Annotated in this window: 47 protein-coding genes and 1 pseudogene; 39 read left to right on the top strand and 9 right to left on the bottom strand. The window is 60.5% G+C overall.

What is annotated here, in order from left to right; translation table 11 throughout:
- From fliM to flhB, 7 genes are all read left to right on the top strand, one after another.
- On the top strand, positions 1-783 hold a 783-nt coding region (gene fliM / locus NA637_RS12390; RefSeq protein ID WP_256072544.1), incomplete at its 5' end, for a flagellar motor switch protein FliM.
- Between the two features lie 209 nt (positions 784-992).
- Positions 993-1466 carry a flagellar motor switch protein FliN gene (gene fliN / locus NA637_RS12385; protein WP_256072543.1) on the top strand — a complete coding sequence of 158 codons (474 nt, stop codon included), beginning with the start codon at positions 993-995 and terminating at the stop codon, positions 1464-1466.
- 1 nt (position 1467) lies between these two features.
- Entirely contained in the window at positions 1468-1887 is a 420-nt protein-coding gene (gene fliO / locus NA637_RS12380) for a flagellar biosynthetic protein FliO (RefSeq protein WP_256072542.1), read from the top strand.
- A complete protein-coding gene (fliP, locus tag NA637_RS12375; protein ID WP_256072541.1) occupies positions 1887-2663 on the top strand; it encodes a flagellar type III secretion system pore protein FliP in 777 nt (258 codons plus the stop codon). The genes fliO and fliP overlap by 1 nt, the downstream gene beginning before the upstream one ends.
- A 19-nt stretch (positions 2664-2682) precedes the next feature.
- Positions 2683-2952: a flagellar biosynthesis protein FliQ gene (fliQ, locus tag NA637_RS12370; RefSeq protein WP_045425749.1), complete on the top strand. Its 270-nt coding sequence runs from the start codon at positions 2683-2685 to the stop codon at positions 2950-2952.
- A 33-nt stretch (positions 2953-2985) separates the two neighbouring features.
- Positions 2986-3765, top strand: a complete 780-nt coding sequence (gene fliR / locus NA637_RS12365) for a flagellar biosynthetic protein FliR (protein ID WP_256072540.1) — start codon at positions 2986-2988, stop codon at positions 3763-3765.
- A gap of 36 nt (positions 3766-3801) precedes the next feature.
- Positions 3802-4938 (top strand): flagellar biosynthesis protein FlhB, encoded by a 1137-nt coding sequence (gene flhB, locus NA637_RS12360; protein ID WP_256072539.1) that lies wholly within the window; start codon positions 3802-3804, stop codon positions 4936-4938.
- 134 nt (positions 4939-5072) lie between these two features.
- Here the strand turns inward: flhB and sodC are convergent, their stop codons facing one another.
- Complete coding sequence (gene sodC / locus NA637_RS12355; protein WP_256072538.1) at positions 5073-5594, bottom strand: superoxide dismutase [Cu-Zn] SodC; 522 nt, start codon at positions 5592-5594, stop codon at positions 5073-5075.
- A gap of 204 nt (positions 5595-5798) precedes the next feature.
- Here sodC and flhA point away from each other — a divergent pair, with 204 nt between their 5' ends.
- The 14 genes from flhA (at position 5799) to NA637_RS12285 (ending at position 19990) form a co-directional block, all read left to right on the top strand.
- Positions 5799-7919 carry a flagellar biosynthesis protein FlhA gene (gene flhA, locus NA637_RS12350; RefSeq protein WP_256072536.1) on the top strand — a complete coding sequence of 707 codons (2121 nt, stop codon included), beginning with the start codon at positions 5799-5801 and terminating at the stop codon, positions 7917-7919.
- A 16-nt stretch (positions 7920-7935) separates the two neighbouring features.
- Positions 7936-9210: a flagellar biosynthesis protein FlhF gene (gene flhF, locus NA637_RS12345; protein ID WP_256072535.1), complete on the top strand. Its 1275-nt coding sequence runs from the start codon at positions 7936-7938 to the stop codon at positions 9208-9210.
- 91 nt (positions 9211-9301) lie between these two features.
- Positions 9302-10132 (top strand): flagellar synthesis regulator FleN, encoded by an 831-nt coding sequence (fleN, locus tag NA637_RS12340; RefSeq protein ID WP_256072534.1) that lies wholly within the window; start codon positions 9302-9304, stop codon positions 10130-10132.
- A 14-nt stretch (positions 10133-10146) separates the two neighbouring features.
- Positions 10147-10872, top strand: coding sequence for an RNA polymerase sigma factor FliA (gene fliA / locus NA637_RS12335; RefSeq protein WP_045425763.1), 726 nt, complete (start codon positions 10147-10149; stop codon positions 10870-10872).
- A gap of 118 nt (positions 10873-10990) precedes the next feature.
- A complete protein-coding gene (locus tag NA637_RS12330; protein ID WP_256072533.1) occupies positions 10991-11365 on the top strand; it encodes a chemotaxis response regulator CheY in 375 nt (124 codons plus the stop codon).
- Positions 11366-11388: 23 nt separating this feature from the next.
- Positions 11389-12183, top strand: a complete 795-nt coding sequence (locus NA637_RS12325; RefSeq protein ID WP_256072532.1) for a protein phosphatase CheZ — start codon at positions 11389-11391, stop codon at positions 12181-12183.
- A gap of 12 nt (positions 12184-12195) precedes the next feature.
- Positions 12196-14364, top strand: a complete 2169-nt coding sequence (locus tag NA637_RS12320; protein ID WP_256072530.1) for a chemotaxis protein CheA — start codon at positions 12196-12198, stop codon at positions 14362-14364.
- A 48-nt stretch (positions 14365-14412) separates the two neighbouring features.
- Positions 14413-15513 (top strand): protein-glutamate methylesterase/protein-glutamine glutaminase, encoded by a 1101-nt coding sequence (locus NA637_RS12315; RefSeq protein ID WP_256072529.1) that lies wholly within the window; start codon positions 14413-14415, stop codon positions 15511-15513.
- On the top strand, positions 15513-16253 hold the full coding sequence (locus tag NA637_RS12310) for a flagellar motor protein (protein WP_256072528.1): 741 nt from the start codon (positions 15513-15515) through the stop codon (positions 16251-16253). The genes NA637_RS12315 and NA637_RS12310 overlap by 1 nt, the downstream gene beginning before the upstream one ends.
- 139 nt (positions 16254-16392) lie before the next feature.
- Positions 16393-17220: a flagellar motor protein MotD gene (gene motD, locus NA637_RS12305; protein WP_256072527.1), complete on the top strand. Its 828-nt coding sequence runs from the start codon at positions 16393-16395 to the stop codon at positions 17218-17220.
- 89 nt (positions 17221-17309) lie between these two features.
- Positions 17310-18098, top strand: a complete 789-nt coding sequence (locus tag NA637_RS12300; protein WP_256072526.1) for a ParA family protein — start codon at positions 17310-17312, stop codon at positions 18096-18098.
- 86 nt (positions 18099-18184) lie between these two features.
- Positions 18185-19009, top strand: coding sequence for a CheW domain-containing protein (locus NA637_RS12295; protein WP_256072525.1), 825 nt, complete (start codon positions 18185-18187; stop codon positions 19007-19009).
- Between the two features lie 84 nt (positions 19010-19093).
- Entirely contained in the window at positions 19094-19573 is a 480-nt protein-coding gene (locus NA637_RS12290) for a chemotaxis protein CheW (RefSeq protein WP_256072524.1), read from the top strand.
- A gap of 3 nt (positions 19574-19576) precedes the next feature.
- Positions 19577-19990, top strand: a complete 414-nt coding sequence (locus tag NA637_RS12285; RefSeq protein WP_256072523.1) for a DUF2802 domain-containing protein — start codon at positions 19577-19579, stop codon at positions 19988-19990.
- Between the two features lie 47 nt (positions 19991-20037).
- Here NA637_RS12285 and NA637_RS12280 read toward each other — a convergent pair whose 3' ends face one another.
- Both NA637_RS12280 and NA637_RS12275 read right to left on the bottom strand, forming a co-directional pair.
- Complete coding sequence (locus NA637_RS12280; protein WP_256072522.1) at positions 20038-20361, bottom strand: EscU/YscU/HrcU family type III secretion system export apparatus switch protein; 324 nt, start codon at positions 20359-20361, stop codon at positions 20038-20040.
- Positions 20358-21881, bottom strand: coding sequence for a flagellar hook-length control protein FliK (locus tag NA637_RS12275; protein ID WP_256072521.1), 1524 nt, complete (start codon positions 21879-21881; stop codon positions 20358-20360). The genes NA637_RS12280 and NA637_RS12275 overlap by 4 nt, the downstream gene beginning before the upstream one ends.
- Before the next feature lie 149 nt (positions 21882-22030).
- On the opposite strand from NA637_RS12275, the gene ccmA reads away from it, so the two are divergent.
- The 15 genes from ccmA (at position 22031) to NA637_RS12200 (ending at position 35265) form a co-directional block, all read left to right on the top strand.
- Entirely contained in the window at positions 22031-22666 is a 636-nt protein-coding gene (ccmA, locus tag NA637_RS12270; protein WP_256072520.1) for a cytochrome c biogenesis heme-transporting ATPase CcmA, read from the top strand.
- Positions 22663-23334, top strand: a complete 672-nt coding sequence (gene ccmB, locus NA637_RS12265) for a heme exporter protein CcmB (protein ID WP_256072519.1) — start codon at positions 22663-22665, stop codon at positions 23332-23334. The genes ccmA and ccmB overlap by 4 nt, the downstream gene beginning before the upstream one ends.
- Positions 23335-23489: 155 nt before the next feature.
- Positions 23490-24242: a heme ABC transporter permease gene (locus tag NA637_RS12260; protein WP_256072517.1), complete on the top strand. Its 753-nt coding sequence runs from the start codon at positions 23490-23492 to the stop codon at positions 24240-24242.
- The gene (gene ccmD, locus NA637_RS12255; RefSeq protein WP_256072516.1) at positions 24239-24415 is read left to right on the top strand and encodes a heme exporter protein CcmD; all 177 of its coding nucleotides are present in this window, start codon (positions 24239-24241) and stop codon (positions 24413-24415) included. The genes NA637_RS12260 and ccmD overlap by 4 nt, the downstream gene beginning before the upstream one ends.
- On the top strand, positions 24412-24879 hold the full coding sequence (ccmE, locus tag NA637_RS12250; protein ID WP_256072515.1) for a cytochrome c maturation protein CcmE: 468 nt from the start codon (positions 24412-24414) through the stop codon (positions 24877-24879). Before ccmD ends, ccmE begins: the two co-directional genes overlap by 4 nt.
- Positions 24876-26849, top strand: coding sequence for a heme lyase CcmF/NrfE family subunit (locus tag NA637_RS12245; protein WP_256072513.1), 1974 nt, complete (start codon positions 24876-24878; stop codon positions 26847-26849). Before ccmE ends, NA637_RS12245 begins: the two co-directional genes overlap by 4 nt.
- 2 nt (positions 26850-26851) lie before the next feature.
- The gene (locus NA637_RS12240; protein WP_256072512.1) at positions 26852-27382 is read left to right on the top strand and encodes a DsbE family thiol:disulfide interchange protein; all 531 of its coding nucleotides are present in this window, start codon (positions 26852-26854) and stop codon (positions 27380-27382) included.
- On the top strand, positions 27379-27852 hold the full coding sequence (locus tag NA637_RS12235) for a cytochrome c-type biogenesis protein (RefSeq protein ID WP_256072511.1): 474 nt from the start codon (positions 27379-27381) through the stop codon (positions 27850-27852). The genes NA637_RS12240 and NA637_RS12235 overlap by 4 nt, the downstream gene beginning before the upstream one ends.
- Positions 27849-29075, top strand: coding sequence for a c-type cytochrome biogenesis protein CcmI (gene ccmI / locus NA637_RS12230; protein ID WP_256072510.1), 1227 nt, complete (start codon positions 27849-27851; stop codon positions 29073-29075). The genes NA637_RS12235 and ccmI overlap by 4 nt, the downstream gene beginning before the upstream one ends.
- Positions 29076-29102: 27 nt before the next feature.
- Positions 29103-29534 (top strand): hypothetical protein, encoded by a 432-nt coding sequence (locus tag NA637_RS12225; RefSeq protein WP_256072509.1) that lies wholly within the window; start codon positions 29103-29105, stop codon positions 29532-29534.
- A 126-nt stretch (positions 29535-29660) separates the two neighbouring features.
- Complete coding sequence (locus NA637_RS12220; protein WP_256072508.1) at positions 29661-29957, top strand: flagellar protein FliT; 297 nt, start codon at positions 29661-29663, stop codon at positions 29955-29957.
- Between the two features lie 379 nt (positions 29958-30336).
- Positions 30337-31806 (top strand): sigma-54 dependent transcriptional regulator, encoded by a 1470-nt coding sequence (locus NA637_RS12215; protein WP_256072507.1) that lies wholly within the window; start codon positions 30337-30339, stop codon positions 31804-31806.
- 116 nt (positions 31807-31922) lie between these two features.
- On the top strand, positions 31923-33125 hold the full coding sequence (locus NA637_RS12210) for a sensor histidine kinase (protein ID WP_423836725.1): 1203 nt from the start codon (positions 31923-31925) through the stop codon (positions 33123-33125).
- Positions 33126-33129: 4 nt separating this feature from the next.
- Positions 33130-34536 (top strand): sigma-54-dependent transcriptional regulator, encoded by a 1407-nt coding sequence (locus NA637_RS12205; protein WP_256072506.1) that lies wholly within the window; start codon positions 33130-33132, stop codon positions 34534-34536.
- Positions 34537-34602: 66 nt separating this feature from the next.
- A complete protein-coding gene (locus NA637_RS12200) occupies positions 34603-35265 on the top strand; it encodes a thiopurine S-methyltransferase (protein WP_256072505.1) in 663 nt (220 codons plus the stop codon).
- A gap of 77 nt (positions 35266-35342) precedes the next feature.
- On the opposite strand, the pseudogene NA637_RS12195 reads toward NA637_RS12200, so the two are convergent.
- The 4 genes and pseudogenes from NA637_RS12195 to NA637_RS12180 form a co-directional block, all read right to left on the bottom strand.
- A pseudogene (locus NA637_RS12195) lies at positions 35343-35485 on the bottom strand (DUF2959 family protein); the annotation flags it as partial.
- Positions 35486-35610: 125 nt separating this feature from the next.
- The gene (gene htpX, locus NA637_RS12190; RefSeq protein ID WP_256072504.1) at positions 35611-36483 is read right to left on the bottom strand and encodes a protease HtpX; all 873 of its coding nucleotides are present in this window, start codon (positions 36481-36483) and stop codon (positions 35611-35613) included.
- Between the two features lie 114 nt (positions 36484-36597).
- Complete coding sequence (locus tag NA637_RS12185) at positions 36598-37041, bottom strand: hypothetical protein (RefSeq protein ID WP_256072503.1); 444 nt, start codon at positions 37039-37041, stop codon at positions 36598-36600.
- A 6-nt stretch (positions 37042-37047) separates the two neighbouring features.
- Entirely contained in the window at positions 37048-38259 is a 1212-nt protein-coding gene (locus NA637_RS12180; RefSeq protein WP_046162275.1) for a pyridoxal phosphate-dependent aminotransferase, read from the bottom strand.
- 191 nt (positions 38260-38450) lie between these two features.
- Between NA637_RS12180 and msrB the strand changes: the two genes are divergently transcribed.
- From msrB to NA637_RS12165, 3 genes are all read left to right on the top strand, one after another.
- Complete coding sequence (gene msrB / locus NA637_RS12175) at positions 38451-38849, top strand: peptide-methionine (R)-S-oxide reductase MsrB (RefSeq protein WP_256072502.1); 399 nt, start codon at positions 38451-38453, stop codon at positions 38847-38849.
- Positions 38850-38881: 32 nt separating this feature from the next.
- A complete protein-coding gene (locus NA637_RS12170) occupies positions 38882-39364 on the top strand; it encodes a glutathione peroxidase (RefSeq protein ID WP_256072501.1) in 483 nt (160 codons plus the stop codon).
- Between the two features lie 66 nt (positions 39365-39430).
- Positions 39431-40309, top strand: coding sequence for an ATP-binding protein (locus NA637_RS12165; RefSeq protein ID WP_256072500.1), 879 nt, complete (start codon positions 39431-39433; stop codon positions 40307-40309).
- A 345-nt stretch (positions 40310-40654) separates the two neighbouring features.
- On the opposite strand, the gene NA637_RS12160 is transcribed toward NA637_RS12165, so the two are convergent.
- Positions 40655-41338 (bottom strand): glutathione S-transferase family protein, encoded by a 684-nt coding sequence (locus tag NA637_RS12160; protein WP_256072499.1) that lies wholly within the window; start codon positions 41336-41338, stop codon positions 40655-40657.
- A gap of 98 nt (positions 41339-41436) precedes the next feature.
- The gene (locus NA637_RS12155) at positions 41437-42204 is read right to left on the bottom strand and encodes a hypothetical protein (RefSeq protein WP_256072498.1); all 768 of its coding nucleotides are present in this window, start codon (positions 42202-42204) and stop codon (positions 41437-41439) included.
- Positions 42205-42301 lie beyond the last annotated feature (97 nt).

Raw genomic sequence — 42301 nt, 5'->3', positions numbered from 1 at the left:
TACACGCGCATCAGCATGTTCAACCTGCTGCGCCGCTCGGCAGACGTATCGGTAGGCGGTGTGCAGGTGATGAAGTTTGGCGAGTACATTCACTCGCTGTATGTGCCGACCAGCCTCAATCTGGTGAAGATCAAGCCGCTGCGCGGGACGTCACTGTTCATCCTCGACGCCAAACTGGTGTTCAAGCTGGTGGACAACTTCTTTGGCGGTGACGGGCGTCATGCAAAGATCGAGGGCCGCGAATTCACGCCCACCGAGCTGCGTGTGGTGCGCATGGTTCTGGACCAGGCATTCGTCGATCTGAAGGAAGCCTGGCACGCGGTACTCGACGTCAATTTCGAATACGTGCATTCGGAAGTGAACCCGGCGTTGGCCAACATCGTCAGCCCCAGCGAAGTGGTGGTCGTGTCGACGTTCCATATCGAGCTCGAGAGCGGCGGTGGCGATCTTCACATCACCCTGCCGTACTCGATGATCGAGCCGATCCGCGAAATGCTCGATGCTGGTTTCCAGTCCGATGTAAGCGATCAGGACGAGCGCTGGGTCAACGCGCTGCGCGAGGACGTGCTCGATGTGAACGTGCCGCTCAGTGCGACGCTGGTGCGGCGCCAGCTCAAGCTGCGCGAGATTCTCAATATGCAGCCGGGCGATGTGATCCCGGTGGAAATGCCCGAAGACATCATCATGCGCGCCAATGGCATGCCGGCTTTCAAGGTCAAGCTGGGTGCGCACAAGGGCAACCTGGCGCTGCAAGTGGTCGAATCTGTAGTGCGACCACGTTGATTAGCCTGGCAGGCCGTAAACGTAGGCGAGGCAGGCAAGACGAGGCCAAAACAGGCAAGGAGGCGGAGCGGGCTCGCGTACCAGTTTAGTGTTGTAAACGAGCATTCCGACGGGGCTCGCATCCGCGCCTGTTTTTAACGAATGTAATGCCAACGCAGGTAGTTTTCCAACAGCCTGCTAAATATTTACCAGCCGGTCGAGGACTAGCGATGGCAGACGAACATGAAAACAGTTCACCCGAAGAGCAGGCGCTGGCCGACGAGTGGGCTTCGGCACTGGCCGAGGCCGGTGACGCCAACCAGGATGATATCGATGCCTTGCTGAACCAGGGCCCGGCGGCAGCGCCGGCGCCGCCTCGTGCGCCGCTGGAGGAGTTTGGCAGCAGCCCGAAGTCGGCTGCCGCTGTGCCCGCAGGACTGGAAGGGCCGAACCTGGACGTCATTCTGGATATCCCGGTGTCGATCTCGATGGAGGTCGGCAGTACCGAAATCAGCATTCGCAACCTGTTGCAGCTCAATCAGGGTTCGGTGGTCGAGCTCGACCGTCTGGCCGGCGAGCCGCTGGATGTGCTGGTCAACGGCACGCTGATTGCGCACGGCGAAGTAGTGGTGGTGAACGAAAAGTTCGGCATTCGTCTGACTGACGTGATCAGTCCGAGCGAACGCATCAAGAAGTTGCGCTGACATGCGAATTCTGGCCTTTCTTTCGCTGCTGCTGGCATTGCCAGCGGTGTCCGCCGAGCCCGCAGCAAGCATGAGCAGCACCGGCATAGGCACGCCGATGACCAAGTTGCTGCTTGGCTTGCTGCTGGTGATCGGCCTGATCTTTCTGCTCGCCTGGCTACTTCGCCGGATGCAGCAGCTGAACCCGCGCAGCAACCAGGCGATCAAGCTGATTTCCAGCCACGCGCTGGGCCCTCGGGAGCGGCTAGTGCTGGTGCAGGTCGGCCGTGAACAAGTGCTGCTCGGCCTGAGCGCCGGTCGGATCACCCCACTGCATGTGCTTGAGGAACCGGTACACCTCCCGGATGCCGAGCCGGCCAATCCGGAATTCGCCCAGCGTCTGATGGAGCTGCTCGGGCGGGACCATAAGGACAAGCCCTGATGCTTCGATTGTTGTTGGCGGCCCTGTTGACTCTGGCCGCCCCGTTCGCCGTGGGCCAGGATGCCGGTGGTTTGTTCGCGCAGGGCGACAATCCGCTGTCGATACCGGCCATTACCCTAAGCACGGATGCCCAAGGCCAGCAGGAATATTCGGTCAGCCTGCAGATTCTGCTGATCATGACAGCGCTGAGTTTCATCCCGGCGTTCGTCATGCTGATGACCAGTTTCACCCGCATCATCATTGTCTTTTCGATCTTGCGTCAGGCGCTGGGCCTGCAGCAGACGCCGTCGAACCAGATCCTGGTGGGCCTCACCATTTTTCTGACATTGTTCATCATGGCGCCGGTGTTCGAGCGCATTAACAACGAGGCGGTGCAGCCCTATCTGAACCAGCAGTTGTCTGCGCCAGAGGCGATTTCACGGGCCGAGGTGCCGTTGAAGAACTTCATGCTCGCGCAGACCCGCGAGAGCGATCTGGAGCTGTTCGTGCGGCTGTCGCGCCGGACCGATATCCAGACTCCGGACGCGGCGCCGCTGACCATCCTGGTTCCGGCATTCGTGACCTCCGAACTGAAAACCGCGTTCCAGATCGGTTTCATGATTTTCATCCCGTTCCTGATCATCGACATGGTGGTCGCCAGCGTGCTGATGGCGATGGGCATGATGATGCTCTCGCCGCTGATCATCTCGCTGCCGTTCAAGATCATGCTGTTCGTGCTGGTCGATGGCTGGGGTTTGATCATCGGTACGCTGGCCAGCAGTTTCGGCACGCTCTAGGGCCTATACGGAGACACGCATGACACCCGAAGTCGCGGTTGACCTGTTTCGTGAGGCCCTCTGGATGACCGCCATGATCGTTGGCGTGCTGGTCGTGCCCAGTCTGCTGGTCGGCCTGGTGGTGGCGATGTTTCAGGCGGCCACCCAGATCAACGAACAAACCCTGAGTTTTCTGCCGCGCCTGTTGGTCATGCTGTTGACGCTGATCTGGGCCGGGCCTTGGCTGGTTCGAGAGCTGATGGAGTACACCCAGGGTCTGGTCCAGAATATTCCGTTGATCATCGGCTAGTCCTGATGATCTGGGCCTTCGAGGCGTATGCCGGTGCTTGAACTCAGCGATGCGCAGATCGGTGCCTGGGTCGGGCAGTTTCTGCTGCCGTTGTTTCGCATTGCGGCGCTGCTGATGAGCATGCCGATCATTGGTACCCAGCTGGTGCCGATGCGGGTTCGGCTCTATCTGGCAGTCGCGATTGCGGTGGTGTTGGTGCCCGGATTGCCGCCAGTCCCTGTGGTGGACGCGTTGAGCGGGCAGGCGCTGGTGTTGATTGCGGAGCAGATCCTGATCGGGGTCATGCTGGGCTTCGTGCTTCAGCTGTTCTTTCAGGTGTTCGTCGTGTCCGGACAACTGCTTGCCATGCAGATGGGTTTGGGCTTCGCGTCGATGATCGATCCGGCCAATGGTGTTTCGGTGCCGGTGATCGGCCAGTTCTTCAATATGCTGGCGATTCTGCTGTTCTTGGCCATGAATGGGCACCTGGTGGTGCTGGAAATCCTCACCGAAAGCTTCGTGACTCTGCCGATCGGCGGCTGGCTGGTTGGCACCAACCATTTCTGGGAAGTGGCCGGCAAGCTTGGCTGGGTGCTCGGCGCCGGCCTGTTGTTGGTACTGCCAGCAATCACGGCACTGCTTGTGATCAACCTGGCGTTCGGCCTGATGACCCGCGCCGCGCCGCAGTTGAACATTTTTTCGATCGGTTTTCCGCTGACGCTGGTGCTCGGCTTGATCATCGTCTGGATCGGCATGGCCGACATTCTTGCCCAATATCAGACGTTCGTCAGTGAAGCGCTGGCGATGCTGCGCGAATTGAGCGGTCAACGCTGATGCTGATTTGTTCCTCGATGCTGCCGGAGGCCGTGCATGGCTGAGAGCGAGAGCGGTGCCGACAAAAGCGAGGAGCCCACCGAGAAACGTATTCGGGAATCGCGCGAGAAGGGCCAGTTGGCCCGCTCCAAAGAGCTGAATACGGTGGCGGTGACGCTGGGCGGGATCGGCGGATTGCTTGCGTCTGGCGCCAGTCTGGCGGGCAGCCTGATGACGATGATGCAAGGCAGCTTCGAGCTCGGCCGTGAAACCTTGCTGGACGAAGGCGCTATGGTGCGATTGCTGATGAGCAGCGGCATGATCGCCCTCGAAGCCATCATGCCGCTGCTGATCGTGCTGCTGCTCGTCTCCATCATCGGCCCGATCTCCCTGGGTGGCTGGCTTTTTTCAGCCAAGGCAATGGCGCCCAAGTTCAGCCGTATGAACCCCGGGGCGGGCCTTAAACGGATGTTCTCGACCAAGGCCCTGGTCGAGCTGCTGAAGGCGCTTGGCAAGTTTCTCGTGGTGTTGATGGTGGCGTTGGCGGTGCTTGCCGCCTATCAGGACGATCTGCTGTCGATCGCCAAACAGCCGCTGGATCTGGCCATCATGCACAGTGTCGAGGTGGTGGGGTGGTGTGCACTGTGGATGGCCTGCGGGCTGATTCTGATTGCCGCGGTGGATGTCCCTTTCCAGCTTTGGGACAACAAGCAGAAGCTGATGATGACCAAGCAGGAAGTGCGCGACGAGTACAAGGACAGCGAGGGTAAGCCCGAGGTCAAATCGCGGATTCGGCAGCTGCAACGTGATGCCGCTCAACGCCGGATGATGCAGGCCATCCCTGACGCTGATGTGGTCATCACCAACCCGACCCACTTCGCCGTAGCGCTGAAATACGACGGCAGCAAAGGCGGGGCGCCAATGCTGGTGGCCAAGGGTGGGGATTTCGTCGCTCTGAAGATCCGCGAAATCGCCAACGAGCATCAGGTGACCGTGCTCGAATCCCCTGCGCTGGCGCGAGCGGTGTACTACTCAACCGAGCTCGACCGGGAAATCCCGGCGGGGCTGTACCTCGCTGTGGCCCAGGTACTGGCGTACGTGTATCAGCTACGCCAGTACCGCTCCGGCAAGGGCAAGCGGCCAGATCCGTTGAGCAGTCTGCCGATCCCGCCGGATCTGCGCAGGGATGAATAAGCAGCTACAAGCTGCTAGCCCCAAGCTGCAAGTTGAACGCGAAGGCGCACCGATCAGGTGGGGCTTTCGCTCATTTTGTGGCCGGGCAGGCACTTGCCTTCTTGCGGCTTGTAGCTTGCCGCTTGCAACTGCTCCTATTCGATCACCCCGCAGGCCACCCGAGCGCCGCCACCGCCGAGCGGTTTGGGTTCATCAGAATAATTGTCGCCGCCTTCATGAACCATCAGCGCATGCCCTTTGAGATCGCCGAGGCTCTTCAGGCGCGGCGCCAGGACTGGTTGGCTGGCATTGCCCTGGGCATCGACCACCAGGACGGGCAAGTCACCCATGTGCCCATCGCCCCAAGGTTCGCCATGCTTGCCAGCATTCTTCGGATCCCAGTGGCCGCCGGCTGCAACGGCTGCGGCCTGCTTGCCATCTTTCTCCGCGGGCTGGCAGCTGCCATTGGCATGGACGTGGAAGCCATGCGCGCCCGCGTTCAGGCCAGACAGATTGGGACGAAATACAAGGCCCTGATCGGTGGTTTCGACCTTCACGGTGCCGACAGAGCTGGCAACGCCCTGATCGTTGACCTTGTTCATATCGACTGAAAGGGTTTCGGCCTGCACGCCAACCGCGGCGCAGCTAGCCATTGCAGCGATTAACCACTGTTTCATAGCACGCTCCTGTTTGACTGAAGGAGGGCAGCGTCACGCCACCCGTCGACTGTCTGACTGCCTCAGTCCAGGCGCGTTCGATTGGCCCGTCATGGGCTGGTGAGGGCCGTATCGATGCGGGATCGAAATTGGACTCCTTCTTGCTATAGCCCGGACAGGATGCGTTTTCGCGTCAATTCTTTGGTCTTGTCTGGCGGGGTCTACGTGGATCGCACGCAACTCATCAATTTCGGCAATGGCCTGGCGAGCGCAGGGCGGGGCAACCTGGGTGTGCCGCTGCTGTTGCTGGTGATGATGGGCATGATGATGTTGTCGGTGCCGCCGTTCCTCCTGGATCTGCTGTTCACCTTCAATATCGCCTTGTCGATCGTCGTGCTGCTGGTCAGCGTCTATGCATTGCGGCCGTTGGATTTCGCCGTGTTCCCGACGATTCTGCTGGTCGCCACGCTGATGCGCCTCGCGCTCAACGTGGCGTCGACCCGAGTGGTGCTGATCAACGGCCATGAGGGCGGGTCGGCGGCAGGCCATGTAATCGAGGCCTTCGGTAACGTGGTTATCGGCGGCAACTACGTCGTCGGTATCGTCGTCTTCGCGATTCTGATGATCATCAACTTCGTCGTGGTCACCAAGGGTGCCGGGCGAATCTCCGAAGTCAGCGCGCGCTTCACCCTCGATGCCATGCCTGGCAAGCAGATGGCCATCGACGCCGACCTCAACGCCGGTTTGATTGATCAGACCGAAGCGAAGTTGCGCCGGGTCGAAGTCGCCTCCGAGGCGGATTTCTACGGCTCGATGGACGGTGCGAGCAAATTCGTCCGCGGTGACGCCATCGCCGGCCTGCTGATCCTGTTCATCAACCTGATCGGCGGCGTCGGTATCGGTATGGCGCAACACGGCATGAGCTTCAGCGAGGCAGGGCAGGTCTATGCGTTGCTGACCATCGGTGACGGCCTGGTCGCGCAGATTCCATCGCTTCTGCTTTCCACTGCCGCAGCCATCATGGTGACCCGCGTCACCAGTTCCGAGGACATGGGCCAGCAGGTCAACCGACAGATGTTCGCTTCGCCCAAGGCGCTGGCGGTGTCTGCCGGAATCATGATCGCCATGGGACTGGTGCCCGGCATGCCGCACCTGTCGTTCCTCGGCCTCGGTGCGGTGGCCGCGGGCGGCGCCTACTGGATCTGGCATCGTCAGAAGCAGGTCACGCAGCAGGCCGAGCAGGACGTGCAGAAGCAGCAGGAAATGCTCCCTGCCCAGCGCACAGCCGAGACCAAAGAGCTGGGCTGGGACGATGTGACAGCGGTGGACATGGTGGGTCTGGAGGTCGGTTACCGGCTCATTCCGCTGGTCGACCGCAACCAGGGTGGACAGCTGCTGGCTCGAATCAAGGGGGTGCGCAAGAAGCTCTCCCAGGACCTGGGTTTTTTGATGCCATCTGTGCATATCCGCGACAATCTCGACTTGTTGCCGAACGCCTATCGCTTGACACTGATGGGTGTAAGCCTGGCGGAAGCAGAGGTGTATCCGGATCGCGAGTTGGCGATCAATCCGGGTCAGGTGTTCGGCCCGCTCAACGGTATTGCCGCCAAGGATCCGGCCTTCGGCCTGGAAGCGGTGTGGATCGAGGCCAGCCAGCGCGATCAGGCGCAATCGCTCGGCTACACGGTGGTCGACGCCAGCACGGTGGTGGCGACCCACCTCAACCAGATACTGCACAAGCATGCCCATGAGTTGCTCGGCCACGAGGAAGTCCAGCAACTGCTGCAATTGCTGGCCAAGAGCTCGCCCAAGCTTGCCGAGGAGCTGGTGCCCGGGATGATCTCGCTGTCTACGTTTCTCAAGGTGTTGCAGGCCCTGCTGCAGGAGCAGGTGCCGGTGCGTGACATCCGGACCATCGCCGAGGCCATCGCCAACGTCGCCGCCAAGAGTCAAGATCCCGCCGCGATGGTGGCTGCGGTACGGGTCGCGCTGTCACGCGCAATTGTGCAAAACGTTGTCGGGCTTGAGCCGCAGCTGCCTGTGATCACGCTGGAGCCGAGGTTGGAACAGATATTGCTCAATAGCCTTCAGAAGGCAGGGCAAGGCTCCGAAGATGGCATTCTTCTGGAACCAGGAATGGCCGAGAAGTTGCAACGGTCCCTGGTAGAGGCCGCACAGCGTCAAGAAATGTTGGGTAAGCCGGCGATACTGCTGGTGGCAGGTCCGGTCCGCGCGATGTTGTCGCGGTTCGCCCGGCTCGCCGTACCGAACATTCATGTCCTGGCCTACCAGGAAATACCGGATAACAAGCAGGTCACCATCGTTTCCACGGTGGGTCAGAATTAACCGAGGGCTACAGGCCATGCAGGTCAAACGTTTCTTCGCAGCCGACATGCGTATCGCCATGAAGATGATTCGTGCCGAGTTGGGCGCCGATGCCGTGATCACGGGTAACCGTCGCGTAGCCGGCGGCGTCGAGTTGACCGCGGTGCTTGATTATCCGATGGAGTCGGCAGCTCCGAAGCAGTCGAATGCGGCGCTGGAAGCGGAGCTGCGCAAGACCCAGGCGCGTATCGCCAGTGCCCATGCGGAGCTGCAAGCGCCATCGCGCAGCCCTGCCGGGCAGGATCGTCAACTGCTTGACAAGCAACCTGCTGCCGTTCAGCCAGCGCCAGTCGCCGCGAGTGCTTCGTTCGATACGCGTGCGGTCGAAGCCATGCAGTCGGAGCTGCAGGGGTTGCGCGAACTGATCGAAGTGCAGCTCGGTTCGATTGCCTGGGGACAGGAGCAGAGCCGTCGTCCGCAACAGGCCGGGCTCTGGCGCCGCCTGCAACGCCTCGGCTTGCCGGCTGAGCTGTCGCGCGCATTGCTGGAAAAGGTGTCCACCGTATCCGAACCGCGTCAGGCCTGGCGCATGCTCCTGGCGCACCTGGCGCAATCGATCAAGGTCAGCAAGGTCGAGCCGCTGGAAGAGGGCGGCCTTATTGCGCTGGTCGGCCCGGCCGGTGCCGGCAAGACCACCACGCTGGCCAAGCTCGCGGCGCGCTACGTGCTCAAGCACGGCGCGCAAAGCATTGCACTGGCAAGCATGGACAACTATCGCATCGGCGCGCAGGAGCAACTGAAGACCTTGGGGCGCATCCTCGACGTGCCTGTCATCCAGATCGATCCCAGTCAGCCATTGAGCAAGACTCTGGCGCCGATGGCTCGCAAGCGCCTGATCCTGATCGATACCGCTGGCCTGCCGGCCGGCGACGCGATGATGGGTGTTCAGCTCGAAGCACTGGCTGATCGCGGTGTCCAGTCGAAGAATTACCTGGTGCTGCCGGCGACCAGCCAGAGACAGGTGCTCAAGGCGACCTGGCACAACTACCGTCGCTGCGGGCTGGCGGGCTGCATTCTGACTAAACTGGATGAAGCCGGGAGCCTGGGTGACGTACTTGGTCTTATCATCAGTCAGCACCTGCCCATCGCTTACCTTGCCGATGGGCCGCGCATCCCTGACGATCTGCATCTGCCACGCAGTCACCAGCTGGTCAGTCGCGCGGTGAGCCTGCAATCGGAAGAGGCTCCTAGCGAGGAAACCATGGCTGAGCTGTTTGTCGATCTGTACAACGGTTCTCGGAAGGTCGGATGAACGCAATGCTCCGAGAAGCACATAAAGAAGACGCGTTCGCGCTGAACGCATCGATGGCCCAAGGGCTCCAGCAAGAGATAGGCGTGTGAAAATGGGTATGCATCCCGTACAGGTTATTGCAGTGACCGGCGGCAAGGGTGGCGTCGGCAAGACCAACGTGTCGGTCAATCTGGCCTTGGCGCTGGCCGACCTCGGTCGCCGGGTGGTGTTGCTCGACGCCGACCTTGGACTGGCCAATGTCGACGTGCTGCTGGGTTTGACCACCAAGCGCACCCTGGCCGACGTCATTGCCGGCGAGTGCGACCTGCGTGACGTAATGATTCAAGGGCCGGGCGGCATCCGTGTCGTACCCGCGGCCTCCGGCACGCAGAGCATGGTGCAGTTGTCTACCCTGCAACATTCGGGGTTGATTCAGGCCTTCAGCGGCATCGGCGATGATATCGATGTGCTGATCATCGACACCGCCGCTGGCATTGGTGACGCTGTGGTGAGCTTCGTGCGCGCCGCGCAGGAAGTGCTGCTGGTGGTGACCGACGAGCCAACGTCAATCACCGATGCCTACGCGCTGATCAAACTGCTCAATCGTGACTACGGCATCAGCCGCTTCCGGGTCCTGGCCAACATGGCCCATGCGCCGCAGGAAGGCCGCAATCTGTTTGCCAAGCTGACCAAGGTGACTGAGCGTTTCCTCGACGTGGCGCTGCAATATGTCGGCGCGATTCCCTACGACGAATCGGTGCGCAAGGCCGTGCAGAAGCAGCGCGCCGTCTACGAGGCCTACCCGCGTGCAAAGTGCTCGCTGGCGTTCAGGGCTGTCGCCCAGAAGGTGGACACCTGGCCGTTGCCGGCAACGCCACGCGGTCATCTGGAGTTCTTTGTGGAGCGCCTGGTCAGGCCCGCCGCAGAGCCTAACGAACAATAGCGGCTGGATTCGGTATGTATTACAGCAAAGCTCAGGCTAAAGACTCCCAATACCAGCTCATCGATCAGTACGCGCCGCTGGTCAAGCGCATTGCCTATCACCTCCTGGCGCGTTTGCCGGCGAGCGTGCAGGTCGACGACCTGATGCAGGCCGGCATGATCGGCTTGCTGGAGGCGTCAAAAAAATATGACGCCGGAAAAGGGGCGAGTTTCGAGACTTATGCCGGTATCCGCATCCGCGGTGCCATGCTCGACGAGGTGCGCAAGGGTGACTGGGCGCCGCGTTCGGTACACCGAAACTCGCGCATGGTCAGTGAGGCGATTCGGGCCATTGAGGCAAGAACAGGACGCGACGCTAAAGATCAGGACGTTGCGGCCGAACTTAAATTGAGTCTCGATGAGTACTACGGCATTCTGGGCGACACCCTGGGCAGCCGCCTGTTCAGCTTCGATGATCTGCTTCAGGAAGGCGAGCATGGCGAGTTCGAGGAGGATGCAGCCAGCACCCATCCGGAACCGTCCCGCGATCTTGAAGACGAGCGTTTCCAACAGGCGTTGGCCGAGGCCATCAGTAACCTGCCCGAACGTGAAAAGTTGGTGCTTTCGCTGTATTACGACGAAGAGTTGAACTTGAAGGAAATCGGTCAGGTACTGGGTGTCAGTGAGTCACGGGTGAGCCAGTTGCACAGCCAGTGCGCGGCCCGTCTGCGGGCTCGTCTTGGCGAGTGGCGCGCGCGTTAACGACCGGTTTGCGACAAAAGCATTAGAGACCGCTTACGAGCTTCATTCATGAGGCTCGCAAACAGACCGTGAGCAGGTCTCGGATTCGGGATTTACGGAGGTGTACTTGGACAAGAACATGAAAATCCTCATCGTCGATGACTTCTCGACCATGAGACGGATCATCAAGAACCTCTTGCGCGATCTGGGCTTCACCAATACCGCCGAAGCGGATGACGGCACTACTGCTCTACCGATGTTGAAAAGTGGCAGTTTCGATTTTCTCGTCACTGACTGGAACATGCCCGGCATGAGCGGCATCGATCTGCTGCGTGTGGTGCGTGCGGATGAGCGCTTGAAGCATCTTCCGGTGCTGATGGTGACTGCCGAGGCGAAGCGCGACCAGATCATCGAGGCCGCACAGGCCGGCGTTAACGGATACGTGGTCAAGCCATTCACGGCTCAGGTGCTCAAAGAGAAGATCGAAAAGATCTTCGAGCGCGTCAACGGCTGAAGCAGTAACGCCGCGAGGGCACTATGACGCAAGCAGACCAAGGCCTGGCAGAGTTCGAAGCGACTCTGAGGGCTCATGCACCCCAATTGATCGAAAGTCTGCAGCAAGGCCGCTTCGAAGAAGCGACGCAGATGTTCAATGAGCTCAATCAGGCACGCAACCTGGGACTATACCAGGAGGTTGGCAAACTCACGCGTGAGCTGCACAACGCCATCGTCAAGCTGGAAATGGATACCTGTGCGACCGGCGGCGACCCTTCCCCAATTACCGACGCCACGGACCGGTTGTCCTACGTCGTGGATATGACCGAAAAAGCAGCCAACCGCACCATGGACCTGGTTGAAGAGTCGGCGCCGCTGGTGAACTACGTCAGCTATGAGGCGCAGAGCCTGACCGCCGACTGGCAGCGCTTCATGCGGCGCGATATGAACGCTGAACAGTTCCGTGAGCTGGTCAGGCGCATCGACCAGTTTCTCCAGCGCAGCATGAACGATGGCAGCCAGCTGTCGCAGAACCTTAGCGAAATCATGCTGGCCCAGGATTTCCAGGATCTTACCGGTCAGGTGATCAAACGAGTGACCCGGCTCATTACCGAACTCGAAAGTAACCTGCTTAATCTGGTGCTGATGGCCGGCCAGGTTGACCGCGTGGCGGGCATCCAGCACGACCGCGAAGCGATGCGCGCCGAGCAGGCAATGAAAAAACAGGAAAAACAGCCTTCCAATGGTGAAGGTCCGCAGATGCATGCCGATATACGTGAAGGTGTCGTATCCGGGCAGGACGACGTTGATGATCTGCTTTCGAGCCTGGGCTTTTAGGGGAAGTTAAATATGAGCTTCGACGCCGATGAAGAAATCCTCCAGGATTTCCTGGTAGAGGCCGGCGAGATTCTCGAACTATTGTCAGAGCAGTTGGTGGAGCTGGAAAGCAGCCCCGATGACACAGCCTTGCTCAATGCGATTTTTCGCGGTTTCCATACGGTAAAAGGCGGTGCCGGGTTTCTCCAGCTGCATGAGTTGGTGGAGTGCTGCCACATCGCTGAAAACGTCTTCGACATCCTGCGCAAGGGTGAGCGTCGCGTCGACTCGGAATTGATGGATGTCGTGCTGCAGGCCCTGGACTCCATCAATGAAATGTTTAGCCAGGTGCGCGAGCGGACCGAAGTAACCCCGGCGACGCCCGAGCTGCTGGCAGCGCTGGCCCGTTTGGCCGAGCCGGCCGGAGCGCAGCAACCCCTAGTCGAAGCGTCTGTCGAGCCTGAGCCCGCCATGACCGCCGACAGCGAGTTCGAGCAGTTTCTTGGCGCGCTGGACGAATCTGCCGAGGCGCCGTCTTCAAACGCCCCGGATGAAATTACCGACGAGGAGTTCGAAGCACTGCTCGATCAGCTCCATGGAAAGGGTCAATTCGCCACGGAGCAGCAATCGACTGCGGTGACCAGTACGGCTGCGGTGGCGGGACAGTCTGCCAGCGACGAGATTACCGACGACGAATTCGAGGCGTTACTCGATCAACTGCATGGCAAAGGCCGGTTCGCCGAACCGGCTGCCGCTGCGCCTGCTGCCCCCGTCGGGTCCGTTGACAAGCCAGCCGCGGCGGGTGGCGATGACATCAGTGACGACGAATTCGAAGCGCTGCTGGACCAACTGCATGGAAAGGGCAAATTTGAACCCGATGCGGCCACGCCAGTCGCGGCTGCAGCTGTGCCTGCCGAGAACCAGGCTGCGCCAGCGAAACCGGCAGCAAATGCCGTAGCGAGCAAGGCTGCTGCCCCGGCGAAAGCGGAGCTTGCATCCAGGCCTGTTGCCGCTCCGGAGAAGTCCGCGAGCGAGGCTGAAACGACTGTTCGAGTCGATACCGTGCGGCTCGATGAAATCATGAACATGGTGGGTGAACTGGTGCTGGTGCGTAACCGCTTGGTGCGCCTGGGCTCCAACAGTGCCGATGAGGCCATGGCCAAGGCCGTGTCCAACCTCGATGTGGTGACCGCTGACTTGCAGAGCGCCGTGATGAAAACGCGCATGCAGCCGATCAAGAAGGTCTTCGGCCGCTTCCCCCGTCTGGTTCGTGACCTGGCACGCAGCCTCAAGAAAGAGATCAATCTGGAGCTGGTCGGCGAAGAAACCGACCTGGACAAGAACCTTGTGGAGGCACTGGCCGATCCGCTGGTGCACCTGGTGCGCAACGCGGTGGATCACGGCATCGAGACACCGGAAGAGCGCGAAGCTGCCGGCAAGCCGCGCACCGGCAAGGTCGTGCTCTCCGCTGAACAGGAAGGCGACCACATCCTGTTGCTGATCACCGATGACGGCAAAGGCATGGATGCCGAGGTCCTGCGCGCCAAGGCGGTGGAGAAGGGCTTGCTCGACAAGGACGCAGCCGATCGCCTGAGCGATCTGGAATCCTACAATCTGATCTTTGCGCCGGGCTTCTCGACCAAGACGGAGATCTCCGACGTGTCCGGCCGCGGCGTTGGCATGGATGTGGTCAAGACCAAGATTTCGCAGCTCAACGGCACGGTCAACGTCGTCTCCAACAAAGGCCAGGGCTCGCGCGTTGTAATCAAAGTGCCCCTGACGCTGGCGATCATGCCAACCCTGATGGTGATGCTGGGCAATCAGGCGTTCGCTTTCCCGCTGGTCAGTGTGAATGAGATCTTCCACCTCGATCTGTCCCGTACCAACGTGGTTGATGGTCAGGAAGTGGTGATCGTGCGCGACAAGGCGCTGCCGCTGTTCTATCTCAAGCGCTGGCTGGTGCGCGGCGCCGCGCTCGAAGAGCAGCGTGAAGGGCACGTGGTGATCCTCAACGTCGGCAACCAGAGTATCGGCTTCGTCGTCGATCAGCTGGTGGGGCAGGAAGAGGTGGTGATCAAGCCGTTGGGCAAGATGCTGCAAGGCACTCCGGGCATGTCCGGTGCGACTATCACTGGCGATGGTCGTATCGCCTTGATCCTGGATGTCCCGAGCATGCTCAAGCGTTACGCACGCCGGATCTGATCAGTAGGCAGCGGGTGTTCACGGACCGCTGTCGCTAGGAGTTGTTTTATGGCAGTCAAGGTCCTGGTGGTGGACGATTCCGGCTTTTTTCGCCGCCGAGTATCGGAGATCCTTTCTTCGGATTCGAATATCCAGGTAATCGGCACCGCGACCAACGGACGCGAGGCAATCGATCAGGCGCTGGCGTTGAAACCGGACGTCATCACCATGGACTACGAGATGCCGATGATGGACGGCATCACCGCGGTGCGGCAGATCATGCAGCGTTGTCCGACCCCGGTGCTGATGTTCTCTTCGCTTACCCACGAAGGCGCGAGGGTGACGCTCGATGCGCTGGACGCCGGAGCGGTGGATTTTCTGCCGAAGAATTTCGAGGACATTTCGCGCAATCCGGACAAGGTCAAGCAGCTGCTCTGCGAGAAGGTCCATACGATTTCGCGCAGCAATCGCCGCTTCAGCAGTACCAGTGTCGCTCCGGCTGCGACCGTGCCGGGGGGGCGGTCAGCCGGCGTCGTGTCGGGCACGGCTCCTGGCGCCCGGCATACGACGCCCGGCCATACGGCGCCGGCTTCGGCGCCTCGTCGAAAGTCGTACCGGCTGGTCGCCATCGGCACCTCGACTGGCGGGCCGGTGGCGCTTCAGCGCGTGCTAACGCAGCTGCCTGGCAACTTTCCGGCGCCTATCGTGCTGATCCAGCACATGCCGGCCGCATTTACCAAAGCCTTCGCCGAACGTCTGGACAAGCTCTGCAATATCCGCGTCAAGGAAGCCGAAGACGGCGATCTGTTACGTCCAGGCTTGGCACTGCTGGCACCGGGCGGCAAACAGCTGATGGTCGACGGGCGCGGCACAGTACGCATCCTGCCGGGCGACGAGCGCCTCAATTACAGGCCCTGCGTCGACGTCACCTTTGGATCAGCCGCCAAGGCGTACGGAGACAAGGTGCTGGCGGTCGTGCTGACCGGTATGGGGGCTGACGGCCGTGAAGGCGCGCGGATGCTCAAGCAGAGCGGCAGCCAGGTATGGGCGCAGGATGAGGCCAGTTGTGTGATTTATGGCATGCCGATGGCAGTGGTCAAGGCCAACCTCAGCGATGCCGTCTACGGGCTTGATGACATCGGTCGCCATCTGAGCGAGGCGTGCCTCTGATGGATGTGCTCAGCCTGATCGGGCTGGTCCTTGCGTTTGTTGCCATTGTCGGCGGTAACTTCCTCGAAGGCGGGCATGTGTCGGCGCTGCTCAATGGCCCGGCCGCACTGATCGTGCTCGGCGGTACGCTCGGTGCGGTGCTGCTGCAGACGCCCATGGCGGTGTTCATGCGCGCAATGTCGGTGCTGGGGTGGATTTTTTTTCCCCCGCGTATCGACATGGTCCGTGGAATCAGTTTGGTCACGAGCTGGAGCGCCACGGCGCGCAAGGAGGGTTTGCTGGGTCTTGAGCCGAGCGCCGAAACCGAGCCTGATCCCTACGCACGCAAAGGCTTGCAGCTGCTGGTCGATGGTGCTGAGCCGGAAGTGATTCGCAGCATTCTCGAGGTTGACCTGTACACGCAGGAAACCCGCGATCTGAGGGCCGCAAAAGTGTTCGAGAGCATGGGTGGCTATTCGCCCACGGTAGGCATCATCGGTGCGGTGATGGGGCTGATACATGTCATGGGCAATCTCGCCGATCCCAGTCAGCTGGGCAGTGGTATTGCGGTTGCATTCGTTGCCACGATTTACGGTGTGGCCTTTGCCAACCTGCTGGCGTTGCCGATGGGCAACAAGCTCAAGAGCGTGGTGCAGCAGCAGACCGCTTACCGCGAAATGTTGTTGGAAGGGGTTCTGTCGATTGCCGAAGGAGAAAACCCTCGTTCAATCGAAATGAAGCTCCAGGGGTTCATCGATTAACTGACGGAATGCCAACGGCACCCTTGCCGCTGCGGTCCCGGGAACCAAGATGGAAAAGACTCCAGTCAAGACGATCATCCGCTCAGGCTCTGAAACGCCTGGCTCGCTGAGTGGCGCGCTAAACGCTGGAGGCATCTGAATGGCCCGTCGCCGCACTCGCGAAGAGCCGGAGAATCACGAACGTTGGCTGGTGTCCTACGCGGATTTCATCACCCTGCTGTTCGCCCTCTTCGTGGTGATGTACTCAATCTCTTCGCTCAATGAGGGTAAATACAAGATTCTGTCCGATTCGTTGGTAGGCGTTTTCAATCAGGTCGACCGAGCGGTCAAGCCGATTCCGATCGGTGAACAGACACCACGTATCACGCAGCCGGATGCATTCCAGATCGACGCGCCGCAATCGTCTCAGCAGCCAATCGATCCGCTGCAAAGCATCATGCAGAGCATGCAGGCGGCCTTTGCCGATCTGATCGATTCGAAGCAACTGACGATTCGCGGCAATGAACTCTGGGTTGAAATCGAACTGAATTCGAGCCTGCTGTTTCCCAGTGGCGATGCGTTGCCCAACGATCATGCGTTCGATCTCTTGGAGAAGATTGCCGGGATTCTGGCGCCTTTCGACAACCCCATCCATGTCGAAGGGTTCACTGACAACCTGCCGATCAACACCGAAACGTTTCCTACCAACTGGGAGCTTTCCGCCGCACGTGCCGGCAGTGTGGTGCGGATGCTAGCGGCCGACGGTGTCGACCCGGCACGCCTGGCCGCAGTGGGTTACGGCGAATTTCAGCCCATTGCGGACAATTCCACTGCCGAGGGCAGGGCGCGCAATCGTCGGGTGATTCTGGTTGTTTCACGCAACCTGGAGGTGCGGCGCAGCGTCAGTGGCGTGGGAAGTGGGAATGCTCGACCTGTCGGAGCGGCCCCGCAACCTGGCACACAACGTGCTGTTTCTTCTGATCGTTAGGTGCCGCTCGCGGCGTCGTCAATTCTCCGTCGCCGGCCAAGGTCGAGACGGCCGATCCCGGTCTGGTTCGATCGGATGGAAAGACACATATGAGAGTCTGGGCTGTAGCCAATCAAAAAGGCGGAGTGGGCAAGACCACTACCTCCATTGCACTTGCCGGTTTGCTGGCCGATTCGGGCAAGCGGGTCGTAGCGCTGGATCTCGACCCCCATGGTTCGATGACGAGCTATTTCGGCCATGACCCGGACAACCTCGATCACAGCGTCTTCGACCTGTTCCAGCACCAGGGCACGGTTCCCGAGGGTTTGCCTTGGCAACTGCTGCTGCCGACCAGCCATGAACGCCTTTCCCTGTTGCCATCCAGCACGGTACTGGCGACGCTGGAGCGTCAGTCCCCCGGCCAGAACGGTCTCGGGCTGGTCATCGCCAAGAGTCTTTCGCAGCTCTGGCAGGATTTCGACTACGCCATCATCGACAGCCCGCCGCTGCTTGGGGTTCTGATGGTAAACGCGCTGGCAGCCAGCCAGCAGTTGATCATTCCGGTGCAAACCGAGTTTCTGGCCATGAAGGGCCTGGAGCGGATGGTCAGCACGCTGAGCATGATCAATCGATCGCGCCGGCAGGCCTTGCCTTACACCATCGTGCCGACGATGTTTGATCGCCGCACCGCAGCCTCGATGAGCACGCTAAAGGTCCTGCGTAACGGTTACCAGGACAACCTCTGGCAAGCCTTCATTCCGATCGATACCCGTTTGCGCGATGCCAGCCGTGCCGGCCTGACGCCGTCCCAGCATGATCCCGGCAGCCGAGGCGTGCTCGCCTATCGCGCCCTGCTCAAGACACTGCTGGCGGCGCAAGCTCCGCCGCAGGTGGCCTGAATGACGACGTATGGCCGCGTTCGCAGTTCAAGTTCGACAGGGGTGCGGCCGATAGCCTATCCAGTGGGTTCGCACGAGTTGGTTCCATGAGTCGTACCGTTCTTAAAGAAAGCCGATCGCAACAGGCGCTGCAGTCATATCTCGACGCCCTGTTGCAGGACGCCGTCATCGGACTGGCCGAATCGGTCAGTCCAGACGAGTTTCAGGCTGCCGTGCTCGAGGAGCAACAGCGCGATGCACAGCGGGTGGTTGCGCTGCGCCCGGTTACTCCGCCCGAATCCGAAGCTGTTGCCGTTCCGGTGATAGTCGAGGCGCAGCCGTTGCTCGAATTGCCACCTGAGTTACCCGCGAAGGCACCGCCTGTACCGGTCGAACCCGTTGCCATTCTCGAGTCGCAGGGCCAGGCGCCGGGCGGTCCGCCAGCGATCCTGAGCCGCCCGCCGGAGTGGGGCGAGGAGCCGTTCGAGTGCCTGTTGTTCGACGTGGCCGGGCTAACGCTGGCGGTGCCGTTGGTCAGTCTCGGCTCGATCTATCCGCTTGCCGGGCAGGAACTGACGCCGTTGTTCGGCCAGCCTGCCTGGTTCCTCGGCATCTTGCCGAGCCAGGCAGGCAATCTGAAAGTGCTGGATACCGCGCGCTGGGTCATGGCTGAGCGGTATCGCGACGATTTCCGCGACGGACTTCAGTATGTGATTTCGGTGCAGGGCTATGAGTGGGGGCTGGCGGTACACCAGGTCAGCCGCTCGATTCGTCTGGACCCGAAAGAAGTGAAGTGGCGCACTCAGCGTACTCAGCGCCCTTGGCTCGCCGGGACGGTGATTGACCACATGTGTGCGCTGCTGGACGTGACCGCGCTCGCCGAGCTGATCGCCAGCGGTGCGACCCGACATCTCAAGGGCGTTCCGTGGTAACGACTTGAACAAACAGAGGGGCACGCAAGCGCCCCGAGTAATCGATGGAATCACCGCCAGTGCGGTACATGAAGAGGTGGGGCTATGAAGATGACTTCCGCACAGGGTTCCGATGATCCGGTCCTGCAATGGGTAACCTTCCGTCTGGATAACGAGACCTATGGCATCAACGTGATGCAGGTTCAGGAAGTGCTGCGCTATACCGAAATCGCCCCCGTGCCGGGTGCGCCCAGCCATGTGCTGGGCATCATCAACCAGCGCGGCAACGTGGTTACGGTGATCGATACACGCCAGCGCTTTGGTCTCGACACGGCGCCGGTGTCGGACAACACCCGGATTGTCATCATCGAGGCTGACCGCCAGGTGGTCGGCATCCTGGTCGACAGCGTTGCCGAGGTGGTCTACCTGCGCCAATCGGAGATCGAAACCGCACCCAACGTCGGTAACGATGAATCGGCGAAGTTTATCCAAGGCGTGTGCAACAAGAACAATGAGCTGCTGATTCTGGTCGAACTGGACAAGATGATGAGCGAAGAAGAATGGGCGGAACTTGAGAGCATCTGAAACATGATCGCGTCGCTGGTAGCGGCAGTCGTTGCGCTTGCCTTATGCTGCCTCGCATTGCTCGGTTGCTGCATCTGGCTGTTCCGCCGCCAGCGCCAGCAGGCACAAACGCAAGCGCTCGCAGACGCTGCCCGTGACCAGCGCATCAAGGCGCTCACCACCCGGCTGGATGACTACCTGGAAAGCAACGTTCGACTGGGCAAAGAGCTGCATGAGCTGTCGCGCATCGTTGCCCCGTTGCCTGAAAAGCTGGGCCAACTCGAGCAGCGCGATCCGCACACCTTCGCCTTTTCCCAAGCGGCCAGACTGGTTGGTATGGGTGCCAGCGTCGATGATCTGACGCAATCCTGCGGTCTGTCCCAGTCCGAAGCCGAGCTGATGCGCAAGTTGCATCAGGCGCGCCGCAATCCTGATTGATGCCAGGAAAGCTCAGCAGAAGGGCCGGATCGATAGCCGCGCAACGCTCAATGCCCAGGCTCATTGAGTCGCGGAACGTCCGGTGTGTCTCGAGGATCGCTAAAGCCTGGCGGACATTTGCCTTTCAGGTACCAGGCGAAGGCGATGATCTCGGCGAGGCTGCGATACAGCGCTTGCGGAATCGCATCGCCCAGCTCCAGGCGCGCCAGCAGTTTGACCAGTTCGGCATTTTCGTAGATCGGCACGTCGTGTTCGCGGGCGATAGCCAGTATCGCTTCGGCCAATTCGTCGTCGCCCTTCGCTGACAGGGTGGGTGCGCTGGCGCCATCATAGGTGAGTGCGATGGCCTGGCGCGGTGTGCGGGGGATCATGCGGTTTCATCCACGAAGCGTTGATCCAGAGAAGTGTGCGGACCTTGCGGCGGCGTTCCCTGTCGGCAGGCCAGTTCGCCGACATTCAACCCGGCCGTGACCAGCCGCTGACGCAGGTGCTCGAGCTCTGCCGAGATCAGCTCGGCGGTACCGCTGCGTTCGGCCCAGATCTGGCTCGAAAGGCTACCCTGTAGCAATTGTGCCTGGACTTGCAGCGGGCCGAGGGGAGCGACATCGAATGCGAGCTCGACCTTCCACAGCGTTTCCGGTTTGTCCTTGCGGTTTTGCTGAGACTCGTCTTCACGTTGGAATTTCACCTGCAGTGGCACGATATCGCGCTGGTCGCGCATCGGCACCTCAAGCTGCCAGGTTGTAACCTGGGTACCGTCCGAATTGGTCTGTGTCTGGGCAAGGCTGGACAATTGGTGTGTCTGTAGCCGCGATACTGCAGCCGCCGCCAGTTTCAGCAGGATCTCAAGGTCGGCTTCTTCATCGGCGCTGGGCAGCAGTCGGCTCGGCAAAGGAAAGTGTTGCGCCAACTGGCGTGGATTTGGCTGGCCAAGCGCACCGAGCGCATTACGGGCGAACGCCGGCAGAGCCTGGCCGAGGTTTGCACCGGCCTGCGCCGCTGTTAGCGGTCCTCCACCCGGCAGGCCCGGCAGTTGCGCGATCAGGCGTAGCAGAGCGGCTTTCATGTCGGTCGGCAGATTGCTTGCTTCGCCACGCAGAAGGCTACTTTCGAGAAACACCCCGCTGCGCGCCAGTGCCTGCGCCAACGCCTTGGCGTCGCCAAGCTGTTGCATATCCGGCACCAGGCCGAGCAGCCGCTCGGCTGCCCCGCGCAACGGGTCGGGCAGCGCCGGGCTGGATCCGAGCGCGCTGAGCAACCCCTCAATCGAGCCTTGGCGGCCATGCTGCGCGGTCAGCTGTTGACCCAGCACCCACTGATCGAGGCGGCCGCTCTGTGGCACGAAAACCAATGACTGGTCGCCCTGAATGCGTGCTGTGATCAGGCTGCCCGGCGCGAGCGGCATAGCGGATTCGATGTTGAGCCTTTGTCCAGCGAGCGGCGAATTGAGCAGGGTGATCACGACCTTGAAAAGAAGCCTGCCGTCCTGCTGGGTCTGCTGGCTGGCCGTCACCTTGCCTTGCACCACGCTGCCCATTGGCAGTTGCGAAAGATCGATGCTGCTCTGCGGCTGGCGATGGCCGGGCTGCAGGGTGGCCATCAGGCGCGAATCGGACACGGCGGTGATGAGCAGGGCGGCTCCGGGTGCGGCGGCCTTCGGGCTGGTCGTTTCGACCGTTGCCTGTCGTCCGTTGGCCAGGGTCAGGCGCAGCGTCAGCTGAAAGCTCTGCAGCGCCTCCTTGATACTGATGACTTCCGCCTCGGCACTCTCGCCAGCGGCAAGCAGTCCCTGCATCGGTTGCAGCAATTTCAACGCCAGGTCAGCAGGCGCCACTGTCGGGCGGGCTGGACCAGCGGCGGGAATTGCCTGAGTGCTTTTGATCTCGGTCATCTTACTTAAATGCTCTTACAACCTTTCTACATTGTGGTCTTTGGCGCCAGGGTTCGGCATGTATAATTCCGCCGCCCGCCCGATCACGATGCCGCCCGCCCGATCACGATGTAGCGGCCGGGCTCCTTTCATCTTGAGGTAGCCCTAGCGTGTCCAGTCCCTTTCTTGAAACTGTGGCGCTTTCCTGCGAGCGAGACTGGCGCCTGCTGTTCGAGAGGTTAGACCTGCAGATCATCAAAGGGGAAATGTTGCAGATCGCCGGCCCCAATGGCAGTGGCAAGACGAGCCTGCTGCGGTTGCTGTCTGGCTTGATGCAGCCAACCGCCGGGGAGGTCTTGCTGAAGGGGAAAACGCTGGAAAGCCAGCGCGGCGAATTGGCCCGCAACCTGTTGTGGATCGGTCATGCGGCTGGCATCAAGGGCTTGCTGAGCGCCGAGGAAAATCTCACCTGGCTGTGCGCATTGCATCAGCCGGCGTCGCGCGATGCCATCTGGCAGGCGCTTGATGCCGTGGGGCTGCGCGGTTTCGAAGACGTGCCCTGTCATACGCTTTCCGCCGGTCAACAGCGCCGGGTCGGGTTGGCCCGGCTGTATCTGTCGCCGCCCCCTTTGTGGATTCTCGATGAGCCCTTCACGGCGCTCGACAAGGGTGGCGTGGCCCAGCTCGAACGGCATCTTGCATGCCACTGCGAACAAGGCGGCATGGTCGTGCTGACCACTCACCATTCGCTCGCTGAGTTGCCGGCAGGCTTCCGCGAAATCGATCTGGGACAGCGAGCCGCATGAGCAACGTCTTTACGCTGTTGCTGGCTCGCGAAAGCCGGCTGTTGTTCCGTCGACCGGCAGAACTGGCCAATCCATTGGTGTTCTTCGCCATCGTCATTGCTCTGTTTCCCCTGGCGGTCGGACCTGAGTCGCAGCTGTTGCAGACCATTTCGCCCGGGTTGGTCTGGGTCGCCGCGTTATTGGCAGTGCTGCTTTCGCTGGACGGACTGTTTCGCAGTGATTTCGAAGATGGATCGCTTGAGCAGTGGGTCGTTTCGCCGCACCCCTTGGCGCTTCTGGTTCTCGCCAAGGTGCTGGCACACTGGATGTTCTCCGGATTGGCGCTGGTGCTTCTGGCGCCGTTGCTGGGCCTCATGCTCGGCATGCCGGTCAGCGCACTGCCGGTGCTGCTGATGTCGCTGCTGCTGGGTACGCCGGTGCTGAGCCTGTTGGGGGCCGTCGGGGCGGCCTTGACCGTCGGGCTCAAGCGCGGCGGTTTGCTGCTGGCGCTGCTTATCCTCCCGCTCTATATCCCCGTTTTGATCCTGGGCAGCGGAGCATTGCAGGCAGCCCTGCAAGGGTTGCCTGCGCTGGGTTATCTGTTGTGGCTTTCCAGCCTGACTGCGCTGGCAGTTACCCTGGCACCCTTTGCAATAGCGGCCGGCCTGAGAATCAGCGTCGGCGAATGACGGATTGGCAGAATGTTTCTATCCAATAGCGGAACGCAGTTAGCCGATGCGAGACGAGTGATTATCGCAACATCGGGTTCCATGATCCCGAACAAGCGGCGGTTGCCTGGTTGCGGCGCAGTATCGGCAAACGTAGCAGGTGTGAGGCAGGCTCTATGAACTGGACATGGTTCCACAAACTGGGTTCGCCTAAATGGTTTTACGGCATCAGCGGTCGTTGGCTGCCATGGTTGGCCTGGGCCGCATTGGTGTTGGTTGGGGTCGGGGTGGTCTGGGGCCTGGCGTTTGCCCCGCAGGATTATCAACAGGGCAACAGTTTCCGGATCATCTATATCCACGTTCCGGCAGCGTTTCTAGCGCAGTCCATTTATGTGATGCTGGCGGTTGCGGGGCTGGTCGGGCTGGTGTGGAAAATGAAGCTGGCCGATGTCGCACTCCAGCAAGCGGCGCCCATTGGCGCCTGGATGACCTTCATCGCGCTGGTCACCGGTGCGGTGTGGGGCAGGCCCACCTGGGGGGCTTGGTGGGTGTGGGATGCACGTCTGACTTCGATGCTGATCCTGCTGTTTCTGTATTTCGGCATCATTGCGCTGGGGCAGGCCATTACCAATCGCGACAGCGCGGCCAAGGCTTGTGCCGTGCTCTCGATCGTGGGAGTAGTGAACATCCCGATCATCAAATATTCGGTGGAGTGGTGGAACACGCTTCATCAACCGGCCACCTTCACCGTGACGGAAAAACCGGCCATGCCGATGGAAATGTGGCTGCCGCTGCTGGTCATGGTGCTGGGCTTCTACTGCTTCTTTGCGGTGGTTCTGCTGATGCGCATGCGCCTCGAGGTGCTACGGCGTGAGTCGAGAAGCAGCTGGGTCAAGGCGGAAGTGAAAGCACTGGTGGGTAAAGCATGAATTTTTCGTCGTTTTCGGAGTTCATCGCCATGGGTAACCATGGTCTGTACGTCTGGACGTCCTACGGCATCAGCCTGGCGGTTCTGATTCTCAACGTGGCGCTGCCAGTCCTGGCGCGTCGGCGTTATCTGCAAGACGAGGCGCGTCGTTTGCGCCGGGAGGAAATGAAGTGAATCCTGTGCGCAAGAAACGTCTGTTCATCATTCTGGCGATTCTGGCTGGCGTCGGTGTTGCGGTAACGCTGGCACTGTCGGCCCTGCAAGAGAATATCAACCTCTTCTACACACCGACGCAGATCGCGGCAGGCGAAGCGCCTGAAGGCACGCGAATTCGGGCAGGCGGTATGGTCGAAGAGGGCTCGGTACAACGCAGTAACGATTCGCTGACGGTGACCTTTCGTGTCACCGACTATGCCGAAGCGGTCACTATCCAGTACCGGGGGATCTTGCCTGATCTGTTTCGTGAAGGGCAGGGCATCGTGGCCTTGGGGCGCGTGAACGCGGACGGCATCCTGGTCGCTGATGAAGTGCTGGCCAAGCATGACGAAAACTACATGCCGCCTGAAGTCACCGCAGCGCTGGAGAAAAGCGGTAAGAGCAAGCCCTACAGCGGCGGCGAGCAGGAGTACGCGAAATGATCCCTGAACTCGGTCACCTGGCGATGATACTGGCGCTGTGCCTGGCCCTTGTGCAGGGCACACTGCCGTTGATCGGTGCCTGGCGCGGCGACAGTCAATGGATGGGGCTGGCGCAACCGGCCGCCTGGGGCCAGTTTTCATTTTTGGCGTTTTCTTTCGCCTGTCTCACCTACGCCTTTATGGTGGACGATTTCTCCGTTGCCTACGTGGCGCAGAATTCCAATAGCGCCTTGCCCTGGTATTACAAGTTCAGCGCCGTATGGGGCGCGCATGAGGGCTCGCTATTGTTGTGGGCCTTCATTCTGTCGGGCTGGACCTTCGCGGTTGCGATCTTCTCGCGCCAGTTGCCGGAGGACATGCTGGCGCGGGTGCTGGGTGTGATGGGGCTGATCAGCATCGGCTTTTTGCTGTTCCTGATCGTCACGTCGAATCCATTCGAGCGGCTGCTGCCGCAGGCGCCGATGGATGGACGGGATCTCAACCCGCTGCTGCAGGACTTCGGGCTGGTGGTGCATCCGCCAATGCTCTACATGGGCTATGTCGGTTTCTCGGTGGCCTTTGCATTTGCCATTGCGGCACTGCTTGGAGGCCGCCTGGATGCCGCCTGGGCACGCTGGTCGCGTCCCTGGACGTTGATCGCCTGGGCCTTTCTGGGCACAGGTATCGCCCTGGGTTCCTGGTGGGCCTATTACGAGCTCGGTTGGGGCGGCTGGTGGTTCTGGGACCCGGTGGAGAACGCGTCCTTCATGCCCTGGCTGGTGGGCACTGCGCTGATTCATTCGCTGGCGGTGACGGAGAAGCGTGGTGTGTTCAAGAGCTGGACGGTGTTGCTCGCGATCGCTGCCTTCTCGCTCAGTCTGCTGGGGACTTTCCTGGTGCGCTCCGGCGTGTTGACGTCGGTGCATGCCTTTGCGACCGACCCGGCGCGCGGGGTTTTCATCCTGGCGTTCCTGCTGATTGTGATCGGCGGTTCGCTGACCCTGTTCGCCCTGCGCGCGCCGGTGGTGAAGAGCCAGATCGGTTTCGGCCTGTGGTCGCGTGAAACGCTGCTGCTGGTCAACAATTTGCTGCTGGTCGTTGCCGCCTCGATGATCCTGCTGGGCACCTTGTATCCGCTGCTGCTCGATGCGCTGTCGAATACCAAGCTCTCGGTCGGGCCCCCTTATTTCAACGCGATGTTCCTGCCTCTGGTTGGCGCCCTGATGCTCGCCCTTGGTGTGGGCGTGCTGGTGCGCTGGAAGAACACGCCGGTCAAATGGCTGATCGGCATGCTGACACCCGTGCTGATCACCAGTGCCGTTCTTGGCGGTCTGGGCTCGATGCTCTTCGGTGACTTCCACTGGGCTGTGCTGGCTGTATGTATGCTTGCCGGCTGGGTGGTGAGCGCTGGCGTGCGCGACATCCTCGACAAGACCCGCCACAAGGGATTGTTGAGGGGCTTGCGGAGCCTGGCGCCAAGCTATTGGGGCATGCAACTGGCGCATTTCGGTCTGGTGGTCTGCGCGTTGGGTGTGGTGCTGACGAGTCAGCAGAGCGACGAGCGCGATTTGCGTCTGGCTCCAGGCGAGTCGCTGCAGCTGGCCGGTTACAGTTTCGTTTTCGATGGTGCCGAGCATTTCGAAGGCCCCAACTTCACCTCCGATAAGGGCACCATTCGCGTGTTCGAGGGCGATGAGCAGGTGGCGACGCTGCATCCGGAGAAGCGCCTCTACACCGTGCAGCAGATGCCAATGACCGAAGCGGGCATTGACGCGGGCTTCACTCGCGATCTCTATGTGGCCCTCGGCGAGCCTCTGGATAACGGTGCCTGGGCGGTGAGGGTGCATATCAAGCCGTTCGTGCGCTGGATCTGGATGGGCGCATTGCTGATGTCGCTGGGAGGTGTGCTGTCGGTCAGCGACAAACGCTACCGGGTGAAGGTCAGGACCCGTGTTCGCGAGGCGCTCGGCTTGGCCCAGCAAGGAGCCTGATAATGAAACGAGTATTGATGTTGCTGCCATTGGCGATCTTTCTGCTGGTCGCCGTGTTTCTGTATCGCGGGCTGTTCCTCGACCCGACCGAGCTGCCGTCGGCGCTGATTGGCAAACCGCTGCCGTCGTTCTCGCTGCCTTCGGTCGAGGATCCACAGCGACTGATCAGCGCCGAGGACATCAAGGGCAAGCCAGCGCTGGTCAATGTCTGGGCGACCTGGTGCGTGGCCTGCAAGGTCGAACATCCGGTGCTCAACAAGCTCGCGCAACAGGGCGTGAACATTTATGGCGTCAATTACAAGGACGACAATGCCGCGGCGCAAAAATGGCTGCGCGACTTCCATGATCCTTATCAGCTGAACATTCGTGACGAGCAGGGCAGCCTGGGCCTGGACCTGGGCGTGTACGGCGCACCCGAGACCTTCATCGTCGACAAGCAGGGCGTCATTCGCCACAAGTATGTCGGCGTCATCGACGAGCGCGTCTGGCGTGAACAGCTTGCCGCGTTGTATCAACAACTGGTGGACGAATGAAGCAGCTGATCCAGGGGATTGTGCTGGCGCTGTGTCTGGTTGGCAGCGCATCGGCGGCGATTGATGCCTACGAGTTCAAGACCGAGGCCGAGCGCGAGCGGTACCGGACGTTGGTGGAAGAGTTGCGCTGTCCGAAGTGCCAGAACCAGAACATTGCCGACTCCAATGCACCGATCGCCATGGACCTGCGCCGCGAAATCTACCGCATGGTGGAGAAGGGGCAGAGCAACGAGCAGATCGTCGATTACCTCGTCGCCCGTTACGGCGATTTCGTCCGCTACAGGCCGCCCGTCAATGCCAAAACGCTTGTTCTCTGGTATGGACCGATTGTCCTGCTGGTGATTGGATTCGCCGTCTTGGCATTCATCCTGATACGTCGTCGCCGTGCATCCGATAAGCCCGCGTCGAACACCCTTTCCGAGGCCGAGCGCGAGCGCCTGGCCACGTTGTTGGATAGAAAACAACCATGATCGATTTGTGGATAGGTGCAGGCCTGTTGCTGCTGGCCGCGCTGGCGTTCCTGCTGCTGCCGTTGTTGCGTGGGCGTGGTGTACAGGCCGAAGAAGACCGGACGGCGTTGAATGTCGCGCTTTACCAGGAGCGGCTTGGAGAGCTGGCGGCGCAACAGGCAGCCGGAACCCTTGATTCAGAACAGTTTGAGGCAGGGCGCGCCGATGCGGCGCGCGAGTTGCTTGATGACACGGAGGGCAGCACCACCACTCGACACAATCACCATTTGGGCCGGGCTGTGCCACTGGTCGCGGCTATCCTTGTGCCGTTGCTTGGATATGGTCTCTACCTGCACTGGGGCGCGAGCGACAAGCTGCAGTTGGCGCGGGAGTTCACCGAGCAGCCCGCGACGATGGAAGAAATGGTCGGACGGCTGGAGCGCGCCGTGAAGGCTCAGCCCGAGTCCGCCGAGGCCTGGTATTTCCTGGCCAAGACCTATATGAACCGAGAGCGCCCTGCGGCTGCTGCCACCGCTTTCGAGCAGGTCGTCAAGCTGGCGGGGCGTCAGCCGGAACTCCTGGGTCAGTGGGCGCAGGCGCTCTATTTCGCCGGTGACCGTCAATGGACCCAGCAGCTGCAACAGCTGACCGACGAGGCATTACGCGGTGATCCACACGAGGTCACTAGCCTCGGGCTGTTGGGTATCGCCGCCTACGAAGAAGAACGGTTCGCGGAGGCGATCAGGTTTTGGGAGCGGTTGGTGGCAACGCTGCCTGCTGAAGATCCATCGCGCGAAGCCATTCAGGGCGGTATCGCTCGTGCACGCGAGCAGCTCGGCGAGCCGGCGCCGGCGCCGGCAAGCGTGACCAAACCGGCCGGCGAGGTGGTTGCCGAGACCGGGGCGGAACTGACGGTCGAAGTGCAGCTGGCTGCCGAGGTGGCCGACAGGGTTCGGCCGACCGATGCCGTATTCGTCTTCGCCCGTGCGCTGGCCGGCCCGCCGATGCCCTTGGCCGTGAAACGTATGACGATTGCCGATCTACCCGCGACGGTTAACTTGAGCGACGCAGATGCAATGACTCCACAGCTTCGATTGTCCAACTTTGAACAAGTCAGATTGTTTGCCCGCGTATCCCGAGATGGGAACGCGACTCGCGGTGAGTGGCAGGGCAGTAGCGAGCCGTTGGCGCCGGGTGATGCAGATGCGGTCAAGCTGACTATCGACCAACCTGTAGCCCCCTGATCGCAGGGGTTGGGGAGACGACTGATTATGCTGGAGGAGCGGATTTCAACAAGGTTTCAGCGCCTGGCCAGCGTCGGCACAGCAGTAACGCTGGCGTTGCTGCTGGGGGCCTGTGCGGGCAATCCTTACCAGGCGTCCGGGCCGACACGCGACCCGGCGCCGCCCGCATCGGCCCCGCCTCGCGAACCGGTTGCTACGCCTCCCCCAGTGCGCACCCCACCGGCACCGCGCCCACCGGCAACCCAGAAAAGCCATCCACGTTATGCGCCGCCGCCTCATGCTGCTGCGCATTGGGACAACCGTCTGGGCGTCTACGTTGTGGAAGGGCAGGATTTGTTCTATCGCGAGCGGCTCTACTACCGCTGGGATGGCGACTGGTATTGCGCCGGTCGGCCTGGTGGTCCCTGGGAGCCGGTAGCGCCACCTAGCGTTCCAACGGGGCTGCGCAGCCTGCACTGACCGTACATTTTTCCGCTGTGGCAACTAAAGGCGACGTGGAGGTTGCCGATAAAGTATCAGGCGCCGCGTACAGCGGTTCAGGCGGTATCGGTTCGGCCTTGTAGCCAGTTCATTCGGAGCGGATTCATGAGTGCAGCAGTCAAACGTCTTGAGGAAACCGGCAACGCCTTGCGTGACGCCATGGCTCAGCAGGACTGGACAGCGATCAGTGTGCTTGACCTGCAATGCCGTCAAGTTGTTGAGGCTGCGATGGTCGAGCCTCGTGAGGACGACTCAGCAATTCGGCAACGTCTGCAGGAGCTGGTGTGTCTCTACCGTGAACTGGTTAGCGCCTGTCAAAGCGAGAAGCAGCGTGTTGCAGATGAGCTGATTCAGCTCAACCAGTCGCAGCAAGGAGCCAATATCTACAGGTTATTCGGCTGATCGTTCCTGAAAGCTGCCGCGACCATCGGGCGCAGACAGTTGTTGGGTATGGCCGCCCGATTTTAACGGATCAGGACATCAAAGCGGTTTAAACGCACGCGCCAGCAACAGCATCCTCAGTCATTGTAAGCAGACGGTTCTGTCTCGATCTCCTGGTACGGACGCGCCAAAGCTGAGCGCGTTATCGCCCGGCTCGTTGCAAACGAGTTGCTCTGGGTCAATAACAGAATGCATTCCTTGCCGTTTTGTCGTCTAATCACGTCATAAATTTGACTCAGCCGGTTTTTTTTAATTAACTACCGGCCATCTGCCGATGACACTGCCGTTCTGCCAAAGGACGTGTGCGGGCTTTCTTTCAGCCTCTAGAGCTATAAACAAGATGTGGCGTGAAACCAAAATTTTGTTGATAGACGACGATCAGGATCGTCGCCGGGATCTGAGGGTCATTCTGAACTTTCTCAGCGAAGATCATTTGTCATGCGCCAGCAGCGAATGGCAGGCTGCGGTCGATTCGCTGGAATCAAGCCGCAGCATACTTGGCGTGATGCTGGGTGATGTTGCGACGAAGGGCGGCGCCGTGGAATTGCTCAAGCAGATCAGCAAGTGGGACGAGAACCTGCCCCTGCTGTTGATTGGCGAGCCAGCACCGGCCGAATGGCCGGACGAGATACGCCAGCGCGTGCTAACCAGCCTAGAAATGCCGCCGAGCTACAACAAACTGCTCGATTCGCTTCACCGGGCCCAGATCTACCGGGACATGAACGATAAGGCGAAGGCTCGCGGTCGGCAGCGCGAACCCAATCTGTTTCGTAGCCTGGTAGGCACCAGTCGTGCAGTTCAGCATGTACGTCAGATGATGCAGCAGGTTGCAGACACTGAAGCGAGCGTACTGATTCTCGGTGAGTCGGGAACCGGCAAAGAGGTTGTTGCACGCAACCTGCACTATCATTCCAAGCGTCGTAACGGGCCTTTCGTTCCCGTCAATTGCGGAGCGATTCCGGCGGAGTTGCTTGAGAGCGAGCTGTTCGGTCATGAAAAGGGGGCGTTTACCGGCGCGATCACCTCGCGTGCCGGTCGTTTCGAGCTGGCCGAAGGCGGGACGCTGTTCCTCGATGAGATCGGCGACATGCCGTTGCCTATGCAGGTCAAGCTGCTGCGCGTCCTGCAGGAACGCACCTTCGAGCGCGTGGGCAGCAACCGTACGCAAAACGCCGATGTACGCATCATCGCTGCAACGCACAAAGACCTGGAAAAAATGATCGTGGATGGCAGCTTCCGCGAGGATCTCTATTACCGGCTTAACGTGTTTCCCATCGAAATGGCCCCTTTGCGCGAGCGCATCGAGGATATTCCGCTGCTGATGAACGAGCTCATCTCGCGCATGGAGCACGAGAAGCGGGGCTCCATCCGTTTCAATTCGGCGGCGATCATGTCCCTCTGTCGTCACGATTGGCCCGGTAACGTACGGGAGTTGGCTAACCTCGTCGAGCGCATGGCCATCATGCACCCGTACGGCGTGATTGGTGTGATGGAGCTGCCAAAGAAATTCCGCCACGTCGATGACGACGATGAGCAGTACGCGACCAGCCTGCATGACGAGATGGAAGAGCGTGCTGCAATAAACGCCCCGATCATTGCGGCGGATGCGCATGCCATGCTTCCCGTAGAAGGCCTTGATCTGAAGGACTACCTGAGCAACCTGGAGCAGGGGCTTATCCAGCAGGCGCTGGAAGATGCAGGCGGCGTAGTGGCACGTGCTGCTGAGCGTTTGCGGGTACGGCGAACCACGCTGGTGGAAAAGATGCGTAAATACGGAATGAACCGTCGCGAAGACGATCTCGACGAGTGATTTCCTTGCCACGCCGCTCTTGCTTGCGGCGTGGCCCCTTCCTCGATATGTCACCCCGGGCATGATCCTTGCTGACCGTTACGTTACCGACCATCTTTTGACGGAAACGTGTGCCAGTGACTTCAGCGACCTGCTCTCCCGATCCAGTCCAATGCCCGGCCCGGGCCGGCTCAAGCGACGCGCTTGAACAATCGCTCGCACTGTTCCATCACTTGTCCGGCCGGTTGGGCGAGTCCCAGTTCATGCTGCAGGCACGAGTAGCCGAGTTGAAGGATCAGCTTGCGGAGAGCGCTGCGCAGCGCCTGCAGGAATTCGACGAGAAGGAGCGCCTGGCAAGCCGCTTGCAAAGCCTGCTGGACTTGTTGCCTGGCGGTGTGATTGTCATCGACGGCCAGGGTATGGTTCGCGAAGCGAATCCGGTTGCGCTCGAGCTGCTTGGCGCACCGCTCGAAGGGGCGCTCTGGCGCGAGGTGATCGCGCGGAGTTTCTCGCCCCGCAGGGATGACGGTCACGAAATTTCGTTGAGGGATGGGCGTCGCGTTTCGATCGCTACCCGTTCCTTGAGCGTTGAGCCTGGGCAGCTGGTGCTGCTGACCGATCTGACGGAGACACGGCGGCTGCAACAGCAACTGGCGCGTCATGAGCGTTTGTCCGCGCTGGGCCGTATGGTGGCGTCGTTGGCTCATCAGATCCGCACCCCGCTATCGACAGCCCTGCTGTATGCAAGCCATCTGGAGCAGGGCGGATTGTCGGTCGAGCATCAGCAGCGCTTTGCGGGTCGTTTGAAGGACCGGCTGAACGAGTTGGAGCATCAGGTTCGTGACATGCTGGTTTTCGCGCGCGGTGATCTGCCGCTGGAGGACCGGCTAACACCCGCTGAGTTGCTGGGGGCGCTGCGTGCGGCGACCGAGATGAAGTTGGCGGGCGTCGCCGTTCGCTGGCAATGCGATGCCCGGACCGGTGCGCTGTTGTGCAATCGCGACACCTTGGTCGGTGCACTGCTCAACCTGATCGAAAATGCGCTTCAGGCGGCGACCAGCGATACAAAACTGAAGGTTCACCTCTTTGCCCGAGGTTCAATGCTGCGTATCAGCATCAGCGACAACGGTGTAGGCATCGATGCAGCGACCCTGGCCCGACTCGGCGAGCCCTTTTTCACCACACGGGCAACCGGGACCGGCCTCGGCCTGGCCGTCGTCAATTCGGTAGCGCGAGCGCATTCAGGCGCACTTGAGCTGCGTTCTCGCCCGGGCAGAGGAACCTGCGCCAGGTTGCAGCTGCCGCTGCTTCCGCTGTCCTCGCTCGCACATTCGGAGTAGCCCTATGGGCGTTAGAGTTCTACTGGTCGAAGATGATCGCGCTTTGCGCGAAGCGCTGGGCGATACCCTCGAACTGGGCGGCTATGCCTACCGCGCGGTGGATTGCGCTGAGGCCGCGTTGCATGCGCTGGATCAGGAGAGTTTCGGCCTGCTGGTCAGTGATGTGAGCATGCCTGGCATAGACGGCCATGCCTTGCAGGCAATTGTGCGCGAACGGTATCCGCAGACGCCTGTCTTGTTGATGACTGCCTATGGTGCCGTCGAGCGCGCCGTCGAGGCCATGCGCCTAGGGGCTGTGGATTACCTGGTCAAACCGTTCGAACCCAAGGTGTTGTTCGACCTGGTCGGCCGGCATGCCTTTGGCCAGCTGGGTGCTACCGAAATGCAGGGGCCTGTGGCGGTTGAACCTGCGAGTCGGCAACTGCTGGCGCTGGCGACACGGGTGGCACAAAGCGATTCGACGGTGCTGGTTTCAGGGGAGTCGGGCACTGGCAAAGAAGTGCTGGCCCGTTTTATTCATCAGCAGTCATCGCGAGCCGACAAGCCGTTCGTGGCCATCAACTGCGCTGCGATTCCAGAAAACATGCTGGAGGCGACGCTCTTCGGTCATGAGAAGGGCGCCTTCACCGGTGCCATCGCAACGCAGCCAGGCAAGTTCGAATTGGCTGATCGCGGTACGCTACTGCTCGACGAGATCTCCGAAATGCCGGTGGCATTACAAGCCAAGTTGCTGCGGGTACTGCAGGAGCGCGAGGTCGAGCGTGTGGGTGGACGCAAGCCGATACCGCTCGACATCCGTATCGTCGCCACGACCAATCGTGATCTGGCTGAGGAGGTTCGCAGCGGGCGCTTCCGTGAAGACCTGTTCTACCGCCTCTCGGTCTTTCCGCTCGCCTGGCCGGCATTACGCGATCGGCCGGCGGATATCGTGCCGCTGGCCGAGCGGTTGCTGGCCAATCATGCGGCAAAGATGCGTCAGCCAGGCGCGAGACTGACAGCTGAAGCGCGTCAGTGCCTGCTCGGATATTCCTGGCCCGGCAACGTGCGTGAGCTCGACAACGCGATTCAGCGAGCCCTGATCCTGCAGCAGGGTGGATTTATTCGGCCGGATGACCTCTGTCTGACAGCTGCTGCCGGCTTCGCCTCGCTGGCGCCTACTGCCGCCAGCGCATTCGTGTCGACGCAATCTGCCCCGGTGACCGTTCCAGTGCCGGCCGAGGTCGCTGGCGCGTTGGGTGAAGACCTTCGCCGTCGCGAATTCGAATTGATACTCGAGACCCTGCGTGCCGAGCGCGGGCGTCGTAAGGAGACGGCTGACCGTCTTGGCATCAGTGCGCGGACCCTGCGTTACAAGCTGGCTCAGATGCGGGATGCCGGTATGGATCCGGAGTCGGCGCTGCGCTCCGGTTGAAGCGGTGTTTCGGACGAAGGCGACTCTGATAAGCTCCCCTGCAACATCGCTCAAGAGGGTCTCTACATGGACGAAGCGTTCTGGCAGCGTCGCTGGGCACGTAACGAAATCGGCTTCCATCTAAACGAGGTCAACCCCTACCTGCGCCGCCATTGGCCCAGCTTGAGGTTGGCGCAAGGGGCCCGTGTTCTGGTGCCGTTGTGCGGGAAAAGTCTCGACATGGCCTGGCTCGCCGATCAGGGTTTTGCGGTATTGGGTGTAGAGCTGAGCGAGCGCGCAGCCGAGGATTTTTTCGGCGAGCACGAGCTAGTCCCAGATGTCAGCGTCCAGGGTGAGTTCAGGGTTTACCGGGCTGGTACGGTGGAAATCCGCTGTGGCGATTTCTTCGCCATGACACCGGCTGATGTGGCCGACTGCCAGGCGCTATACGACCGGGCTGCGCTGATCGCCTTGCCCGCCGACATGCGTCAGCATTACGTCAACCATCTAGTCAGCATCCTTGCGCCGGACTGTCAGGGGCTGCTGATCACGTTGGACTACCAGCAGGAGCAGATGTCCGGCCCGCCATTCGCTGTGAGTGATGCTGAGGTTCGAATGTCTTTGGGCGCGCGCTGGAAAATCGACTTGCTGGAGCGCGCCAACGTGTTGAACGAAAGCAATTGGAAATTTCTTCAGCGTGGCCTCACTCGCCTGGAAGAAAGCTGCTACCGACTCGGTGAACGCTCCTAGCGCGCATCGACTGTCGTGCTGATAGCTGTTGAGATGAACGGCGCGCCGCGGCGTGCCCGTTGTGGTGCTCGCGCGACCTCCTTGGCCTCCTGCTGCGAGTCGCGCGCAGCCTCGACGCGTTCAACACAGTAATGTCGCGCTTATGCACCCCGACCTTCTCCATTGCCGAGCAATAGGCGCTCTGGCAGCCGGACAGGGTGAGCAGGGCGATGGCGAGCAAAAAGAAGCGCGTGTTGAGATGTTTCCGAAGACGGCGCTTGCTTCGACAGGCATACAGGCACTACGCACATTGCAGACGAAAAAAAGGGCGGCTTGTGGATGCCGCCCTTGTTTCGCTTCGCTCGCTTAGCCGCGCTGGCGCAAGGCTTCGATGCGATCTTCCAGCGTTGGGTGAGTCATCAATAGGCCGGCCAGGCCGTTGCGCAAGGCACCATTGATGCTGAATGCCTTGAGGCTGTCCGGCATGTTGACTGGTACGCCCTGTTCCGCGCGCAGACGCTGCAGGGCGCCGATCATTGCGCTGGTGCCGGCCAGCTGAGCCCCCGCCTCGTCAGCGCGGAACTCACGCTTGCGGGAGAACCACATGACAATGATGCTGGCGAGGATCCCCAGCACAAGTTCGGCGAAGATCGTCGCAACGAAATAGCCAATGCCATGGCCATCTTCGTTCTTCAGGATCGCCCTATCGACGAAGCTGCCGAAGATGCGCGCAAAAAACATGACGAAGGTGTTTACCACGCCCTGGATCAATGCGAGCGTGACCATGTCGCCGTTGGAGACGTGACCAATCTCGTGGGCCAATACGGCCCTGACTTCGTCCGGGGAAAAGCGCTCGAGCAAGCCTTGGCTGACTGCGACAAGTGCATCGTTCTTGTTCCAGCCGGTGGCGAAGGCGTTGGCTTCATAAGCAGGGAAGATGCCCACTTCAGGCATCTTGATGCCGGCATCACGGGCCAGCTGCTCGACGGTTTGCAACAACCACTGTTCGTGGCGCGTGCGCGGCTGGGTGATGATCTCGGTACGGGTACTCATTTTCGCCATCCATTTGGAGATGAACAGCGAAATCAGTGCGCCAGCGAAACCAAAGACGGCGCAGAAAGCCAGCAGGCTGCCGTAGTTCTGACCCGTGTAGCGATCTATCCCAAGCAACTTGAGGGTGATGCTAGCGACGACCAGCACAGCCAGGTTGGTGGCCAGGAACAAGAAAATGCGCATCATGTTGCGACAGACTCCAAGAGGAACAGTAAAGAACGATAGGCTATATAAGGGGCGGCCCGGCGCGATTCAACCGAGCGACTATTTCAAGCTATGTCGCCTGCCACCCGGCTGGGCTTAGCTGCGCTCAGGCAGTGAGCTGTCGAACAGCTGGCGCGTCAGTTGTGCCAGCCGCTCGCTGTCCCCTTCACGCAACGCTTCGCGTAGCTGATGCGCCAGGCTGGACTGGACCCGACGGACACTCGGCGGCAGTGAGTCGAGACCGGCAAAGGCATCGCGGATGATGCCTGTCAGTCGCAGGAACGCCTTCTCGCTGAGAACAGCCTGGTCGAGCGCCTGAAAATGAATGGTGCTCTCGAAGCGCAGATAGCCCTCCTCGGCGAGCCATATCAGCGCGCCGAGGCAGCCTTGGTGGCGCTTGCTGGGCAGGCCGAACTCATCGGGTTCTTCATGGCCGATGATGTCCTCGACGTACAGCGCGACCTTCCTCGGAAAGGCCTGATAGAGCGTCAGCAGCCCGGCCGCGGCGTCCCGGTAGAAGTCATCGATCTGCAGATCCATCCCGCACTACTGGCTGTAGGTCTTGAGGAAGTTGCCGATTCGGCCAATGGCCTGCTCGAGGTCGTCCACGCGGGGCAGGGTGACCACGCGGAAGTGATCCGGCCACGGCCAATTGAAGGCCGTCCCCTGAACAATCAGTAGCTTCTCTGATAACAGCAGGTCGAGGACGAACTTCTCGTCGTTGTGGATGGGGCAGATTTTCGGATCGATCCGCGGGAACGCATACAGCGCACCCATCGGCTTGACGCAGCTGACGCCGGGAATGTCGTTGAGCAGTTCCCAGGTCCGGTTGCGTTGCTCAAGCAGGCGGCCTGGTGGTAATACCAGATCGTTGATGCTCTGGTAGCCACCCAAGGCGGTCTGGATGGCGTGCTGGGATGGCACGTTGGCACAGAGGCGCATGTTGGCCAGGATGTCGATGCCTTCGATGTAGCTCTGCGCTTTGTGCTTGGGACCGGAGATCGCTACCCAGCCGGAGCGGAAGCCAGCGACGCGGTAGGACTTCGATAGCCCGTTGAAGGTCAGACACAGTACGTCAGGGGCAAGCGATGCGGTGCAGATGTGCACTGCCTCGTCATACAGAATCTTGTCGTAGATCTCGTCGGAGAAAAGCACCAGCTTGTGCTGACGGGCCAGCTCGACCATGCCTGCCAAAATTTCGCGTGGGTATACCGCACCGGTCGGGTTGTTCGGGTTGATCAGCACCAGCGCTTTGGTGTTGGGCGTGATTTTGGCTTTGATATCGGCCAGGTCCGGCCACCAGTTGGCCTGCTCGTCGCAAAGGTAATGCACCGGTTTGCCGCCCGCCAAGCTGACGGCGGCCGTCCACAGCGGGTAATCGGGGGCCGGGATCAGCACTTCATCGCCGTTGTTGAGCAGGGCCTGCATGGACATCACGATAAGCTCGGACACGCCGTTACCGAGATAGATGTCTTCGATGGTGATGCCCTCTACCTGCTTCTGCTGGTAGTACTGCATGATCGCCTTGCGTGCGCTGAATAGGCCTTTGGAATCGCTGTAGCCCTGCGCGGTGGGCAGATTGCGGATCACGTCCTGAAGGATTTCCTCAGGGGCTTCGAAACCGAATGGCGCCGGGTTGCCGATGTTCAGCTTGAGGATGCGATGGCCTTCCTCTTCCAGGCGTTTGGCGTGCTTGAGCACCGGCCCACGGATGTCATAACAGACATTGGCGAGCTTGTTCGATTTGCTGACCTGCATGATCCTTGTGTCCCGAAGTGATGACGCGCCTGCCGTTCTGAAGGGCTGGCTGCGTAGGGCGTGAACCCGGGCGCCTTGGCAGTGTGCAACCACGCTGCCAGACTAGGCGTCTTAAGAGCACCGCATCATACGTGCGGCCTGATCCCCGGAAAAGGTACAGAGGTGCCTTTTTAAGCTTAAGAGGTGTACCGATGGATAAGCTTGAGAAACCGCTCGAAACCTGGCGTGAAGAACTTTCCGACGAGCAATTTCAGGTCTGCCGCCTGGGTGCGACCGAGCGACCGTTCACCGGCAGGTACAACGACACCAAGGCGCCCGGCATCTACCACTGCGCCTGCTGTGATGCACCGCTGTTTGATTCTGACGCCAAGTTCGATTCCGGCTGTGGCTGGCCGAGCTACTTTCAGCCGGTTAGCGATACAGCCATTGCCAGCATTGACGACTTCAGCCATGGCATGCATCGCATTGAGGTCAAGTGTGCTCGCTGTGATGCTCATCTGGGGCATGTATTCCCGGATGGTCCGGCACCGACCGGGCTGCGCTACTGCATCAATTCGGCGTCTCTCACTCACAAGCCGCGCGACGCCTAAAGGCGCTTCGCAACGCTTCAATGGAGCACCCCATGAACGATGCGCTCTTGGATATTCCCTGTGTCACGATCGATGGCCAACAGAAGACCCTGTCTGATTTTGGCGCCAAGGCTCTGCTGGTCGTTAATACGGCCAGTCAATGTGGCTTCACGCCCCAATACAAGGGGCTGGAAGCGCTCTGGAAGCGCTATCGCGAGCAGGGGCTGGTGGTGGTCGGGTTTCCCTGCGATCAGTTCGGCCATCAGGAGCCGGGGGACGAGGCGCAGATCGCTGCGTTCTGCGAGCGTAACTTCGGCGTCAGCTTTCCGATGTTCGCCAAGATCCGGGTCAACGGAAGCGATGCTCACCCTTTGTTCATGGAGTTGAAAAAGCGCGCGCCCGGTTTGCTGGGCAGCAAGGCGATCAAGTGGAATTTCACTAAGTTTCTGGTCACCGACGATGGGCGCTCGGTGAAGCGCTTTTCGTCTCGAACCTCGCCGGATGCGCTGACAGCGCATATCGAAGCCTATCTGTAACCCGTATACCCCGGCCGCCACAGCGCTTTTGTACGTTGCAGCTGCGATCGTTTTGGAGATTGTTCAATGGAAGCCGAGCTCAAAGCTTTTTTACAGCGCGCTGATGCGCTGATGTCGCGCCTGGAACCCTTGCTTCCTGCGCAGCGTGCGCCGCTGGATTGGGACACGAGCCTGGCCGCGCGTTGGCATCGTGAAGGGCAGGGCGGCTACCTGCAGGCGCTAAATGTGTCGCTCGACATGAAGCTGAACGATCTGATCGGCATTGACCGGCAGTGCGAGCTGTTGTCGCGCAATACCCGTCAGTTCGTTTCAGGGCTACCGGCGAACCATGTCCTGCTCTGGGGCGCGCGCGGCACCGGAAAATCCTCATTGATCCGAGCATTGTTGGCTGAACATGCACCGGCGGGCCTGCGCCTTATAGAAATCGAACGCGATCATCTGGCTGATCTGCCGAAACTGGTCGATCAGCTCGCCGGGCAATCCCACCATTTTGTGGTGTTCTGTGATGATCTTTCGTTCGAGGCGGGCGAGGGCGACTACCGGGTCTTGAAAAGCGTGCTGGACGGCTCGCTGGAGCGGGCCCCCGAGAATGTCTTGCTGTATGCCACTTCGAATCGCCGGCACCTTGTGCCCGAGCGTCAGAGCGACAACGAAAACTGGCAGACAGTGGATGGAGAGCTGCATCCAAACGAGGCGGTAGAGGACAAGATTGCGCTGTCGGATCGCTTTGGACTTTGGCTGTCGTTCTACCCGTTCAGCCAGGCGCATTACCTCAACGTGGTGCGGCACTGGATCGGCTCGCTGGCGACACGGTCGGGGCTGAGCTGGAGCTGGGACGACGAGCTGGAAAAGGCCGCCATTCGCTGGGCCACAGCTCGCGGCAATCGCAATGGTCGTTGCGCTTATCAGTTTGCTCGGCAGTGGGTGGGGATTCGCCTGCTTTAGCAGGCTGTCGAAAACTACCTGCGTTGGCAATCCTGCGTTAAAAAGGTCCTGGGTCGCCAGCCCGGTCACACTGTTCATTTACAACAGTAAACTCGGTCGCGAGCCCGGTCCGCTTCCTCGGCCCTTTTTGCCTTGTCTTGCCTGCCTCGCCTACATCTTTCAACGGCCTGTTAGGCAAGCGGTTGGGCTGCTGCCGGACCGCCAATTGACAACGCGCGCCTGATATACAGGCCCTGCGCTGCAGGACACACCTGCTGGTGAGCCGCGGCGCTCTACTGCTCATTTGCAGAAGAGCCGCCTCGGAACCGAAGCTGTTGCTTGGTTCCGGGGCGGCGCGCATCAGCTTCAGTTCGGCGGTGTTGGCCTTTTGCCCATTTCGATGAGTTTGGCGGTCATACGCTGCTCGCCGGGCAGCACGTTCTCTACCGATGCGCGTGCCTTCAAGCGCGAGTAGTGCGCGGCCAGAGCCGGCCAGCGACCCGCGTCGACCAGCTCGCCGCCGTGTTCCATGTTGATCAGCTGGCACGCAACGGCGATGTCGGCCATCGACAGTTGCTCGCCAGTGAAAAAGGCGTTCTCCCCCAGCTGACGCTCAAGGTAGTCGAAGTGCGGTGGCAGCTTCTCGTTCAATGCGGCCTGTACGGTTTCCTCGTTGCAGGGCTTGCCCGAGCTCGGATTCAGGACGCGGTTGCGGAAAACCCCGAATGTCGTCAGCGGTGCGAGCTCGTAATCGGCATATTTTTCCAGCCAGCGTATCTGCGCCCGGTCGGTCGGGTTGGTGCCATACAACCGAACAGTTTGGCCGTAAGCTTCGTCGAGGTACTGGCAGATCACGCTGGAGTCGGCCAGGCAGAGCTCGTCATCCTTCATGGCTGGGATGCGGTCGAGTGGATTGAGCTGCAGATACCATTCGGGCGGCGTGAATGGCATGACGACTTCTAGTCCATAGTCCAGGCCTTTTTCCTGCAGGCAAAGGCGCACCTTGCGAACGAAGGGCGATAGCGGGGCACCGAATACGGTTATGGGCATGACCAGTTCTCCACGGCAGGAAAGGGGCAGCAGGCGGACTCCGGAAGATCAATTGAACATGGCGCTCGAGGCGTCGTCTCAATTCGTCCGTTCTGTACCTAGTAGATGTTGTTCTTTTTCCAATCGTCTTCGCTTTCGAAGCTTTTCATACCTTCGGCGAGCTCGCTCGGTTCGTCAAGCTTCGGCTGTTGTTCTGTCTGCTCGAGCTTGTTAGCGTGGCTGTAGCTCGTTTCGAGCTGGCTCAATTGGGTTTGATACTCGGCCGGGTTGGGCTGCTTGCGGATGTGCTGGATACCGCGCTCGAAAGCCAGGCGCGCTTTGTGCGCACTACCCTGCTGAAGCGACTGCTGACCGATATTGCTGAAATACTCGACATGCAGCATCACCATCATCCGCTGGATCTGTTGGATCCAGCGCTTGGCAGCGGTGCCATCCAGCTGGTTCTGCTTGTTGGCCCAGACGATCTGAGCATGCAGGTCTTCCATCAGCAGGCGAATTTCCTTCGTTTGTGCTTCGTTGGTGACCTTGACTGGCGCGTTTGCCACGGGAATGTCTTCGCCTTCGGCAACAGCGCTACGTAGAGCAGCGAGCCGGGGGCCGAGCGTGGCGTTCTTCTTGTCCAGGGGGAGCAGTTGCTCGCCCAGACTCAGCTCCAGACGCGTCAGCAACAGTTTCAGTGCCGGCGTCATCATCTGGCCTGGAAAACGCTCGGAGAGGTTGGCACAGCGGCGCATGCGGTCGCTGAGTTCGGCGCGGACGCGCGCCTTTTCCAAGCTGTTCTTCTCTACGATCTGATTGATGACGCCAATTGCAATCAGGATGAACAGGCCGGCGATGACCAATCCAGTAATCAGAACTGGGGACACGAAACGCACCTCTCTGACCGAGCGATTTTTTCCGAGTGTAGAGCGTTGGATGGCAAGCTGATAGCTCAACGCTGGCTATACAGCAATTCTCATTATG

The sequence above is a fragment of the Stutzerimonas stutzeri genome (assembly GCF_024448935.1).
GTDB lineage: Bacteria > Pseudomonadota > Gammaproteobacteria > Pseudomonadales > Pseudomonadaceae > Stutzerimonas > Stutzerimonas stutzeri_AO.
Note: the sequence above shows the minus strand (reverse complement) of the source record. Positions and strands in the feature narration are given on the sequence as shown.

Bases quoted from the DNA above. Each gene is read 5' to 3' on its own strand.
- fliN (WP_256072543.1), top strand. From the start codon at position 993: ATGGCAGACGAACATGAAAACAGTTCACCCGAAGAGCAGGCGCTGGCC.
- fliO (WP_256072542.1), top strand. From the start codon at position 1,468: ATGCGAATTCTGGCCTTTCTTTCGCTGCTGCTGGCATTGCCAGCGGTG.
- fliP (WP_256072541.1), top strand. From the start codon at position 1,887: ATGCTTCGATTGTTGTTGGCGGCCCTGTTGACTCTGGCCGCCCCGTTC.
- fliQ (WP_045425749.1), top strand. From the start codon at position 2,683: ATGACACCCGAAGTCGCGGTTGACCTGTTTCGTGAGGCCCTCTGGATG.
- flhB (WP_256072539.1), top strand. From the start codon at position 3,802: ATGGCTGAGAGCGAGAGCGGTGCCGACAAAAGCGAGGAGCCCACCGAG.
- sodC (WP_256072538.1), bottom strand. From the start codon at position 5,594: ATGAAACAGTGGTTAATCGCTGCAATGGCTAGCTGCGCCGCGGTTGGC.
- flhF (WP_256072535.1), top strand. From the start codon at position 7,936: ATGCAGGTCAAACGTTTCTTCGCAGCCGACATGCGTATCGCCATGAAG.
- fleN (WP_256072534.1), top strand. From the start codon at position 9,302: ATGGGTATGCATCCCGTACAGGTTATTGCAGTGACCGGCGGCAAGGGT.
- fliA (WP_045425763.1), top strand. From the start codon at position 10,147: ATGTATTACAGCAAAGCTCAGGCTAAAGACTCCCAATACCAGCTCATC.
- NA637_RS12330 (WP_256072533.1), top strand. From the start codon at position 10,991: ATGAAAATCCTCATCGTCGATGACTTCTCGACCATGAGACGGATCATC.
- NA637_RS12325 (WP_256072532.1), top strand. From the start codon at position 11,389: ATGACGCAAGCAGACCAAGGCCTGGCAGAGTTCGAAGCGACTCTGAGG.
- NA637_RS12320 (WP_256072530.1), top strand. From the start codon at position 12,196: ATGAGCTTCGACGCCGATGAAGAAATCCTCCAGGATTTCCTGGTAGAG.
- NA637_RS12315 (WP_256072529.1), top strand. From the start codon at position 14,413: ATGGCAGTCAAGGTCCTGGTGGTGGACGATTCCGGCTTTTTTCGCCGC.
- NA637_RS12310 (WP_256072528.1), top strand. From the start codon at position 15,513: ATGGATGTGCTCAGCCTGATCGGGCTGGTCCTTGCGTTTGTTGCCATT.
- motD (WP_256072527.1), top strand. From the start codon at position 16,393: ATGGCCCGTCGCCGCACTCGCGAAGAGCCGGAGAATCACGAACGTTGG.
- NA637_RS12300 (WP_256072526.1), top strand. From the start codon at position 17,310: ATGAGAGTCTGGGCTGTAGCCAATCAAAAAGGCGGAGTGGGCAAGACC.
- NA637_RS12295 (WP_256072525.1), top strand. From the start codon at position 18,185: ATGAGTCGTACCGTTCTTAAAGAAAGCCGATCGCAACAGGCGCTGCAG.
- NA637_RS12290 (WP_256072524.1), top strand. From the start codon at position 19,094: ATGAAGATGACTTCCGCACAGGGTTCCGATGATCCGGTCCTGCAATGG.
- NA637_RS12285 (WP_256072523.1), top strand. From the start codon at position 19,577: ATGATCGCGTCGCTGGTAGCGGCAGTCGTTGCGCTTGCCTTATGCTGC.
- NA637_RS12280 (WP_256072522.1), bottom strand. From the start codon at position 20,361: ATGATCCCCCGCACACCGCGCCAGGCCATCGCACTCACCTATGATGGC.
- NA637_RS12275 (WP_256072521.1), bottom strand. From the start codon at position 21,881: ATGACCGAGATCAAAAGCACTCAGGCAATTCCCGCCGCTGGTCCAGCC.
- ccmB (WP_256072519.1), top strand. From the start codon at position 22,663: ATGAGCAACGTCTTTACGCTGTTGCTGGCTCGCGAAAGCCGGCTGTTG.
- NA637_RS12260 (WP_256072517.1), top strand. From the start codon at position 23,490: ATGAACTGGACATGGTTCCACAAACTGGGTTCGCCTAAATGGTTTTAC.
- ccmD (WP_256072516.1), top strand. From the start codon at position 24,239: ATGAATTTTTCGTCGTTTTCGGAGTTCATCGCCATGGGTAACCATGGT.
- NA637_RS12245 (WP_256072513.1), top strand. From the start codon at position 24,876: ATGATCCCTGAACTCGGTCACCTGGCGATGATACTGGCGCTGTGCCTG.
- NA637_RS12240 (WP_256072512.1), top strand. From the start codon at position 26,852: ATGAAACGAGTATTGATGTTGCTGCCATTGGCGATCTTTCTGCTGGTC.
- NA637_RS12235 (WP_256072511.1), top strand. From the start codon at position 27,379: ATGAAGCAGCTGATCCAGGGGATTGTGCTGGCGCTGTGTCTGGTTGGC.
- ccmI (WP_256072510.1), top strand. From the start codon at position 27,849: ATGATCGATTTGTGGATAGGTGCAGGCCTGTTGCTGCTGGCCGCGCTG.
- NA637_RS12225 (WP_256072509.1), top strand. From the start codon at position 29,103: ATGCTGGAGGAGCGGATTTCAACAAGGTTTCAGCGCCTGGCCAGCGTC.
- NA637_RS12220 (WP_256072508.1), top strand. From the start codon at position 29,661: ATGAGTGCAGCAGTCAAACGTCTTGAGGAAACCGGCAACGCCTTGCGT.
- NA637_RS12215 (WP_256072507.1), top strand. From the start codon at position 30,337: ATGTGGCGTGAAACCAAAATTTTGTTGATAGACGACGATCAGGATCGT.
- NA637_RS12205 (WP_256072506.1), top strand. From the start codon at position 33,130: ATGGGCGTTAGAGTTCTACTGGTCGAAGATGATCGCGCTTTGCGCGAA.
- NA637_RS12200 (WP_256072505.1), top strand. From the start codon at position 34,603: ATGGACGAAGCGTTCTGGCAGCGTCGCTGGGCACGTAACGAAATCGGC.
- htpX (WP_256072504.1), bottom strand. From the start codon at position 36,483: ATGATGCGCATTTTCTTGTTCCTGGCCACCAACCTGGCTGTGCTGGTC.
- NA637_RS12185 (WP_256072503.1), bottom strand. From the start codon at position 37,041: ATGGATCTGCAGATCGATGACTTCTACCGGGACGCCGCGGCCGGGCTG.
- NA637_RS12180 (WP_046162275.1), bottom strand. From the start codon at position 38,259: ATGCAGGTCAGCAAATCGAACAAGCTCGCCAATGTCTGTTATGACATC.
- msrB (WP_256072502.1), top strand. From the start codon at position 38,451: ATGGATAAGCTTGAGAAACCGCTCGAAACCTGGCGTGAAGAACTTTCC.
- NA637_RS12170 (WP_256072501.1), top strand. From the start codon at position 38,882: ATGAACGATGCGCTCTTGGATATTCCCTGTGTCACGATCGATGGCCAA.
- NA637_RS12165 (WP_256072500.1), top strand. From the start codon at position 39,431: ATGGAAGCCGAGCTCAAAGCTTTTTTACAGCGCGCTGATGCGCTGATG.
- NA637_RS12160 (WP_256072499.1), bottom strand. From the start codon at position 41,338: ATGCCCATAACCGTATTCGGTGCCCCGCTATCGCCCTTCGTTCGCAAG.